Annotated in this window: 52 protein-coding genes and 1 pseudogene (1 of these 53 only partly in view); 28 read left to right on the forward strand and 25 right to left on the reverse strand. The window is 73.5% G+C overall.

The features are described 5' to 3' along the window. Window positions 1–27: 27 nt before the first annotated feature. From ABT048_RS07725 to ABT048_RS07740, 4 genes are all read left to right on the forward strand, one after another. Entirely contained in the window at window positions 28–420 is a 393-nt protein-coding gene (locus ABT048_RS07725) for a hypothetical protein (RefSeq protein ID WP_350520404.1), read from the forward strand. Window positions 421–484: 64 nt separating this feature from the next. Further along, window positions 485–1,222, forward strand: coding sequence for a hypothetical protein (locus tag ABT048_RS07730; protein WP_350520405.1), 738 nt, complete (start codon window positions 485–487; stop codon window positions 1,220–1,222). Between the two features lie 46 nt (window positions 1,223–1,268). Continuing rightward, window positions 1,269–1,583: a hypothetical protein gene (locus ABT048_RS07735; RefSeq protein ID WP_350520406.1), complete on the forward strand. Its 315-nt coding sequence runs from the start codon at window positions 1,269–1,271 to the stop codon at window positions 1,581–1,583. A gap of 15 nt (window positions 1,584–1,598) precedes the next feature. Further along, the gene (locus tag ABT048_RS07740) at window positions 1,599–2,339 is read left to right on the forward strand and encodes a hypothetical protein (RefSeq protein WP_350520407.1); all 741 of its coding nucleotides are present in this window, start codon (window positions 1,599–1,601) and stop codon (window positions 2,337–2,339) included. 320 nt (window positions 2,340–2,659) lie between these two features. Here the strand turns inward: ABT048_RS07740 and ABT048_RS07745 are convergent, their stop codons facing one another. Next, window positions 2,660–3,229, reverse strand: coding sequence for a TetR/AcrR family transcriptional regulator (locus ABT048_RS07745; protein ID WP_350520408.1), 570 nt, complete (start codon window positions 3,227–3,229; stop codon window positions 2,660–2,662). 83 nt (window positions 3,230–3,312) lie between these two features. On the opposite strand from ABT048_RS07745, the gene ABT048_RS07750 reads away from it, so the two are divergent. Next, window positions 3,313–4,233, forward strand: coding sequence for an NADP-dependent oxidoreductase (locus ABT048_RS07750; RefSeq protein ID WP_350520409.1), 921 nt, complete (start codon window positions 3,313–3,315; stop codon window positions 4,231–4,233). 80 nt (window positions 4,234–4,313) lie between these two features. Here ABT048_RS07750 and ABT048_RS07755 read toward each other — a convergent pair. Then, window positions 4,314–4,469: pseudogene (locus ABT048_RS07755) on the reverse strand (transposase); the annotation flags it as partial. Window positions 4,470–4,706: 237 nt separating this feature from the next. Here ABT048_RS07755 and ABT048_RS07760 point away from each other — a divergent pair. Next, window positions 4,707–5,726, forward strand: coding sequence for a methyltransferase domain-containing protein (locus ABT048_RS07760; RefSeq protein ID WP_350520410.1), 1,020 nt, complete (start codon window positions 4,707–4,709; stop codon window positions 5,724–5,726). A gap of 55 nt (window positions 5,727–5,781) precedes the next feature. Here the strand turns inward: ABT048_RS07760 and ABT048_RS07765 are convergent, their stop codons facing one another. Together ABT048_RS07765 and ABT048_RS07770 are read right to left on the reverse strand one after the other, a co-directional pair. Further along, a complete protein-coding gene (locus ABT048_RS07765; RefSeq protein ID WP_350520411.1) occupies window positions 5,782–6,216 on the reverse strand; it encodes a VOC family protein in 435 nt (144 codons plus the stop codon). Window positions 6,217–6,445: 229 nt separating this feature from the next. After that, window positions 6,446–6,790: a hypothetical protein gene (locus ABT048_RS07770; protein WP_350520412.1), complete on the reverse strand. Its 345-nt coding sequence runs from the start codon at window positions 6,788–6,790 to the stop codon at window positions 6,446–6,448. 429 nt (window positions 6,791–7,219) lie between these two features. Between ABT048_RS07770 and ABT048_RS07775 the strand changes: the two genes are divergently transcribed. Then, a complete protein-coding gene (locus ABT048_RS07775; protein WP_350520413.1) occupies window positions 7,220–8,047 on the forward strand; it encodes a maleylpyruvate isomerase family mycothiol-dependent enzyme in 828 nt (275 codons plus the stop codon). Between the two features lie 33 nt (window positions 8,048–8,080). On the opposite strand, the gene ABT048_RS07780 is transcribed toward ABT048_RS07775, so the two are convergent. Beyond that, the gene (locus ABT048_RS07780; RefSeq protein ID WP_350520414.1) at window positions 8,081–8,617 is read right to left on the reverse strand and encodes a MarR family winged helix-turn-helix transcriptional regulator; all 537 of its coding nucleotides are present in this window, start codon (window positions 8,615–8,617) and stop codon (window positions 8,081–8,083) included. Between the two features lie 379 nt (window positions 8,618–8,996). On the opposite strand from ABT048_RS07780, the gene ABT048_RS07785 reads away from it, so the two are divergent. The 5 genes from ABT048_RS07785 (at window position 8,997) to ABT048_RS07805 (ending at window position 14,277) form a co-directional block, all read left to right on the forward strand. Next, window positions 8,997–10,196, forward strand: coding sequence for a cytochrome P450 (locus ABT048_RS07785; RefSeq protein WP_350520415.1), 1,200 nt, complete (start codon window positions 8,997–8,999; stop codon window positions 10,194–10,196). 125 nt (window positions 10,197–10,321) lie between these two features. Beyond that, complete coding sequence (locus ABT048_RS07790) at window positions 10,322–10,519, forward strand: ferredoxin (protein WP_350520416.1); 198 nt, start codon at window positions 10,322–10,324, stop codon at window positions 10,517–10,519. Beyond that, the gene (locus tag ABT048_RS07795; RefSeq protein WP_350520417.1) at window positions 10,516–11,715 is read left to right on the forward strand and encodes an NAD(P)/FAD-dependent oxidoreductase; all 1,200 of its coding nucleotides are present in this window, start codon (window positions 10,516–10,518) and stop codon (window positions 11,713–11,715) included. Before ABT048_RS07790 ends, ABT048_RS07795 begins: the two co-directional genes overlap by 4 nt. A 226-nt stretch (window positions 11,716–11,941) precedes the next feature. After that, a complete protein-coding gene (locus tag ABT048_RS07800) occupies window positions 11,942–13,816 on the forward strand; it encodes an MFS transporter (protein WP_502893978.1) in 1,875 nt (624 codons plus the stop codon). Beyond that, window positions 13,813–14,277 (forward strand): MarR family winged helix-turn-helix transcriptional regulator, encoded by a 465-nt coding sequence (locus ABT048_RS07805; RefSeq protein ID WP_350520418.1) that lies wholly within the window; start codon window positions 13,813–13,815, stop codon window positions 14,275–14,277. The genes ABT048_RS07800 and ABT048_RS07805 overlap by 4 nt, the downstream gene beginning before the upstream one ends. Before the next feature lie 40 nt (window positions 14,278–14,317). Here the strand turns inward: ABT048_RS07805 and ABT048_RS07810 are convergent, their stop codons facing one another. Then, window positions 14,318–15,283 (reverse strand): molybdopterin-dependent oxidoreductase, encoded by a 966-nt coding sequence (locus tag ABT048_RS07810; protein ID WP_350520419.1) that lies wholly within the window; start codon window positions 15,281–15,283, stop codon window positions 14,318–14,320. A gap of 333 nt (window positions 15,284–15,616) precedes the next feature. Between ABT048_RS07810 and ABT048_RS07815 the strand changes: the two genes are divergently transcribed. Further along, entirely contained in the window at window positions 15,617–17,362 is a 1,746-nt protein-coding gene (locus tag ABT048_RS07815) for a hypothetical protein (RefSeq protein ID WP_350520420.1), read from the forward strand. A 30-nt stretch (window positions 17,363–17,392) separates the two neighbouring features. Then, entirely contained in the window at window positions 17,393–17,752 is a 360-nt protein-coding gene (locus ABT048_RS07820; protein ID WP_350520421.1) for a SpoIIAA family protein, read from the forward strand. Between the two features lie 71 nt (window positions 17,753–17,823). On the opposite strand, the gene ABT048_RS07825 is transcribed toward ABT048_RS07820, so the two are convergent. Next, a complete protein-coding gene (locus ABT048_RS07825) occupies window positions 17,824–19,845 on the reverse strand; it encodes a TnsA endonuclease N-terminal domain-containing protein (RefSeq protein ID WP_350520422.1) in 2,022 nt (673 codons plus the stop codon). A gap of 183 nt (window positions 19,846–20,028) precedes the next feature. Then, on the reverse strand, window positions 20,029–20,703 hold the full coding sequence (locus tag ABT048_RS07830) for an MBL fold metallo-hydrolase (protein WP_350520423.1): 675 nt from the start codon (window positions 20,701–20,703) through the stop codon (window positions 20,029–20,031). A 177-nt stretch (window positions 20,704–20,880) separates the two neighbouring features. Between ABT048_RS07830 and ABT048_RS07835 the strand changes: the two genes are divergently transcribed. From ABT048_RS07835 to ABT048_RS07860, 6 genes are all read left to right on the forward strand, one after another. Further along, entirely contained in the window at window positions 20,881–21,810 is a 930-nt protein-coding gene (locus ABT048_RS07835; protein WP_350520424.1) for an aminoglycoside phosphotransferase family protein, read from the forward strand. Window positions 21,811–21,921: 111 nt separating this feature from the next. After that, a complete protein-coding gene (locus ABT048_RS07840) occupies window positions 21,922–23,628 on the forward strand; it encodes a PucR family transcriptional regulator (protein WP_350520425.1) in 1,707 nt (568 codons plus the stop codon). 300 nt (window positions 23,629–23,928) lie between these two features. Continuing rightward, window positions 23,929–25,269 carry a type III PLP-dependent enzyme domain-containing protein gene (locus tag ABT048_RS07845; RefSeq protein ID WP_350520426.1) on the forward strand — a complete coding sequence of 447 codons (1,341 nt, stop codon included), beginning with the start codon at window positions 23,929–23,931 and terminating at the stop codon, window positions 25,267–25,269. Between the two features lie 358 nt (window positions 25,270–25,627). Beyond that, window positions 25,628–26,800 (forward strand): DUF4190 domain-containing protein, encoded by a 1,173-nt coding sequence (locus tag ABT048_RS07850; protein ID WP_350520427.1) that lies wholly within the window; start codon window positions 25,628–25,630, stop codon window positions 26,798–26,800. A 112-nt stretch (window positions 26,801–26,912) separates the two neighbouring features. Beyond that, window positions 26,913–27,734, forward strand: coding sequence for a DUF4389 domain-containing protein (locus ABT048_RS07855; RefSeq protein WP_350520428.1), 822 nt, complete (start codon window positions 26,913–26,915; stop codon window positions 27,732–27,734). Between the two features lie 207 nt (window positions 27,735–27,941). Then, a complete protein-coding gene (locus ABT048_RS07860; protein WP_350520429.1) occupies window positions 27,942–28,403 on the forward strand; it encodes a hypothetical protein in 462 nt (153 codons plus the stop codon). Window positions 28,404–28,460: 57 nt separating this feature from the next. Here ABT048_RS07860 and ABT048_RS07865 read toward each other — a convergent pair whose 3' ends face one another. From ABT048_RS07865 to ABT048_RS07890, 6 genes are all read right to left on the reverse strand, one after another. Further along, window positions 28,461–29,957 carry a phosphatidylinositol-specific phospholipase C domain-containing protein gene (locus tag ABT048_RS07865; RefSeq protein WP_350520430.1) on the reverse strand — a complete coding sequence of 499 codons (1,497 nt, stop codon included), beginning with the start codon at window positions 29,955–29,957 and terminating at the stop codon, window positions 28,461–28,463. A gap of 203 nt (window positions 29,958–30,160) precedes the next feature. Then, window positions 30,161–31,219, reverse strand: a complete 1,059-nt coding sequence (locus ABT048_RS07870; RefSeq protein ID WP_350520431.1) for an HD domain-containing protein — start codon at window positions 31,217–31,219, stop codon at window positions 30,161–30,163. A gap of 9 nt (window positions 31,220–31,228) precedes the next feature. Next, the gene (locus ABT048_RS07875; RefSeq protein ID WP_350520432.1) at window positions 31,229–35,488 is read right to left on the reverse strand and encodes a trypsin-like peptidase domain-containing protein; all 4,260 of its coding nucleotides are present in this window, start codon (window positions 35,486–35,488) and stop codon (window positions 31,229–31,231) included. 61 nt (window positions 35,489–35,549) lie between these two features. Further along, window positions 35,550–35,849 carry a trypco2 family protein gene (locus ABT048_RS07880; RefSeq protein WP_350520433.1) on the reverse strand — a complete coding sequence of 100 codons (300 nt, stop codon included), beginning with the start codon at window positions 35,847–35,849 and terminating at the stop codon, window positions 35,550–35,552. 251 nt (window positions 35,850–36,100) lie between these two features. Beyond that, window positions 36,101–36,799 (reverse strand): DUF1062 domain-containing protein, encoded by a 699-nt coding sequence (locus ABT048_RS07885; protein WP_350520434.1) that lies wholly within the window; start codon window positions 36,797–36,799, stop codon window positions 36,101–36,103. A 246-nt stretch (window positions 36,800–37,045) separates the two neighbouring features. Further along, window positions 37,046–38,341 carry a glycosyltransferase gene (locus tag ABT048_RS07890; RefSeq protein WP_350520435.1) on the reverse strand — a complete coding sequence of 432 codons (1,296 nt, stop codon included), beginning with the start codon at window positions 38,339–38,341 and terminating at the stop codon, window positions 37,046–37,048. Window positions 38,342–38,696: 355 nt separating this feature from the next. Between ABT048_RS07890 and ABT048_RS07895 the strand changes: the two genes are divergently transcribed. Continuing rightward, on the forward strand, window positions 38,697–39,335 hold the full coding sequence (locus tag ABT048_RS07895; protein ID WP_350520436.1) for an ATP-dependent Clp protease proteolytic subunit: 639 nt from the start codon (window positions 38,697–38,699) through the stop codon (window positions 39,333–39,335). Between the two features lies 1 nt (window position 39,336). Further along, on the forward strand, window positions 39,337–39,939 hold the full coding sequence (locus tag ABT048_RS07900) for a ClpP family protease (RefSeq protein WP_350520437.1): 603 nt from the start codon (window positions 39,337–39,339) through the stop codon (window positions 39,937–39,939). Window positions 39,940–40,089: 150 nt separating this feature from the next. Here the strand turns inward: ABT048_RS07900 and ABT048_RS07905 are convergent, their stop codons facing one another. Next, window positions 40,090–40,539: a helix-turn-helix domain-containing protein gene (locus tag ABT048_RS07905; RefSeq protein ID WP_350520438.1), complete on the reverse strand. Its 450-nt coding sequence runs from the start codon at window positions 40,537–40,539 to the stop codon at window positions 40,090–40,092. Between the two features lie 84 nt (window positions 40,540–40,623). Continuing rightward, window positions 40,624–41,115 (reverse strand): DUF6882 domain-containing protein, encoded by a 492-nt coding sequence (locus ABT048_RS07910; RefSeq protein ID WP_350520439.1) that lies wholly within the window; start codon window positions 41,113–41,115, stop codon window positions 40,624–40,626. Between the two features lie 261 nt (window positions 41,116–41,376). Here ABT048_RS07910 and ABT048_RS07915 point away from each other — a divergent pair, with 261 nt between their 5' ends. Further along, window positions 41,377–42,060, forward strand: a complete 684-nt coding sequence (locus ABT048_RS07915) for a lysophospholipid acyltransferase family protein (RefSeq protein WP_350520440.1) — start codon at window positions 41,377–41,379, stop codon at window positions 42,058–42,060. A gap of 107 nt (window positions 42,061–42,167) precedes the next feature. On the opposite strand, the gene ABT048_RS07920 is transcribed toward ABT048_RS07915, so the two are convergent. Continuing rightward, entirely contained in the window at window positions 42,168–42,887 is a 720-nt protein-coding gene (locus ABT048_RS07920; RefSeq protein ID WP_350520441.1) for a DUF2278 family protein, read from the reverse strand. 320 nt (window positions 42,888–43,207) lie between these two features. Here ABT048_RS07920 and ABT048_RS07925 point away from each other — a divergent pair, with 320 nt between their 5' ends. Next, window positions 43,208–44,320 carry an ABC transporter substrate-binding protein gene (locus ABT048_RS07925; RefSeq protein ID WP_350520442.1) on the forward strand — a complete coding sequence of 371 codons (1,113 nt, stop codon included), beginning with the start codon at window positions 43,208–43,210 and terminating at the stop codon, window positions 44,318–44,320. 54 nt (window positions 44,321–44,374) lie between these two features. Here ABT048_RS07925 and ABT048_RS07930 read toward each other — a convergent pair whose 3' ends face one another. The 3 genes from ABT048_RS07930 to ABT048_RS07940 form a co-directional block, all read right to left on the reverse strand. Next, the gene (locus tag ABT048_RS07930) at window positions 44,375–44,788 is read right to left on the reverse strand and encodes a hypothetical protein (protein WP_350520443.1); all 414 of its coding nucleotides are present in this window, start codon (window positions 44,786–44,788) and stop codon (window positions 44,375–44,377) included. A 168-nt stretch (window positions 44,789–44,956) separates the two neighbouring features. Then, window positions 44,957–45,754: a DUF1963 domain-containing protein gene (locus ABT048_RS07935; protein ID WP_350520444.1), complete on the reverse strand. Its 798-nt coding sequence runs from the start codon at window positions 45,752–45,754 to the stop codon at window positions 44,957–44,959. 91 nt (window positions 45,755–45,845) lie between these two features. Next, window positions 45,846–47,135 carry an alpha/beta hydrolase gene (locus tag ABT048_RS07940; RefSeq protein ID WP_350520445.1) on the reverse strand — a complete coding sequence of 430 codons (1,290 nt, stop codon included), beginning with the start codon at window positions 47,133–47,135 and terminating at the stop codon, window positions 45,846–45,848. A 101-nt stretch (window positions 47,136–47,236) separates the two neighbouring features. Here ABT048_RS07940 and ABT048_RS07945 point away from each other — a divergent pair, with 101 nt between their 5' ends. Beyond that, window positions 47,237–48,199 carry an ArsR/SmtB family transcription factor gene (locus ABT048_RS07945; protein ID WP_350520446.1) on the forward strand — a complete coding sequence of 321 codons (963 nt, stop codon included), beginning with the start codon at window positions 47,237–47,239 and terminating at the stop codon, window positions 48,197–48,199. A 25-nt stretch (window positions 48,200–48,224) separates the two neighbouring features. Here ABT048_RS07945 and ABT048_RS07950 read toward each other — a convergent pair whose 3' ends face one another. Both ABT048_RS07950 and ABT048_RS07955 read right to left on the reverse strand, forming a co-directional pair. Further along, window positions 48,225–48,665 carry a hypothetical protein gene (locus tag ABT048_RS07950; protein WP_350520447.1) on the reverse strand — a complete coding sequence of 147 codons (441 nt, stop codon included), beginning with the start codon at window positions 48,663–48,665 and terminating at the stop codon, window positions 48,225–48,227. Between the two features lie 131 nt (window positions 48,666–48,796). After that, window positions 48,797–49,987 (reverse strand): CapA family protein, encoded by a 1,191-nt coding sequence (locus ABT048_RS07955; protein ID WP_502893983.1) that lies wholly within the window; start codon window positions 49,985–49,987, stop codon window positions 48,797–48,799. 232 nt (window positions 49,988–50,219) lie between these two features. On the opposite strand from ABT048_RS07955, the gene ABT048_RS07960 reads away from it, so the two are divergent. Continuing rightward, window positions 50,220–50,438 (forward strand): hypothetical protein, encoded by a 219-nt coding sequence (locus ABT048_RS07960; RefSeq protein WP_350520449.1) that lies wholly within the window; start codon window positions 50,220–50,222, stop codon window positions 50,436–50,438. Window positions 50,439–50,496: 58 nt separating this feature from the next. Here the strand turns inward: ABT048_RS07960 and ABT048_RS07965 are convergent, their stop codons facing one another. Then, window positions 50,497–50,979, reverse strand: coding sequence for an ATP-binding protein (locus tag ABT048_RS07965; RefSeq protein WP_350520450.1), 483 nt, complete (start codon window positions 50,977–50,979; stop codon window positions 50,497–50,499). 2 nt (window positions 50,980–50,981) lie between these two features. Then, entirely contained in the window at window positions 50,982–51,203 is a 222-nt protein-coding gene (locus tag ABT048_RS07970) for a hypothetical protein (RefSeq protein ID WP_350520451.1), read from the reverse strand. Window positions 51,204–51,572: 369 nt separating this feature from the next. Here ABT048_RS07970 and ABT048_RS07975 point away from each other — a divergent pair, with 369 nt between their 5' ends. Both ABT048_RS07975 and ABT048_RS07980 read left to right on the forward strand, forming a co-directional pair. Continuing rightward, a complete protein-coding gene (locus ABT048_RS07975; protein WP_502893980.1) occupies window positions 51,573–52,994 on the forward strand; it encodes an NsdA family TPR-like regulatory protein in 1,422 nt (473 codons plus the stop codon). Between the two features lie 11 nt (window positions 52,995–53,005). Further along, on the forward strand, window positions 53,006–53,548 hold the full coding sequence (locus ABT048_RS07980; protein ID WP_350520453.1) for a GNAT family N-acetyltransferase: 543 nt from the start codon (window positions 53,006–53,008) through the stop codon (window positions 53,546–53,548). Window positions 53,549–53,711: 163 nt separating this feature from the next. On the opposite strand, the gene ABT048_RS07985 is transcribed toward ABT048_RS07980, so the two are convergent. Next, on the reverse strand, window positions 53,712–56,147 hold the 3' portion of the coding sequence (locus ABT048_RS07985; protein WP_350520454.1) for a hypothetical protein. The gene runs 630 nt beyond the window's last position; 2,436 of the gene's 3,066 nt are visible here — the last part of the coding sequence; its start codon lies off the right edge, out of view; its stop codon occupies window positions 53,712–53,714.

Consider the following 56,147-nt stretch of genomic DNA (forward strand, 5'->3'; position numbering starts at 1 on the left):
AGTGACGGCCGGAGACGGGGGTCCCACGTGAGCGACAAGAATCGATCGAAGCACGCCGACCGGACGACGACCGTGCTGCTCGGAGTGATGGCCGAGTGCCCGCTGCTGCTCTGCCCGCTGGTGATCTGGCACGGCAGGTCATGGGCGCCCGCCTGGTGGGTGGACGCGACGCTGTACCTGGTGGCCGCCGTCACCGCAGCGGCCGTGCTCCTCGCGGTGCGCCGACCGGTGCCGGTGCGCGGCCTCCGGCGTGCGTCCGCCGTGGTCGGCGGAGCCGCCGGCCTGGCGGCGGTGGTCGCGGCCACCCTCTTCCTCGGTGACTCCCACGTCTCCTCCAGTGGCTGGCTGCTCGTCGGTGCGGTCGTCGCACTGGCCCTCCTGTGCAACCAGCTGACCCTCGCCGCGACCACGCGCTCCTGACCGTCTCCCACCACGTCAACCGATCGCCCCGGGACCCGGGCCGTCGGTACGAGAGGCCCGTGCGATGAACGACCCGCTGCGCGACCTGCAGCAGATGAGCGCCTTCCTGGGCGACCTCACCCATGCGCTCGCCGAGACCCGCGACATCCTCCCCCAGCGCTCCGAGGGCGCCGACCGCACCGGCTCGGTGACCGTCGTGCTCGGCCCGGAGGACCTCCCGCTGTCGATCACGGTCGAGGCCGGCTGGCAGCAGCGGCTGTCACCGGAGGCGCTCGGCGGCGCGGCGGTCGAGGCCGGGCAGGCCGCCGCCGTCAACCGGCTGTCGGTCTGGCAGCAGGACGCCGGACAGGCGGCCTGGGCGGCCGTACCGGACCGGCTGCCCGACGACGGTGCGGCGGCCGCCGTGGCCGAGCCCGCACTCGACCTGACCCTTGCGGTCGGCGACGTCAGCCAGGTCACCCCCCGGCCGTTGGAGCAACTGGCCGAGGACGTGCTGACGGCCCTCGACCGGGCGGGCGCACCGGGCGTCCCCGTGCAGGGCCGCGGCTGCGACGAGGGCGGGCACGTGACCGTGGTGCTCTCGCGCGGTGGACTGGTGTCCTGCGAACCCGACGGGCGGTGGGCGGCCGAGACCGGCACCGCCGCGCTGAACCACGCGCTGGCCGCCGCCCTCACGAAGGCCCGCACCGACCTCGCCGCCGCCGTCCGGTCCGCCCAGGAGGAGGCCGCCGCGGGCACCGACCGGATGCTGCGCGAGGCCCTCGCCCTGCTCGCGGACCCGAGCAAGCTCCGCAACTCGTAACGCGGACCGGCCGCAGGGCCGGACGACCCAGGAAGGGAGCGACACCATGGCCGACGACGACGGCTTCAAGGTCACGACCGAGACACTCCGCACGGAGGCCGGGCTCTGGGACCAGCAGAGCGACGAGCTGGGCAAGATCGCCTCGTCCGTCGGCTCGATGTCGATGGACCGGTTCCAGGCGGGCGTCTTCCAGCTCGTCGTCGGCGCCTACGCGGAGGTCCTGACGGCCGTGCACGACCGCTCCCTGGAGGGACAGCAGAACCTCAAGGCGGTCGCCGACGGCCTGCGCACGGTGGCGGACAACTACGACCACCACGAGCAGAAGACCTCGGCCAACCTCACGGCCATAACCGGCAACTGAAGCGGAGTTCTCGACGTGGCATTCCAAGCGGCGCAGTACCAGGCAACCGTCGACAAGCTCACCTCGGGCCTGGGCGACCTGTCGGCCAAGCTCGACTCGGTGCCCGGCAAGGCGAACGACGCCGCCGACCGGTGGTGGGTGCCCGACTGGCTGGCCGACAAGGTGATCTGGTTCGGGAAGAAGATCTGCGAGATCGGCGCCTGGATCCTGAACAAGATCAAGGAGTGCCTGGAGGGCGCTGCCGCTCCGGTCTACATGATGGTCCACGGCTTCCAGTGGGAGACCCTGCGCGGCCTGGCGAACGGTGTGACCGGCCAGCTCCAGCCGCAGGTGCTGGGCTCGACCGGGGAGTGGAAGGGCCCGGCGGCGGACGCCTACGGCAAGGAGATCCCGCGTCAGGCGGCGGCCGCCACCTCGGTGGGCGGGATCTGCGACAAGACCTCCACCTCGCTGGAGATCTGCGCGGCGGCCGGCCTGACCTTCTACCTGGCGCTGGCACTGGTCCTGGTCAAGTTCATCGGCGCCACCATCGCCGCGATCGCGTCGCTCGGCTCGGTGGTCTTCTCCTGGGCGGGCTTCCTGATCATCCTTGAGGAGGCCGGGGTCAACACCACGGTGATCGTCGCCGCGGTCAGCGCCCTGATGGTGCTGCTCGGCGCCCAGGCCAAGGAGATGGCCGCGCTGCACGGCAACGCCGTCGACAACAGCCAGTTCCCGGGCGGCCACTGGCCGGTGTCGGTCAAGCCCGCCGCCTGAGGTCGGTCTCTTCGATGGGCTGAGCACTCTGATCGGATGTGTCTGTCCGGTCGGTGATCAGTGATGTGATGCGGGACCGGATCGAGCCGTGGAGATGCCGGCCGATCCGGTCCGGCTTCGACGCCGAGACCCCCGCAGAGCGGAACGCCGTCGAGCGGTGCATCAGCCGCCTTGAAACAGTGGTGCGGCCTGGCCGTGCGCACCGACAAACCGCCAGCGCCTGCCAGGCCGCACGCACTCCACCTCGCAGCCGTCCTCATCCGGCTCCGCAGAGGACCGACGAGACGGGTCCCTGTCCGAGCCGAGGCGAAGCGTCGGGGCTAGAGCACGGCGCCGGCCGCCCGTACGTCGCCTAGCGCTCGCCGTGCCAGCGAGCCGAAGCCCTCGCGGTTGTGGGTGTCGATCCACTGGTCGAAGGCGATCTCCCAGGCGAGCATGCCCAGTTTCGCGGCCACGCGTGCGGTCAGGGTCGGGATCCCGCGGCGGGTGAGGGCCTCGATCATCGAGGCGGCGAGGTCGATCCTCTTCAGGGCTTCGCGCTCCCGCAGTTCTGTGTTGGTGTTCAGCACGGCCTGGCGCCGGCCGCTGAACTCGCGGCGGTCGTCGGTGAAGAACGTCCGGCCGAGCGCGTCGAGGGCGTCCGCCACCGCGTCGAGCGGGTCGGCCGCCGGCGGCGCCGAGGCGATCCCTTCGGCGAGCAGGTCGGTCACCGTGCCCCGGTCGAAGAGCACCTCGCGCTTGTCCGGGAAGTAGCGGAAGAACGTGCTCTTGGTGAGTCCCGCGTGCTCCGCGATCTCGATCACGGTCGTGTTGTCGTAGCCGTGCTCCTCGAAGAGGTCGAGAGCAGCGGCGGCGAGTCGTCCCGGTGCGTCGGGTTGCCAGCGAGCCATGGGAGCAGTGTACGGGACTTGGTCCCATCGCTGGTGTAGTGTCGATGAGACCAAGTCCCATCACTGGCCGAGAGAGGTCCCCGATGAGTAGAGCTGTCCGTTACCGGCGATTCGGCGGTCCCGAAGTGCTCGAACTGCAGGAGATACCCGAGCCGCACACCGCGCCGGACGAGGTGCGCGTCCGGGTCACGGCCGCCGGGCTGAATCCGATGGACTGGCAGATCACCACGCAGCCCGACATGGCAGCGCGGTTCGGCATCACCCTGCCGGCCGGCTTCGGCAGCGACTTTGCCGGAGTGGTGGACGAGGTGGGCGCCGACGCCAGCGGATTCGCGATCGGCGACCGGGTGTACGGGGCTGCGATCGGCCGGTCCGTCGCTGATTTCGTGCTGGTCAAGACGCCTGCCGCAACGCTGTGGCCCACCCCGGAGGGCGTCGGTGACGAGGTGGCGGCCACGCTTCCGGTGTCCGGTCTGACGGCCGCCGCCGCGATCGCCGCGATCGGGCTCCGCGCCGGGGACACCGTCCTGATCGGTGGGGCGGCGGGTGGCGTGGGCGTCTTCGCCGTTCAGCTGGCGAAGCTTGCCGGTGCCCGGGTGCTCGGCACCGCCTCCGAGGGCACGTTCGGATTCCTGCGCGGGCTCGGCGCCGAACCCGTGGCGTACGGCCCCGGCCTGGCCGACCGGGTGCGGGCCCTGGCGCCCGAGGGGATCACCGCCACAGCCGACCTGTTCGGAAGGGACGCGGCCGAGACCGCGCTCGAACTCGGCCTGGCGCCCGAGCGGATCTGCGTCGTGGCCGACGGTTCCGCCCCGCCGCCCGGGGTGCGCAAGGTGGGCGCCCTCGACGCGGATCCGGGCGCCCTGGGACGGATCGCCGACGCGATTCGGTCCGGCGAGATCACGGTGCCGATCGCGGCGACCTTCCCGGTCGGGCGGATCCGCGAAGCCGTGACGACGCAGGCCGAGCGGCACGTCCACGGCAAGATCGTGATCGCCATGTGACAGGCACGAGGCGGAGCGGGGGGCGGTGGACCCGATCGCGGTCACGACGGCCGTGAACGCCGGTGCATCCGCCCGACCGTCACATCGCGCCAGGGCGAGCACGTGCGGTACGTCCACACGATCGCGTCAAGCGTGCGCCGATGGTCCGCCCGGCGCCGCCCGGGGACCGGATCGGCCGGCATCCACGGCCCGATCCGGTCCCACCTCGCACCACTGATCACCGACCGGACCGACACGTTCGATCGACTGCTCCGGCACGGCCGCGGTGCGAGGGCGCATGCAGCTGTCGGCCTTCCCGTCGAGCGGGAGGGTCCGGCGCACCGTGGCGCCCTCCCGGAGCACGCCCGGCCGGCCCGCGCGGAGCGCGTGCGCCCGAGAGCGGGGTGTGCCCGGCGCGGGGGCGGGCAGGCATGGGGGTGCCCCCGCAGCCGACGAAGGAGTCGCCCGTGCCCGCGCCGTCCTACCTTCCCGACATGACCGTGGAGCAGTACCTCGGCCACCTCGCGGACCGGCATCCGGGCTGGCACCGGCTGCTCGACCCGGGGCGGGTCGACGGGGCCGCCACGGCCCACCGGCTCCGCGCGTGGACCAACGAGTTCGACTCGGACAGCGGCGGGCGGGGCGACTCCTACCGGCGTGCCCACCGGGATCCGCTGGTGCGCTGGACCGGAGCCCGGCAACTGCTGCGCCTGGCCGTGCCGGAGGCCCGCAGCGGCCGCGGGGCGCAGGCCCGGAGCGGCGGCGCGGCGCAGGCGCTGGTGCTGGACGCGCTGGGCGGGGACGGGCTGCTGGCGCGCGCCTCGGCCCTGCGCCCGGACCAGGTGCCGGACGGGCTGCGGCTGCTGACCGGCGACATCTCCGGACCGATGGTGGCCGCCGCCCTCGCCCACGGCCTGCCCGCCGTGCGGCAGGCCCCTGACCGGATGCTGCTGGCCGACCGGACCGTCGACGCGGTGCTGCTGGCCTACGGCACCCACCACATCCCGCCCGCCGCCCGCCCCGCCGCGGTCGCCGAGGCCGTACGGGTCCTGCGCCCCGGCGGCCGGGTCGTCCTGCACGACTTCGAGCCGCACAGCCCGATGGCCGACTTCTTCCGCACCGTCGTCGACCCCCGTGCCGCGATCCGCCACGACTACCGGCACTTCAGCCGCATCGACCTGCTGGACCTGTTCGCGCCGCATCCCGTCGCGGTGCGCCTGGTCGACGTCTACGACCCGATCACGGTCCGCGCGGCGACCCCTGACGGGGCGAAGGCCGCCGTGGTGGCCCACTTCGCCGCGACCTTCGGGCTCGCCGACCACCTCGACGACCTCGGCGCCGACGCCGGCTGGGAGCTGCTGGCCGACGCGTTCGACCACACCGCGCACCTCGCGCAGCTCTGCGGCCCGCTCGCGGCGCCCGCGCGGCCCTTCGTGCGCCCGGCCGCCGGCGGCTGGATCGCCGAGGTCCCCAGGGTGGCGCTGGTCGCCGTGGCCGAGCGGCGGGGCGGCTGAGCGTCGGGGCGGCTGAGCCCGTCCCGGTCGGGCCGGGCTCAGCCGGGAGAGTCGGTCAGTCGAGGCAGAACTCGTTGCCCTCGACGTCCTGCATCACGATGCACGACTCGTTGAAGCCGTCGGCCCGCAGGAGCCGCACGCGCACCGCGCCGAGTGCCAGCAGTCGTGCGCACTCGGCCTCCAGGGCGGCGAGGCGCTCCTCGCCGACCAGGCCGGTGCCGACCCGGACGTCGAGGTGCACCCGGTTCTTGACGACCTTGCCCTCGGGAACGCGCTGGAAGAACAGGCGGGGGCCCACGCCCGAGGGGTCCACGCAGGCGAACGCCGAACCCTGACGCTCCGTCGGCAGGGAGAGGTTGAAGGCGTCCCAGTCGGCGAACCCCGGCGGCGGCGGTGGTACGACGTACCCCAGCACCTCGCACCAGAAACGGGCGACGCGCTCGGGTTGGGCACAGTCGAAGGTGACTTGGACGTGCTTGATCGATGCCATCGGTCCACCGTAGTGGCGCGCGCTCCGCTCCGGGGGCCCGGGGTGCGCGTGTCACGGCGGTCGGCGCCGGGTGGGTGGTGGACGGTCGACGGCAGCGTGCCGCGTGCTGTGCGGTGCATGCGGTGTGCTGTGTGGTGCGGCGTGCTGCGTCGACCGTCCACCGGGGTGGCTCGCGCCGGTGTCGGCGCGGGTCGGGGTCAGATCCGCTGGGACGGCCCGAGGGCTCGGGTCACGGGGTGTAGCTGACCCAGCCCCTGGTGACGGTGGTGTTCGGCGGGCAGTAGAGGAGGACGTTCAGGAAGTCGGTGTGCGGGCCGTCGCTCCGGTAGGAGCCGTCCGAACAGCTGACGTTCACCCACCACTTGGTGGTGCCCCAGCCCGAGCACGAGATGCCGTAGTACCACTGGTTGTTGAGGAATCCGATGGTCGGGGTGGAGCAGTTGATGCCCTCGACCCGGGCCGGCGACGCCGACTGCGCCTCGGCTGCCGGGGCCGCGACGACGCAGGCCGCCGCCAATCCGGCCAGCAGACAGCCGGCGATGCCGATCCTCTTGCCCCTGGTGTTCCTGCGCACGATGGTTCCGCCCTCGTTGTCGGTGGTGACAGTGCCGCTGCAACCCGCGGCCGGGACGTGCCTCGATGACGTGCCTCGATGACGTACGTCGGTGACGTGCCTCGATGACGTCGCTCGGTGACGTGCTCCGGCGAATATAGGGAGGGATGGTGAAGTTCCGCATATGACAGCGGAAATGTCGCCACGGCGGCCGCACGCTGCCCGTACGCCCGGGCCCGACCGGAGGGTGCACCAGGCGTGGCGCGCCGGACCGCACGGGCCACCGGAGCCCCACCCACGCGGACGCTCATCGGCCGAAAGCCGTCGCCCGTCCGCTGTCGCCTGCTCCGGCCCCACCGCGCCCGGCGCCCGCCCCGCTGTGCCCGGGAGACGGGTCGGGCGTGTCACAGGTCTGGACAGCGGCGCGGGGGTCGGTCAGTCTTCACCCCCATGACGCTCCCGTTCCCCCAGCAGCAGCAACCCCTCACCGCCGCCGCACGCACCGCGCTGTTCGAGGCGCTCACCGCGGTCGGCGGCGAGGCCGTCGGCCTGCTCGCCGGCTGCCGTGGTGACACCCCGATACCGGGTGCCGAGTGGACGGTCGCCGAGGCCGCCGCGCACCTGGCGATGGCCAACGAGCTGATGGCCGCACTGGCGGCCGGTGAGGAGCGGCCGTACGGGGACGGGACGGCGGGCTCGCTGGCCGCGGCGAACGAGGCCTCGCTGGCCGAGCGGCCGGAGCGGGACCCGGACGTGCTCGCCGGGGAGATCGCCCGGTGGGCACGGGAGTTCACGGTGGCCGCGGGGCCGCGGGCCGGTACCGAACCGGTGCTGACCCCGCTGGGGCCGATGGACCTGGACACCCTCGGGGCCTACCTGCTGACCCACATGCTCGGCCACCTCTACGACATCGCCGTGGCCTTGGGGCGGCCGCACCCGATCGACCGGCACCGCGTCGGGCTGACGATGCCGTTCCTGCGCGCGGCCATGCCGTGGGTGACGGACGCGCGCGCCGCGGCCGGCCACAGCGCCTGCTACCGGCTGCGGGTGCGGGGCCTGGACGCCTTCGCGGTGACCTTCACGGACGGTGTCGCCGTGGTGAGCCCGCAGCCGCCGCGCCGCCCGGACTGCACGATCCTCACCGAGCCGGTGGCGTTCCTCCTCATCGCGCTGGGCCGCTACACCGCCACCGACGCCCTCCTCCGGGGCAAGGTGTTCGCCTGGGGCCGCAAGCCCTGGCTGGCCGCGGGCTTCCCGGGGCTGTTCGCGGCCCCCTGAGGAGGCCCTGCGCCCGGCGGCGGCGCAGCCGGGTCAGGCGCTGGTCTCCGCCTGGCGCGGGCAGGGGAGCTGCCCGTCCTCGGAGCACATGGTGGTCCGGACGCGCTGCACGTAGCGGTGGACCAGGTGGCGCAGCACGTGGACGGTGGCGGCGACGTCCGGGTCCGGGACGCCGTCGAGGGCGTCGGTCAGCCCGGTGATGTTGGCCTGTTTCAGTCGGTCGAGTACGGCCCGTCCCTCGGCGGTGAGTTCGACCTGCCGGGCCCGCCGGTCCGTCGCGTCCCGGGTGCGTTCCACCAGCTGCTGGCCCTGCAGGCGGTCGATCTGCCGGGTGACGTGGGAGGGCTTGACCATCAGCCGGTCGGCGAGGTCGCCGATCCGGCTGGCGCCGTCGGCCTCGGAGAGCGCGCGCAGCAGGTAGATGTCCGAGCGGGCGGCGGTGATCCCGGCCCGGGCCGTCTGGCGTTCATGCTGCTGTGTACGCGTCAGCAGGTAGGCCAGGGTGGCCAGTACGGCCTCCAGGTCCGAGGCGGTGGTCCGTTCGTCTTCGGGGTCTTCGGCGTCCGGCATGGGGGAACTGTAGCGATCCGGTGCGGGCCGTGAGGGTGGCCCGGGGGTCCGACCGGATTTCGGACAGATTCGTTCGCTGGGGGGACGGGGCCTTTCGTTGCAACGGAGTGCGAGTTAGCGTGACGGTGAGTTAGTTGCTTAGGGCACGTAAATGGCCCCGGTTGCACCCCGGCCGCACCACCCCCACGGCGCCACCCGCAGCACAGAGCACGCCGCACACAGCACCGCACACAGCACCGCACAGCGCACAGCACCGCACAGCACCGCACAGCACCGCACAGCACCGCACACCGCACACGGCACACCCCCACGCGGCGCCACCAGTTGCGCCACGCAGGCCCGAGCTGGCGACACCCAGCTCCGAGAAGGGAGCCCCCTCATGGCCACGGCCGCCCAGACCCCCGGCATCACCCACCCCGCCGCCCGCGGCACCTGCCCCTTCGACCCGCCCCCCGCCTACCAGCAGGCCCGCCAGGACGAGCCGGTCACCCGCGTCTCCCTGTGGGACGGCGCGCCCAGCTGGCTGGTCACCCGCCACGAGGACGTCAAGGCCGTCCTCTCCGACGCCCGCTTCAGCTCCGACTCCACCCGCCCCGGCTTCCCGTTCATCAGCGCCGGCGCCCGGCAGCTGAACGCCGGTCAGCCCACCTTCATCAGGCTGGACGACCCCGAGCACGCGCGCCTGCGCCGGATGCTCACCGGCGAGTTCATGATCAAGAAGGTCGAGGCGATGCGCCCCGAGGTCCAGCGCATCGCCGACGACCTGCTCGACCGGATGACCGCCGGACGCACCGGCGCCGACCTCGTCCACGAGTTCGCCCTGCCACTGCCCTCCCTGGTGATCTGCCTGCTGCTCGGAGTCCCTTACCGGGACCACGACTTCTTCCAGGAGTGCAGCCGCGTCCTGCTGCGCCGCGACTCCTCGCCCGAGGAGGTCGACGCCGCCCGGGACCGGCTGGCCGACTACCTGGTCGAGCTCACCGAGACCAAGCGCGCCGAGCCCGACGACGGCATCCTCAGCCGGCTGGTCGCCCGCGGCGAGCTCAGCACCGAGGAGATCGGCGCCATGGGCCGGCTGCTGCTGGTGGCCGGACACGAGACCACCGCGAACATGACCGCGCTGTCCGTCCTGGCCCTGCTGCGCAACCCCGACCAGCTCGACCACCTGCGCCGCCACCCGGAGTCCGTCCCCGGCGCGGTCGAGGAACTGCTGCGCTACCTGACCATCGTGCACTCCGGCCTGACCCGGGTCGCCACCGAGGACGTCGAGGTCGGCGGCGTGCGGATCCGGGCGGGCGAGGGCGTCATCTGCATGATCAACACCGCCAACCGGGACACCCTGGAGTTCCCCGGCGGCGACGAGCTCGACCTGACCCGCGACGCCCGCCGCCACCTCGCGTTCGGCTTCGGCGTCCACCAGTGCCTCGGCCAGCCGCTCGCCCGCCTGGAGCTCCACATCGCCCTCGACACGATCCTGCGCCGACTGCCCCGACTGCGCCTGGCCGTCCCGTTCGAGGAGGTCCGCTTCCGCGGCGAGATGCTCATCTACGGCGTCCACGAGCTGCCGATCGCCTGGTGAACCCCGGCCCGTGCGGCCCGCGCGGCCCGCGAACCGAGCGCTCCACCGATCGCCGACACCGTTCACCGACACCACAGTTCACCACCACCAGGGCCCCGATCGGCCCTGCCCCGAAGGGAACCCGCATGCTCGTCCACATCGACCAGGACAAGTGCTGCGGCGCCGGACACTGCGTCCTCGCCGCCCCCGAGGTCTTCGACCAGCGCGACGAGGACGGCATCGTCGTCCTGCTCGACGCCCGGCCGCCCGCCGACGTCCACCAGGCCGTCCAGGACGCCGCCGCCGTCTGCCCGGCCGCCGCGATCCGCCTGGAAACCGCGTGAGCGCACCGCGCCGGATCGCCGTCGTCGGAGCCGGCGCAGCCGGACTGCACACCGCCGAAGCGCTGCGCCGGGCCGGCTACGACGGCCGGCTCACCCTGATCGGAGCCGAGGACGCGCCACCGTACGACCGGCCGCCGCTGTCCAAGCACCTGCTCTCCGGACAGTGGCAGCCCGAGCGGCTCACCCTGCGCGACCCCCGGGCCCTGGAGGAGCTCCGGCTCGACCTGCGCCTGGGGGTGCCCGCCCGGCGCCTGGACCGCCGCACCCGCACCGTCCACCTCGCCGACGGCCGGGAGGTGCCCTGCGACGCGGTCGTCATCGCCACCGGGGTCCGCCCGCGCCGGCTGCCCGGCGCCGAGACCCCGCTCGCCGGCGCGCACGTGCTGCGCACCCTCGCCGACGCCCTCGCCCTGCGCGAGGACCTGCGCGCCGGGGGCCGGCTGCTCGTGGTCGGCGGCGGACTGCTCGGCGCCGAGGCGGCGGCCACCGCCGTCGGACTCGGCGCCGAGGTCACCTGGCTGGTGTCCACCGACACCCCGCTGGCCGCGGTCCTGGGCACCGAGACCGCCGCCCTGCTCACCGGCCTGCACCGCGAACACGGCGTACGGATCCACCGGGGAGCGGCCACCGGCCTGCTGCACCGCGACGGCCGCGCCACCGGCGTACGGCTGGCCGACGGCACCGACCTCGCGGCCGACACCGTCCTGATGGCCGTCGGTTCCGAACCCGCCACCGACTGGCTGGCCGGCAGCGGCCTGCGGCTGGACGACGGCGTGGTCTGCGACGCCCACTGCGCCGCCGGGCCCGGCGTCTGGGCGGCCGGCGACGCCGCCTCCTGGCCGGACCCGCACACCGGCCGCCACCGGCGCCTCGAACAGCGCACCAACGCCACCGACCAGGCCCTGCTCGTCGCCCGGAACCTGCTGGCCGGGCCGGACGGGACCCGGCAGGCCTACACCCCGGTCCCGTACCTGTGGACCGACCAGTACGGGCTGCGGATCCAGGCGTACGGCCGCCCCGGCGACGCCGACCGCTTCGAACCGGTCGAAGGCAGCGTGGCGGAGCACCGCTTCGCCGCCGCGTGCGTCCGCGACGGGCGGGTCGTCGGCGCGGTCGGCATCGCCGCCGCCCGTGCCCTGCGCGGACTGCGCAGCCAGGTCGCGGCGCACGGCCCCTGGCCGCCCGGGGAGGCCTGACCCCGTCGGCCGTCGCCGCCGCCGTCGGCCGTCGCCGTACCGCGGCCGGCTGCCGCAGCCCCCGGACGGCCCGGATCCCCGGTGGACCCCTCCCCTCGGGGGTCTACCGGGGGAACGGCCGCCGGGACTACCGTTAGGTGACGGAAGCTATCGAGTTCCACGGTCCACGTTCCGGTTCCACGCTCCGAGCCCACGCTCCGACCCTGCGGTCGGACGGGTCGGCCGGATGGGAGGCACGGTGGCGACACGACTGTCCGCAGGCAGCGGGACCGGCCGCTCGCGCCCGGCCCGTACCGGCGTGGACCCGGACCACCCCCGCTACAAGTGGGTGGCGTTGTCCAACACCACGCTCGGCACCCTGATCGCCACCATCAACGCCTCGATCGTCCTGATCTCGCTGCCCGCGATCTTCAACGGCATCGGCCTGGACCCGCTGCAGCCCGGCAACGTCAGCTACCTGCTGTGGATGCTGATGGGCTACATGCTGGTCACCGCGGTCCTGGTGGTCACCCTCGGCCGGCTGGGCGACATCCACGGCCGGGTGCGGATCTACAACGCCGGCTTCCTGATCTTCACCCTCACCTCCGTCGCCCTGTCCCTGGACCCGCTGCACGGCGGCGCGGGCGCGCTCTGGCTGATCGGCTGGCGGGTGGTGCAGGCGGTCGGCGGTTCGATGCTGATGGCCAACTCGGCCGCGATCATCACGGACGCGTTCCCGGCCCGCCGGCGCGGCACGGCCCTGGGCGTGAACATCGTCGCGGGCATCGCCGGGTCCTTCATCGGCCTCGTCCTGGGCGGCCTGCTGGCCGAGTGGAACTGGCGCTCGATCTTCTGGGTCAACGTGCCGATCGGCATCCTCGGCACCGTCTGGGCCTACCGGTCGCTGCGCGAGACCGGGGTGCGCAAGCCCGCCCGGATCGACTGGTGGGGCAACCTCACCTTCGGCGTCGGCCTGACCGCCCTGCTCGCGGCGATCACCTACGGCATCCAGCCCTACGGCGGCCACACCATGGGCTGGACCAACCCCTGGGTACTGGCCGGGCTGCTCGGCGGGATGGCGCTGCTGGCGGCCTTCTGCCTGGTCGAGTCCAGGACCGCCGAGCCGATGTTCCCGCTGTCCCTCTTCCGCGACCCGGTCTTCGCCGGCGGGAACGCCGCCACCCTGCTGGGCTCGATCGCCCGCGGCGGGCTGCAGTTCATGCTGATCATCTGGCTGCAGGGCATCTGGCTGCCGCTGCACGGCTACGACTACGCGGACACCCCGCTGTGGGCCGGCATCTACCTCGTCCCGCTGACCGTCGGCTTCCTCGCCGCCGGGCCGATCGCGGGCTACCTGTCCGACCACGCCGGGGCCCGGCTGTTCGCCGCGGGCGGGCTGGTGGTGATGGCCCTGTCCTTCGCCGGACTGCTCCTACTGCCCACCGACTTCGGCTACCCGTGGTTCGCGGTCCTGGTCTTCCTCAACGGCCTGGGCGGCGGCCTGTTCGCCGCCCCCAACACCTCGCTGATCATGTCGAGCGTGCCGGCCGCGGCCCGCGGCGCTGCCTCCGGCATGCGGGCCACCTTCCAGAACGCCGGGATGGTGCTGTCGATCGGCGTGTTCTTCTCGCTGATGGTGGCCGGCCTGGCCGGATCGCTGCCGCACACCCTCACCGCCGGACTCACCGCGCAGGGCGTGCCCGCCGCCGACGCGAACGCCATCGCCGCACTGCCCCCGGTCGGCACCCTGTTCGCCGCCTTCCTCGGCTACAACCCGGTCCGGCAGCTGCTGGGCCCGCACGTGCTCGGGCAGCTCCCGCCGGACAACGCCCGCGCCCTGACCGGCCGGGAGTTCTTCCCGCAGCTGATCTCCGGGCCGTTCCACGACGGGCTGGTCGTGGTGTTCTGGCTGGCGATCGCGATGTCCCTGGTCGCGGCGGCCGCCTCCCTGGTCCACGAGCGCACCCGTCCCGTCGCGCCCGCCGCCCCGGGCCCTGCTGCCGCACCCGCCCCCGCACCCGCTGACCGGGCGGACCGGACAGCCGGCGCGGAAACGACGGCCAGGGCGGAAACGACGGACCGGACGCCACCCGGCGCACCGGCCGAGGCGGAGGGGCCGTGACCGGCGACGGCAGCGGCCTGCCCGCCGACGCGGTCGTCCGGCTGCGCCTGGTGATCGGCCGGCTCAACCGTCAGATGGTCCGCGCCTCCGGCGAGCAGGACCTCACCGCCGCCCAGCTCTCCGCCCTCGCCCGGACCGAACAGCACGGGCCGCTGCGCCTGGGGGAACTCGCCGCGCGCGAGGGCGTGGCCGTCCCCTCCATGGTCCGCACCGTCACCCCGCTGGTCGCCGCCGGCCTGATCGCCAGGACCCCCGACCCCCTGGACGGACGCTCCGCCCTGCTCGCCCCCACCCCGCACGGCCGGGACACCCTCGACCGGATCCGCCGCGAACGCTCCGCCCTCCTGGCCCGGCGCAGCACCCGCCTGACCCCCGACCAGTGCCGGCAGCTGGAGGAGGCCCTCCCGCTCCTGGAACTGCTCCTCGACGAACCCGACCCGCCCCGCCCCCCGGCCGCGTAGCGGCCCAGGGCCCGGCCGACGCCGGGCCCCGGGCCGGACGTCAGACCCGGGCCGGCTGCCCACCCGACTCGGCGACGACGTGTATCTCATGGACGGCGTTCCGGTCGCCCGTGAGCGGCTGGACGCGCCCGGCGGAGTCGGTGGCCCGGCAGCGGATGCGGTGCCGGCCCGGGGCGAGGTCGTGGCGCAGGCGGAAGCGCTGCCAGGCCGGGTCCGGGCCGCGCCGGTCGAGCGCGGCGGGCTGCCAGTCGCCGTCGTCCACGGCGACCTCGACGGACGTCACCTCGGTGGAACTCCAGGCGTAGCCCGCGAGTTCGCAGCTCCCGGCCGGGACGGTGCGCCCGTCGCCCGGGGTGAGCAGCTTGCTGCCGACGTCCTTCTCGCGCACCGGCCGGGACTCGCTCTCGCCGGGCAGGACGCGGGTGTACAGGCGGGTGGTGAAGAGGTGGTCGGGGCGGTCCGCGGCCAGCACGATCCGGCTCAGCCACTTCACCGAGTTGGTCCCGAACATCAGGGGTGCCACCGCCCGCACCGGGTAGCCGTGGTCCGGGTGCAGCGGTTCGCCGTTCATGGTGTGCGCGAGGACGACCTCGGCGCCCGCCTGCTCCACGGGCAGGTCCTTGAGGTAGCTCACGCCGCTCTCGCCCGCGAAGTCGCCCGTGTCGGCGCCCTCCAGCCAGACGTGCCGGGCCTCCGGGCGCGGGCCGGCGAGTTCCAGTACGGCGGAGAGCGGGACGCCGACCCACTCCACGTTGGTGACGGCGCGGGTCGGCACGGTGGGGTGCAGCGGGTTGCCGAAGCACTCGTGGACGGCGGTGAAGCGGCGCTGCGGCAGGCCCAGGAGGGCCGGGAGGTCCAGCCGCAGCGGCCGCTCCACCAGGCCCTCGACGGTGAGCGACCACGTCGCGGGGTCGAGCCGAGGGTGCGGCCCGAGGTGGTTGCGGACGAAGACGTCCTCGACCGGTGTGAGGAAGAGGTCGGGTGTCGCCGGATCGGTCCTGATCATTGCTCATGCCCCCGTGTCGAACGAATCGTTGTGCGCGATCGACAGTACAAGGAGCAACTGACACCGCCCCGGGGCGGGGGACCGGTCGGGGTTCGCTCGGGGACCGCACGGGCACCGGTCGGGACTGCACGGGCACCGGTCGGGACCGCACGGACACCTGTCGGGGACGGGTCGCGCGACCGGCGCCGGGTCCGCCTGGGTGATCGGCCCGGCGGCGGGAGCGGGGGCGCGGCGTGTCCGCCGGGCAGGGCGTGGCGGCTCTGCGAGCCTGTTCCGCGGCCCGCTGCCGGACGAGCCGCACACCGGCACGCCGATCCGACCCGAGGAGCCCCCTTGCCGCACCGGTTGCCCGTTCCCCGGCTGACGGCCGCCGTCGTGGCCCTGCTCCTCGCCCTCTCCGCCTGCTCCAGCGCCGGTTCCGCCTCAGGAGCGCGCCCGGCCGACGCGCACGGGAGTTCCCCGCCGGCGGACGTGGTGGCCGCGGGCGGTCCGCTGGTCGGCGATCCCACCCTCGTCCCCGGCGAGCAGTCCTGCGCGGCCGCGGAGGGCAACGCCCCGTGGTACCCGACCATCGCGGCCTTCGAGGTCCACGACTCGAACCGGACGCACCGGTACGGGTGCGCGCACTTCGGGGGCGCCCCGTCGAACAACCAGGTCTACGCCTACGGTTCGCAGCAGGTCTACGCCACGCCGTACAACATCGTGGACCGCGGCCCCGACGAGCTCTACGTCTACGGCGGCGGTTACGGCGACGGCCAGGGCGCCTCCGGCTCGTTCGTCTCGCGGGTGGAACCCGGGACGTACAACGAGGTCTGGCGCCAGGTGCTGATCAACACCAACGCGACCGACGAATGGGACTACCCCGGTGTCCTGAACGTCCTGGCGGACGGCAGCCTGGTGGTCGTCTACGGCTACCACATCGCCCGGATCGACCCGCAGACCGGCCGGGTCCTCGCCCGGACCACGCTGCCCACCGGCCGGTCGGCCCCGCGCGACACCGCGTACAACGGCTACGACGCGCTGCCGGACGGGACCATCGTCGCCAAGACCGTCAACCGGCAACCCGGCTGCACGGAGCAGGGGTTCAGCGCCTTCCTGAACTGCCCCGACCCGACGGCCGTGCCGCCCTCGATCATGGTGGCGATCGACCCGAAGACCCTCCAGGTGATCTCCCAGGTCACGCTGCCCGAGATGATGGGCGGCCGGATCACCACGGCGACGCTCGACGGCACGCAGGAGATCTACCTGCCGGGCGCCACCAAGCTCTACCGCTACTCGTACCAGAACAACGGCTTCGCCCCCGACCCCTCGTGGGGGCCGGTGCCCTACCTCAAGGACGGGCAGACCGCCGCGTCCGCCATGGCCGTCATCAACGACTACGTCGTCGCGATGACCAACGGCGGGAAGCCGACCTCGACCCCGATGAGCGTCGTCGCCGTCTCCCAGAGCGACTCGACCAAGGTGGCGAACATCCAGCCGTTCGCCTCCAGCGGCACCAAGAACAGCTTCATCCCGTCGATGGTCTCGGTCGACCCGGAGAACAACCGCGTCTACGCGATGGACGCCGGGGCGGGCGAGCTGGCCGGGATCGACCTGTCGAACGGCACGCTGTCGGTGGCGTGGACGCAGGACCAGACGACCCTCAGCTTCACGACCCTGATCGGCCCCAAGGACCAGCGCGTGCTGATCGGGACCGACATCCCGGTGAAGTTCTTCCAGGGGCTCAAGAAGTACACCACCGAACAGGTCGTCTGGCGCCGGGCCCAGGACGGCGCCGAACTCGCCCGCTCCAGCCAACTGCCCAAGATGACGCAGGGGATCCTGGTCACGCCCGGCTACGCCGGACTCCAGTACTTCCTCACCGCGGACGGCCACGTCACCGGCCTCCAGGTCGCACCGAAGCCCGCCTCGCCGACGCCGTCCGCCCCCGGCAGTTCCGCGACGTCGACGTCGACGTCGGCGTCACCGTCCGGGTCCCCGGCACCGTCCGGGTCGCCCGTGTCCCCGTCGCCCGTGTCATCGCCGTCCGTGTCCCCGTCGCCCGTGTCCCCGTCGCCCGTGCCCTCCGAGCCCTCCTGAACGGCGGCCGACGAGAGAAGGGATCCGCTCGTGATCGAGAAGCTGGACGGACTGCCGGAGAACGTCATCGGGTTCGAGGCCGGTGGCAGGCTCTCCGCCGAGGACTACCGGGACATGCTGCTGCCGGCGCTGGAGGAAGCGGCGAAGCGGGGCGCGGTGCGGTTCGTCATCGTCATCCGGGAGTTCCACGGCATGACCGGCGGCGCACTGTGGGAGGACCTCAAGATCGGGGCCGAGCACCTGCGGGCCTGGAAGCGGATCGCCCTGGTCACGGACATCGAGTGGATGACCCACGCGACGGCCCTCTTCGGGTGGATGACGCCGGGCACCACGAAGACCTTCCCGCTCGCCCAGCAGGACCGGGCGATCGCGTGGGCGGCCGAGGACTGACCGGGCCGTCGCGGGCGCACGGGGCACCGGCCTGACCCGGCCCGGCGGGGCGCCGGCCGCCGGGCCGGACCTCAGCCGCGGGCGGCGCGTGACCGGTCGGTCAGCCGCTGCTTCCAGCCCCTGGGGGGAGGCCAGGGCACGCCCCACGCCGCGAGCTGGTCGCGGCGCCACCCGCCGGCCGGGGTGCGGGCGGCCTCGATCTCCTCGGGGGTCGGGCACAACACCGCGTCCTGGCCCGCCGCGTCCTGGTCCACCGCCACGGCGGCCGCCGTGGCCGGCGGGGTCGCCGGAGCAGACGTGGCCGGCGGGGCGGTGGCGCGGCCGATGCTCAGCCGGAACGGCCGGGTGCGCCAGTCCCAGCCCCGGCTCAGGACCAGGGCCGCGAAGTCCATCCAGTGCGGGCGTTCCCCGCCGGCTGCGGCGACCACGTGCGGCCACCCCAGCACCGTCCCGTCGTCCAGCAACGGGCCGATGAGGCCGCCGAGCCCGGGGTCCGGCCGGTGTTCCTCCAGCAGCGCGCGGGTACGGTGCCCGTCGGTGACCAGGAGCCCCCAGCCGCGTTCGCGGCACAGCTGCGCCAGGGCCCGGTACTTGGCGACGTTGACGGCGGTGGCCATCTCGAACAGCGGCTTGACCTCGACCAGGATGCAGCGCCCGTCGGTGGTGGCGACGAGCAGGTCGGGGAAGTAGGTGCGCGGGCGCCCGTCGAACTCGTAGCCGATGGCCAGCGGCTGCTCCTGGTAGTACGCGATCTGCGGGGCGAACGACAGGAGTTGGATCAGATGGAGCTCGCTCTCCGACTCGTACGCCACCGCGCGTCCGAGCTTGGGGCAGTGCCACGACCCGGAGCGCGGATCGTCGTCGTCGGCCTCGCGCAGCGCGGACAGGTCGCTGCGCGGGGGAGCGCTCTCGGGTATGCCGAACCACTCGATCCGGCCCGCCAGCCGCTCCCACCGGGCGGTGGCCCGCTCGATCCGACCCTGCCGGGTGGCCTCGCGGCGCTGTGCGTCGTGGCGCAGCGTACGGATCGTCATGGCCTGGGCCGCGAGGTTGTCGGCGGGCAGCTTGCGGGCCCCGGCCAGGGTGGCGAGCAGGGTGACCGCCTGGCGCGGCGCCATGGACGGCACCAGGACCTGCGCCAGGTCGAGCAGCCGCTCGGCGCTGGACGGTCCGTCCGCGGTTCCCGGGCACTCGGGGCTGTTCATTTCCTCGGTGCCGTTCGGGCCCCCGGCGTCGTTCGTGCCCCCGGCGTCCGGTGAGTGCCCGTCGAGGCCGCCGAGTTCGGCCACGAGGGTGCGGAGCCGGCCGGTGGCGGGCGCGGCGGAGCGGGCCATCGCGCGCACGGCCCGGTTCTGCAGCTGGCGGATGCGTTCGCGGGAGAGCCCGTGGTCGGCACCGATCCGCTCCTGGGTCCGGGCGTCCTGGTCGCCCACGCCGAACCGGCTCGCCACGATCCGCCGGTCACGGGCGCCGGGGATCTCCTCGACGGCCGCGGCCAGGAGTTCGCGCAGGAGCATTGCGGTGTCGTCGTCGTCCTCGGCGATGGCGCTCCACGGTGGGGCGAGCGTGGCGGCGCCCGGGCACCGGCACTCCAGGGCCCAGTCGTCCAGTAGCAGTCGCCCGGTGCCCCGCCACAGGCGCCGTCCCGCGTCCCGGCGCACCGTCGGGTCCTCGGCGGCGAGCCTGCCGACCGTCGAGCGGGCCAGGAAGGCCGCCTGCCGTTCGGGGCCGAGGGTGTACCCGGTCAGCTGCTGCCACTCGGCGAGGACCTCGGCCGGATCGGGCGCCTCGCAGTCGGTCCCGGTGGCGGCAGAGGTGTCGGTGTCGGCGGTGGTCCAGGTGTCGTTGCCTGTGTCGGTCCAGGGGTCGGTGTCGGCGTCCGCGTCGAGGGAGTGCGCGTCGTCGGCGGGCGGCGGCAAGGACCGCGCCCACCGCAGCAGATCCTCGTCCATGGCGAAGGCGAGCGGCATGTGCCGCGTCAGGCGCCCGCGGATCGCACCGACGGACCGGCCGTGCCGGACGGCGAGTTCGTCGAGGTCCAGGCCCTGCCGTGCGAGCTCCAGCAACCGCGCGTCCTCGGCGTCGCTCCACACCTGACCCGTCCTGGGCGCCGACGATCGACCCTGCACATTCCCCCCACGGCTTCTGACAACAGGCTGGAGCATGCCCGCGCTCCCACTCGGTGATGCGGCGGGCAGGCGTCCCGGTAGGAGTGACGCACCATCACGGGCGTCGGTTCGACGCGAAGCCCCACCGCGACGGTCGGCGGGCCGGGGTCACAGCACGGTTGCGGCGGCCGCTTCCCGCAGGGCGGCCCGTGCGCTATGGGTGATCGGGTCGCCGTGTCCGAAGAGCGCCGTTTCGGCCTCCAGCTCGGCAAGCCGGTGCAGCGACTCGACGGCTCGGGTGCGGTCGGTGTTGAAGACGCCCATCATGGTCCGGCCGACGTTGGCGACCGCGTCTCCGGTGAACAGCACCTTCGGCCCGGGCAGGTGGAGCGCGATCGACCCGTCCGTGTGTCCGGGCACGGCGACCACCACGGCCCCGCCGCCGAACTCCAGCACATCGCCGTCCTCCACCTCCCGGTCCACCCGGCAGGGCGGGGCCGCCGGCAGGGGCGGAAGCGCCGCCCTGATCGGTACCTCGAACTCCTCCAGCACGGGCGCCGCTCCGGCCTCCTGCCCCCGGATCACCGGAGCCTCCAGCCGATGCGCCACCACCTCCGCGCCGTGCCGGGCGGCGAGTTCGGCAGCGGATCCCGTGTGGTCCTCGTGCCAGTGAGTCAGCACGATCCGCTGCAGTTCGCCGTCCAGTGCTTCCTCGATCCGTGCCGCGCAGTCCGCCGTGCCGGAGTCGATCAGGGTCACCTCGGAGCCGTCCCGCCACAGATAGGCCGAACCCACCGGGAACCGGAGCATGCGTAGTCCTGGCAGAACCTCGGTCACGTCCATGGCCTCAGCATGCGTGGCCGGGCCCGGATCCGCGTGTTTGTTCGCTGACGGCTCACCAGTGCGTGGGATGCGATCGAGGGGTGAGGCCGGTCGTGGTCAGGGTCGACGATGTGACAAGCCGCCCGGGACGAGCAACCTGACGTGCCGGCACCGGCGGTGCCTCGGTAGGGTGCCGGGATGATCGCCGTACCGGAGGAGTTCGCGCGGAGCACCGTCGAGCGCGAGGGGGAGGCCGGGGCGCGGTGGCTCACCGAGGTGCCCGGGATCGTGGAGGAGTTGCTGGCGAGTTGGGGGTGCGTGCCGGACGGCGCGGTCATGCACGGCGGCGTCGGCGTCATCGTTCCGGTACGGGGGCGCGGCGGGGAGCCCGCGGTGCTGAAGGTGTCGTTCCCGCATCCCGGCAATGTTTACGAGCCGGACGCGTTCGTGGCGTGGGCCGGGCGGGGCGCCGTCCATCTGCACGAACGCGACGACGCGCGGTACGCGATGCTGCTGGAGCGGGTCCGGTCCGAGACCCTGGCGGAGGTCGAGGACGGCGACGAGGTGGTGACGGTCGCCGGGCGGCTCAACCGCCGCCTGGCCGTCCCCGCGCCGCCCGGCCTGCCCCGGCTGCGCGAGCAGGCCGCGGCCTGGGAGGAGCAACTGCGGCGGGACGACGAGGAACTGGCGCGGCCGCTGCCGCGCCCGGTGCTGGACGCCGCTGTCGCGACCCTCCGGGAGCTGGGCCCGGTCCAGCCGGACACCCTCGTCCACGGCGACCTCCACGCCGGGAACATCCTGCGCGCGGGCCGCGAGCCGTGGCTCGCCGTCGACCCCAAGGGGTACGTCGGGGATCCCGCCTACGACGGCGGCACCCTGCTGAAGTCGCGCGCGCTGACGCTCCTCGACGCGGACGACCCGCGCAGGGCCGTCCACCGCATCCTGGACGTGTTCGCCGAGGCGGCCGAACTCGACCGCGAACGCGTGCGGCGGTGGGCCCAGTTCCACGCCGTCCAGGCCGCGTTCTGGGGCCGCCGGCACGGGTTCCGGATCGCCCGCGGCGGATCGCGACTGGACTGGCTCACCGCGTTCGCCGATCAGTTGGCGGCGGCGCTCACCGAGCGGTAGCCCACGTCCCCGGTTCCGTCTCGCGGCACTACAGTGGTCGAACCGGTGGACGCCCTGGGCGAGTTGACGCCGACCCGGCCGTGGCGCGCGTGCCCTGGGGAGGGGTGGCCCATGTCCGAGACGGAACACACGGAGCAGGCGGAACAGGCGGGACGAGCAGAACAGGCGGGACGCGCGGGATCGGCGGACCGGCCCGGGTCGGGGCCGACCCTGCTGAGCCTGCTGACGCTGGCGGGGGACTTCGTCGTCCCGGGCCGCCTCGCGCCGGGTGGAGCGGACCGGCCGGTGAGCCGGCTGGTCGTGCTCGACGAGCTGGAGCCGCCGGCGTCCCAGGGCGATCTGCTCGTCGCGGTCGGGGTCGATCCGCACACCGAGGAGGCGGGCGCCCTTCTCCGCCGGGCGGGGGAGGCCGGCGCGGCGGCGGTGCTCTTCCGTCCGGTGGAGACCGGCTCCGGGAACGAGGCGCTGGGCGCGGCCGCCGCCGAGGCGGGGACGGCGGTGCTCTTCCGCAGCCGGTGGACGGACTGGCCGACCGTGATCGGGATCCTGCACGCGGGGCTGTCGGTGACGCCCGAACCGAGGATCGCCGGTGTGCCGCTGGGCGACCTCCCGCAGCTGGCCAAGGCGATCGCGCTCCGGGTCGGCGGCTCGGTGACGATCGAGGACACGGCGTACAACGTCCTCGCCTACTCGCCCATCGGTCAGGACGTGGACTGGGTCCGGATCTGGACCATCCTGGGGCAGAAGCCGCCCGCGCACCGGCGCGACGACCTGCGGAACGCCGGGTTCGACCGCGACCTGCTGCGCTCGGACCGGGTGCTCCACCGCAAGGCGCAGGGCGAGGCCCCCGAGCGCCTGATCGTGCTGGTCCGGGCGGGGGACGTCCCGCTGGGCTCGATCTGGGTGGCGGCGGAGGGCGAGCGGCCCCTGGACACCCCGGCCAACCGCGAGGCCCTGCGCGCCGCGGCGCGGGAGGCCGTGGCCCACCTGCTGCACGACCGCGCGCGGCGGGAGGGGCAGGACCGGCTGCTGCTGGAAGCGGTCCGGGGGCTGCTCGACGGCCAGGGGTCCGCCGAACTGCTGGCGGCGCGCACCGGGCTGCCGGCAGCGGAGCGGTGCGCGGTGCTGTCGGTCGGTGCCGGGCCGGGCGGTCCGCAGGACGTCCGGGCGCGCGGTCGGCTGGTCGATGCGGCGTTCCGGCACTGCACCGGGCGCGGCGAGGTGTCGGTGGTGGTGCCCTCGGCGCGGGGCGTCCTGGTGCTGCTGGGCGGGCTGGCGAAGGACCCGGTACGGGCCCGCGAGCGGGTGGGGCTGCTGGCCGGATCGCTGGCCCGGGAGCTGTCGCGGCAACTGGGGCTGCGGGTACGGGTGGGCGTCGGCGAGGTGCAGGACCGGCTCGACGGGGCGCCCGAATCCCGGCGGACGGCCGAACTGGCGCTGGGCGGGCTGCTGTTCGGCCGGAGCGCGCCGGACGTCGCCCGGGTCGGGGAGGTCGCGGACGCCGTGGCGTTGCTGCACTTCGCGGACGCGCTGCGGGCGGCGCGACAGCTGCCGGTGGAGACGCCGGTGACGCGGCTGCTGGCGTCCACCCGCAAGGCCGAGGTCCCGCTGGTCGACACCCTGGGCGCCTTCCTGGACCAACCGGGGGAGAAGGCCAGGGCCGCGGAGGCGCTGGGCGTGGCCCGCAGCACCTATGCCCACCGCCTGGACCAGACGGTGGTGCGGGAGAGCGGCATCGACCTCGACGACCCCGACGCCCGGCTGCTGGCCCAGCTCCAACTGCTGCTGCTCAGGCGCTCGGTGGCCGACGAGGGCTGAGGCCGTCGTCCCGCGCGGGGACCTGCAGGGTGCTTGTCGCCCGCTGCGGGACTTCGTCGTCCGGCGCGAGGACGGCGCGGCATGTTCGTCGTCCGGCGCGAGGACGGCGCGGCACGTTCGTCGTCCGGCGCGAAGGCGGGCCGCCGCTGCCCGCCCGCCGTCGGCCGGCACGGAGGCGCCGCCGGAAACCCGGGTCGTGGGATGAGGACCTGCCCGCCGGCTGACGGGCAGTCTGGTCGCACGGCCCGCCGGAGCACCCCGGGGCCGTGCGACCGAGACGACCGGACGGAGTGTGCCACCATGGCGAACCCTCAGCTGACGGCCCTGCACGGGCCCGAGCGCCGTGAACTCATCCTCCGCGCGGCGGTCCGCCAGGGCCTGCTGGACCCGGAGGACGCGCAGCTCGCGGGTTTCCTCGACCTGGACGCGGTGGCGGCCACCGTCGGCGCGCTGCACCGTGCCTTCCCCGACTCGGTCGAGGTGCTGCACGCCTTCGCGGCCAAGGCCAACAGCCTCGTCCCGGTGCTGGCGCGGCTGCGCGGTCTGGGCATGGGCTGTGAGGTGGCCAGCCCCGGCGAGTTCGCGCAGGCGCTCGCGGCCGGTTTCGAGCCCGGGCGGATCGTCTTCGACTCCCCGGTCAAGACCCGCCGCGAACTGGCGCGGGCGCTGGAGCTCGGCGTGGCGGTCAACGTCGACAACTGGCAGGAGCTGGCCCGAGTCGACGAGCTGCTGACACCCGGGCGGGCCGGGCAGGCTGGCAGAGCCCAGAGCGAGTCCACGATCGGCGTGCGCGTCAACCCGCAGCTCGGCGCCGGCGCCATCGGGGCGATGAGCACCGCCACCGCGACCTCCAAGTTCGGCATCGCCCTGGCCGACGAGGGCAACACCGCCCGGCTGGTCGAGGCCTTCCGGGCGCGGCCCTGGCTCGGCCGGCTGCACTGCCACGTCGGCAGTCAGGGCTGCCCGCTGGACCTGATGGCGGACGGGGTCGCCGCGACCGTCGCCCTCGCCCGGCGGATCAACCGCGAGCTGGGCCGCCGTCAGGTGGTGGGCCTGGACATCGGCGGCGGCTTGCCGGTCAACTTCGCCGACGACCGGGTGACCCCGGACCATCGGGACTACGTCGAGCGGCTGCAGGCCCGCGTGCCCGACCTGTTCTCCGGGGAGTTCCGGCTGGTGACCGAGTTCGGCCGGTCCGTGCTGGCCAAGAGCGGCTTCACCGCCGCCTACGTCGAGTACACCAAGGAGTCCGGCGGGCGGTCGATCGCGATCACCTACGCCGGTGCGCAGGTGGCCACCCGGACGGTCTTCGCACCGGACTCCTGGCCGCTGCGGGTCACCGTGCACGACGCGACCGGGGCGGCCAAGCACGGGCAGCCGGTCGAACAGGACGTGGCCGGGCCGGCCTGCTTCGCCGGGGACCTGGTCGCCAGGGCCCGCCCGCTGCCGCTGCTGGAGCCCGGGGACCTGGTCGCACTGCTGGACACCGGGGCCTACTACACGTCCACCCCGTTCTCCTACAACAGCCTGCTGGAACCCGCCGTGCACGGGGTCACCGTGGCGGCCGACGGCGCGGTGCGCTTCGAGACGCTGCGCCGCGCGCAGACCGTCGAGGACCTGCTGGGCCGCACGGGCGGGTGAGGACGCCCCTCCGGCGGCCGGTCACGGTCCGTCGCGGACGAACCACGGTTGCCGGCCCTGGCCCGGGGGCCCGGCCGGGGCCGGGACCGCGGTGTCGGAGCGGTCGCCGGGCACCTGTATGTTGATCACCTGCCGGCCCTGTCGGTGTCCCGCGCCGGGGTGTGTCGACGCGCGGGTCCGGCCCGGACGGTGACCGTTCCACGCCGCAGACCGGGCCGCCTGTCGGCCGGGGAGTCGAGAAGTCGTTGTCCCGGGGGGGAAGACGCCGCCCGGGGGCTGACCACCGCTCCCCGCCTCTTCGTCTCCTCATCTCGTCATCCCCTCATCTCCTCATCTCGTCGTTCGCGAAGGATCTGGTATGACCGCTCCCGTCCCACCCGACAGACCGCAGGCCGAGAAGGCTTCCCCGGAGGATGCCGAGAAGCCCGCGGCCGTGGTGGCCGTCGAGGTGGCCGAGGTGGCCGCCGACGTGGCTTCCGGCGAGGCGGCCGGCGCCGACCCGTGGGCGCCGCTGAACCCGGGTCAGGGCGAGGCCCAGCGGCCGGGCGAGGCCACGGTCCCCGCCCCTGCAACTGCCCCGGCTCCCGCGGCTGCCGCTGCCCCCATCGCGGCCCCGGCTCCCGTCGCGGCCCCGACGCCGGTCGCGGTCCCCGGCCCGCACCCCGGCGGCGTGCCGTACTGGCCGCCGTACCCGGTGCCGGCGCCGCCGCCCCGCAACGGCCTGGGCGTCGCGGCCATGGTGCTCGGGATCGTCGGCGCCGTCCTCAGCCTGGCCGTCATCCTGTTCTGGCTGTCCTGGCTGCCGGCCCTGCTGGCCCTGGTCTTCGGGATCATCGGCCTGGGCTACGTGCGCAAGGGGGTGGCGACGAACAGGGCGGTGGCACTGGCGGGTGTGATCCTGGGCGTCTCCGGCCTGGTGGTCTCGGCCGGCGCCGGGGTGTTCGTGATGGCACGGGTGCACGCGGCGAACGTGGAACGGCGGGCGGAGGCGGACGCCGCCCGGGCCCGCGCCGAGGCCGAGTCCCGGGCCGCCCAGGAGCGGGCGGAGAAGGTGAAGGAGCAGGCCGAGGCCGACCGGAAGAGGATCGAGGCGGAGCAGCAGAAGGCGGCCGAGGACCTGAAGGCCCGGCGCCTGTCGTTCGGCCAGTCCTACACGTACCCGGACGGCCTGAAGGTCACCATGGCCGCGCCGGAGCCGTACGTCCCGAGCGGCACCGTGTTCGAGGTCCCCAGGAACGCCAAGATCGTCCAGGTGAGGATCACCGTCGTCAACACCGGCTCCCAGGAGCTCTCGCTCTACGGCTCGGGGAGCCCCACCGTCAGGGACGCCAACGGCGGCCTCGTCTTCACCCTGATCGACGGCAGCAACCGGATGAAGTTCCTCCCCGGCTCGCTGTCCCCGGGCCAGGAGGCCACCGGTGCGTCCGCGTACGCCCTGCCGGAAGGCGCGGCCGACCCGTTCTCGGTCCGGTTCGACTACGGCACCGGGCTGCAGCGCAAGGACGTCACCTGGGCCGGCTCGCCCGGCTGACCCGTCCGGCGCAGCGTGGCGCGCGGGTCGGGCGGGGGGCTGCGATCTTCGGAGGACGCCCGGCCCCGCGTCCGACCGCCGGGTCCCCCGACCCGAGACCGTGGAGGCCCGGATGTGGCAGGCACCGCCCGCCCCCGTCAGCCGTGAGTGGCTCCCCGTCCTGGACATGCCGGCGTCCGGCCCGCAGAACCGCTGGACGGTGCTGCTGCGCGCGCTGCTGCTGATCCCCCAGTTCGTGGTGGTGTGGGTGCTGTCCGTGGTGGCGTTCTTCGTCACCGTCATCGGCTGGTTCGGTGCGCTGGTGCTCGGCCGGCTGCCCGGCTTCGCCGTGGACTACCTCACCGCGTACGTCCCGTACGAGACCCGCGTGACCGCGTACCTGATGCTCACCGTGGACCGCTACCCGCCGTTCCGCTTCCACGCCCCCGAGTACCCGGTGCAGGTCGGGCTGCGGCCTGGCGAGTTGAACCGGCTCGCCGTCCTGTTCCGCATCATCCTCGTCATTCCGGCCTCGATCGTGCAGGGCCTGGTGGAAGCCGGGTGGTGGATGGTGGCGTTCATCAGCTGGCTGGTGGTGCTGGTCCTCGGCCGGATGCCGCAGCCGCTGTACGAGGCGACGACCGCGATCCTGCGCTACCGGACGCGCTACGCCGCCTACCTGGTGATGCTCTCCTCCGCCTACCCCAAGCGCCTGTTCGGCGACGAGCCGGGCAGCGAGCCGGACGGCCCGGTGTCGGCCACCCGTCCGCTGGTCCTGAGCGGCGCCGGGCGCGGCCTGCTCGTCGTCTTCATCCTCCTCGGGGTGGTCTCCTGGACGACCAGTTCGATCACCACCTCGGTGGACTCGGACGACAACGACGACGAGGCCACCAGCCCCACCCAGCACGTCATGGCGCCCCTGGTGCCGGGCCCTGCCGACCGTGCCGCCCGGTGAGCGACGGAAACCCGGTGAGCAGCGGGAAGTCCGGTGAGCGGCGGGAGGCCACGGTGAGCGACGGTAAGCCCCGGTGAGCAGCGGGGAGCAGCGGGGAGCCCGATGGGCGACGGGTCGCCCACGCACCGGCGGTGCCGCGAGCGGGCCGGCGGGCCCGGCGGAGGAGCGGGCGCCGACCTGCCTGACGATCTTCGCTAGTCTGATCGGATGACCGACAAGTTGGTGAACCGTTACCGCCAGGCCGTGGAACCGCTGCTGGCGGCGGGGGAGCGGATCCTGGACGTGGCCACCTTCTACCCGGTGGCCGGCGCCAAGGGCCTGGGCGACGGGGCCGGCGCCCGGCTCGGCAACAAGCTGGGGCGGATCGGTGCGGTGTCGGGGGAGGCCGGCAGCCTGGCGCAGGGCTTCCCCAGCGGTGCCGGCGCGGCGATGCACAAGCTGCTCCTGGTCACCGACCGGCGGGTCGCGTTCGTCTCGACGAGCGACATCCGGAAGGCCGCCGACGTGCTGTGGCACGCCCCGCGCCACCTGGTCACCCGGATCGAGCGCCGCCCGCGGTTCCAGGCGATGGCCCGGTTCCGGCTGCACTTCGCGGACGGCTCGGCGGTCGCCGCCTACACCCCGCGGCGGCGCACCGTCGAGAGCCTGGCCGACCACCTGGGACGGTAGGCAGCCGCCCCGGCGGGGCCCGCAGACCACCGCCGGGGCCGCCCGCCGAGCGAGCCGCTACCTCGGGCAGGTGTCCTGGGTGACCTTGCCGCCGGAGGTGCCGGCGGTGGCCGGGTCCACCGAGAGGCACAGGCCCGTCCACTGGTTGATGAACTTGTAGGCCGTCTTCCGTTCGCCCCCGACCTCGACCGAGGTGGGGACGACGTTCCACAGCTGACTGCCCGAGGACCAGCGGGTCTCACACCCCCACCAGAACAGCTGGGTACCGGGCCCCGGCGGGTTGCCGTTGTTGTAGGGGACGGTCAGGCAGGTGCCGTTGCTCGCCTTGAGCCAGTAGAAGCCCTTGCCGTCGTAGGAGGGCTTCTCGGCGCCCCACTGGTGGCTGCTGGGCGGCGTCGACTGGCACGCGCGCTGGGTGACCAGGCCCCCGGTCTTGGAACTGTCGAACTCCGGGCCCCGCACCATGCAGCGGTGGTACTTGGTGTCGACGTACGTCTTGTCGGCGTTGACCTGCCAGATGGCCTGGTGGCCGTCCACGACGGCATTGGCCTGGTTGCGGGCGATGATGTCGTCCACCAGGGCCCAGCCGGGGAAGTCCATCAGGACGACGCCCAGGTGACCGTTGCCGCCGCCGTTGTTCAGGTAGTCCATCAGTTTGAAGTTCACGCCCGGGATGTGCGTCGGGTACTTGCCGGCCGTCACGTACCCGCCCGCGTACACGTACGGCACCGTGAGGGGAGCGGTGGACGCGGACGTGTACGTCACGAACATCTCGCCCTTGCCGTCGTCGACCGCCTTGTCGATGTTCGCCTTGACGTAGTCCCACTTCCTGGACACGTCGGGTGCGTCGTAGTGGTCCTCCTTGTGGTCGTTGAAGGTGTTGAGGCCGTAGTTGTCGCTGTCGACGCCGTCGAAGCTGCCCAGCACGATCTTGCCGCGGGCCTGCGAGAGGCGGGGAACGCCCGTCCTTCCCGCCCCGCTCACCGAGGCGGTGTAGAAGAGGTCCGGGTAGCGGGCGACGTAGTCCTTGAAGATGGCCTCGCGCCGGGCGTTGTCGACCGTCTCCGGGTCGTTCTTGCAGTCGAACAGACCGCCGCCGCTGAGCGGGCACTCGGCCCGCAGCCGCATCACGATCGTCTCGCTCCTGTGCTGGTCGAGGAAGGCCTTCGCCCTGCCCAGCACGTCGTCGAAGTTGGCGTTCTGGTAGAACGACCCGTGGTGGACGGCGAAGTACTTGTTCTCGGTGACGCGGACCCGGATGTCGATGGCGCGGATCCCCCGCTCCAGCTGCGCCGTCAGGGTGCCCGCGCTGTCCCCGAAGTCCTGCTGCGTCTGCACCGAACTGCCGCCGTGGATGGCGAGCGTGTCGTGGGTGCCCGGCAGGGACATCGCCGCCAGCCAGGTGTCGCCGGCGACGCCCTTCATCCAGTCGGCCCGGGTCGCCGGCCCGAGGTTGTCGAAGGCGTCGCTGTTGGACTTCCCGCTCGCCCCGGCGACCCCGGGCGCGAGCAGCGCCGCACCCGCGGCGACGCAGACCGTCACCAGGTGCGCCACCCGCCGCAACCCCCGCCGGGGCCCGGGGCGGGTGTCGTGAGAAGAGGAACGAGGCATGGAACTCCCATCCGATACCGGAAAACCGCGGTCGTCCGGGTCAACGGCCCCTGTGACCGGGCAGGTTCAGCCGGACGTACGCCTCCTCCGCCCGGCCCGGCGGGGTCGCGGTCGTGCCGGAACCGGGAGCCCGTCGGCGGCGGCACTCAGCTCCAGCACACGTGGAACTCGGTGGGCAGCGACTGCAGGGCGGCCAGTTCGGCGGCCAGTTCGGGCGCGGCTGCCTCGACGGGCCGGCCGTCCACCAGCGGGGCGGAGCTGTAGATCTTGCGCAGGGCGAAGCGCCGGCCCACCTCGTCCGCGGGGGCGCGGCCGATCGTGACCCGCAGCCGGTGCGGCTCGTAGCGGATCATGGCGCTCTCCTCCCGGGTGGCCGCGCAGGCGTCGAAGGCGGACCACAGCTCCGGGTCGGTCAGCCGGGCGAGCCGGGCCGGGGTGAGGGCCGGGCCGTGAGCCCCGTCGTGAGCCCTGTCGTCGAGCAGTCGCAGGGCCAGGTGCCGGACCACCGAGACCGGCCCCACGTTGTCCCAGGAGGTGTGCAGCCGCGCTTCCGCGCCGATCAGGCGGACGAGTTCTGCGGCCGTCGGGCGGTCGGCCGACACCACGGCGTCCCGGATGTCGAGCCGGCTCAGCAGCACGGCGGGGTCGGTGTCCAGACGCCCGGCGGCGCGCCCGCTGCGCACGTACGAGTCGAGGTGGTCGAGGCTCAACAGGCCGGAACGGCCGGTGAGCGGAGTGGGCGGATTCCCGCCGAGTGCACCGACGACGGCCTCGGTGCCGATCCCGTGCTCCTCCAGCACCGGCCGGACCGGGTCGGTCCGCAGCAACTGCAGTCCGATGGCGTGGTGGTCGAGCCCGGCGACACCCTCGAAGGTGTGGCTCAGCGGCAGGTGGCCGATGTCGTGCACGAGCGCGGCGACCCGCAGGAGTTCGTCGTCCGGACGGAAGTGCGCGACCAGCGCGAGGACGCCGAGGGTGTGCTCAAGCCGGGAGTACGACTGCAGGGTGCTGAGCGTGGAGGCCCCGCCGTGCGCGACGAAGTGCAGCCGGCGCAGCGGCTCGGTGCGGAGCAGGTCCACCTCGACGGGGTTCAGCCGGACGGGTATCCGCCACAGCGGGTCGGTGAACACGGGGGCCAGGCCGACGACATTCGTCGGGACCGGCGGTGCGGTTTCCACATCCGGGCCCTGATGCTGGTTGTCCATCAGGCCACCTTAGGAGGACGCTTCCCCGAACGTGCCGGCCTCGGTGCCTTCCGTACCGTCGGACGTTTCCGGAAGGGAGGAGACCCAGCCGTCCACCGCGGCCCGCACGCGCGCCTGCACATCCGGGAGATCGGCGCAGCCCTGGTACGTGGAGATCCTCCGGACGATTCGTCGCATGTACGCGTAGTCGCCGGCCAGTGCGACCTGCGCGGCCGCGTTGGCCGTGCCCACGGTCAACCAGTCGTCGCGGAAGTCGAGTTGCGTCCACGGAGCCGCTTCGCAGGCCCGTCTCGCTGCCGCTCTGGTCCGCGGATCGTGACGAGCGGCGGCCGACAGGGCCAGCGTGGCGCACACCGCCGCGCGGAAGCCGCTCGCGGTCCCGTCCGCGGACAGGCGCTCGATGAGTTCTGCGGAGGCCTCGGAGACCGCGTCGGGACCGGTCGTCCGAGGCTCGCCGTCCGGGAGGATCTCCAGCAGGGAGAGGAGCTCTCTGCAGGCGCTCTCGGGATCGCGGGCGAACTGGCCGAGCATGGTCCGGATCAGTCGTGCGACGGCTTCGGAGCAACGGCCGGCGTCATGCGTGGCCAACATCCGTACGGCATCGACGGCGTCCCTGCCGAGCGTGTGGGATTTCCCGTCACAGCTCGCGAGCACCGTCCTCTCCGCCACCGAGGCCGCCACGCCGACCTGCCCGGTCCAGAGCAGCAGGCGCGCGAGAGCGAGGTCCTTCCCGAGCTCGTCCTCGGCGGCCATCGCCACGAGTACGCCGTCGACCTCGGCGCGCAGGCGCGTGGACAGCAGCCGCTCCACGACGTCCAGCCGGCTGTCGGTTTCGGTACGCCGGTCGAGCAGGTTCCGCAGCAGGGGCGCCGGGTCCGGCAGCTCGCCGATCTCGAACAGGACCAGGCTCGCGTACAGCCTGACGGCGGGGTCGTCCGGGTCCGCCGCCATCGGCGGGAGGTGGTTCCTGACGGCCTGCTGGAAGCCCGACCGGTCGGCGTCCCGCAGGAGATCGGCGAACTCCTTCGGGGCCGCCCGTACACACAGGGCCAGGATCGGATCCACCTCCGCCGGCTCGCCGGCCACCGCTCGGATGACCTGCAAGGACAGGGCGGGATCACCGGATCTCAGCTGCAACCGGAGCAGTCGGCTGATCTCCCTCCCGCGGCGGTTCGCGGTCCACTCGTCGAGGCCTTCCCGCTCGTGCAGCTCCCGCCTCAGTTCCTCCGTAAGGGACCGGAGCACATCGGCGCAGATCTCCGGAACGGGATCCAGCACGCCGGCCTGCACGAGGACTTCGATCGAGGCGATGGACAGCCGTTGCGGATCCGCTGCCATGTCCCGCACCGCCGCGACGGCGGCCGAGGTCGCTCCGGCCGCGACCAGCCGGGCCACCGTGATCTCGTTCGACTTCTCGGACTGCAGCAGGTGCACCGCCCTTCCGGGATTCCCCAGGGCGGTGAAGGCGTCGGCGAGGAAACCCTTGGTGGCCGCCGAGCCGACCTCCCGGTCCTCGGCAGTCCCGAGCTCGTCACATGCCTGCTCGGCCAGTTCCGCGGCCATGGCCTGCGCCGGGGGATCCTGCACCCGCGCCAGGACGGAAGCGACGACGGCGCGCGGATCCGACCTGTCGAGGTACACGTTGCCGCCGCGGGTGACTCTCGTCTCGACGCCCGCCGGGGACTGCGCCAGCAGCTCCGAGGCTGCGCTCAGCATCGACTCGACCCCGGAGAGGCGGCTGAGCGTGGGCAGCGTTTCGCACCGGGAGTTGAAGGACAGGGACGTGTCCCTGAGGGTCGCTTCGAGCGCCCGGTGCGCCGGGCCCGTGTCGGGGAGTGCACACAGCACATCGCTGAAGAGGCCGAAGTGGAAGTGCGAAGGGGTGCGATCGGCCAGGCGGTGCACGATCCGGATCCGCAGGTCCTCCGGAAGCTGGAGCCCGTCGGCGAGAAGGCGACCGGCCAGCAGGGCGTACCGGTCCGGGGTGTTGCCGTCCAGTCCGAACAGGACCTCACTGGTGTAGAGGGTGTAGTCCTCGTACCGGTCGCTGCGGTCCATCAGGAGCACGGCGAGCCGTTCGGCCGCGCGGTCACCCCGTTCGTGGGCCCAGCACGCGATGGTGAGCACGGCCAGCTCGTCACGGGTCTCCGCCAGCGCGGCCGAGAGGAGTTCGTCGGTCTGCCAGTCCTCGCCCGGCCAGGTGTCGGGGAGCGCTCTGGCCGCGTCGCGAGCCACCAGGAACTCGGCGAGGCTCCGGTGGGCCCAGTGTAGTTCCCCCCGTGTGTGGACGCCGTGGAACAGCCCGGTGCCAGCCAGCAGCGCACCGATCGCCTCCGCCCAGGCCGCGAAGAAGTCGGGTGGATCGGGCACCCGGCTCTTCGCCCACGCGACGGCGTCCGCGGTCGTCACGGCCGTGTCGGACGCGAGCGTCATCCGCGCCAGGTGCGTCAGCAGGCCCGCACGAAGCCCGTACAGCCGGTCCGCGAGGGACTCGTCGCCGCCCTCCTCGACGACCGTCCTCCGCCAGGCGGACCGGCGTCCGCCCTCGGCGTCCCGCCGGAACAGGTACCCGATCAGGTCCTCGTAGAGGCCTGCCCGGCCGACCGGGAGCTCGCCGGGCAGGTCCCGGTACACCATGAGGGCGATCGACGCGAGCAGCGGCGTCCTGATGATCTGACGCAGGCCCTTGGCGTCGATCTGCCGGAGGAAGCCGTTGACCCTGTCCTCACCGGCGGCCTCGTCGGCCTCCGCGTCGAGCCAGCGGCCGGCCAGCAGCCGGAGCTGGGCGTCGTCGAAGGGAGCCAGCCGGTACACGGCGACGTCGTCCTCACGCAGCGACGCCACCTCCGCCGCGGGCAGCGGGCGGGTCGCCACGATCCACCGGAAGGAACTGACCGGCCTGCGCACGTCCGCGGCGATCACGTCGAGCACCCGTCGGCGGGCGGACACGTCGACGATCTCGTCCAGGCCGTCGACCAGCACCAGCCACCGGACGGCGTGGACGGACTTCTCGAAGAGGTCGACCGGCAGACCCGACGAGAGCAGCCCGCCGAGCCTCCGGTGCGCCGAGGCGCGCAGCAGGACGGGAAGCGGCTCCGGACCGGCGAGATCCTGGGGCGCCACCCGCAGCGGCAGGACCGTCCGGTCCAGCAGGACCTCGTCGTCCTCCTCCCCGGTCGTCCACGACCGGGCGAGTCTGCGGGCGACGTGGTGGAGGAAGGTGGACTTGCCGGCCCCCGGCTGTCCCTCCAGGACGATGTGACGGTGCCGGGTCAGCACCTCGTCGGCGGTGATCGGCGCACTGACCTTCAGGTCCGAGCTGCTGACCGTCTCCTCGACCCGCTGGTACACGTAGGTGTCGTCGAGCGACGGCCCGGGCCTGTCCCGCAGACGGTAGTGGTGGACCGGGGAGGCGTTGAGCTCGGCCTCCAGCAGCGCGTGGAGCCCCCGGGACTGCCGTACGGCCTCCAGATCGGCGGACGAGCGGTCGACGCGGACCTCGGTCAGTCCGTCCCGGGTGAGCGGCAGGCCGATGGCCTCGTGGAGGAACGCGACCTCCTCGCGCGTCAGGTGTTCGTACCACCGGTCGACGCGGGCGGCGGACAACTCCCCGGTTCCCTCGTTCTCGTGGTGGTCGGTGACCACCCCGATGACACACCCCGCGCTCCACACGGCCGCACCGGACATGCCTTCCCAGGGACTCCGGTCGCCGAAGGAGCCGTGGAGGCGCGGCGACTGGTCGACGCGGACGGCCAGCCGGCCCTCACGGCGGTTCGAGAAGGCCGGAGCCCTCCCGTCGGTGACGTGGTTGGCGTCCCTGAAGGGCCCCCTGCCGTCGACGGACCGGCGCAGCTTGAAGAGCGGGAAACCGAGCGACGAGCAGGTGACGGTGCCGTCGAGCGCCGGGACGGCCCCGAACCGCACCGGCGACACCGCTGCTCCCGGCCCTGCCGACCGGTCCTCGCCGTCGTCGAGGCCCACCACGGCGAGATCGAGTCGATCGTGGCTCCACAGGACGGTGCCGCGCACCGTCCACTCGCCGGGCTGGTCCGCCCGGAACCGCACGCGCAGGTCGTCCGCATCGCGGACGACGTGGCCGGCCGTGAGCACGCTCCGGGACGTCACCCGGTATCCGGACCCGCGCTCGTCCCTGCCGTCGACCGTGGTGACCAGGATCTCCGCGGCGCGATCCGGATCCAGCCCCGTGGAGGCCGGGAACCGCCGGCCGGCTGCTCCGCCTGCTCCGCCTGCTCCGGCAGCACCGCTCACCGCTCAGCTCTCACTTCTCACCGCTCACTTCCCACAGTGCACCGCTCGCCGCGCACCGTGCTCACCGTTCTCCGGCGACGGCGGAGCCGGACACGTGCGGACTCCTGCCCGTGCTCCTGAGACGGGGCTTCAGCGTGAGCTTGAGCTGCTGCGTGTCGGTCTGTCCCATCTTGCCGTTGCCGCCCAGCTCCAGGACCCAGAACTTGACCTTCGCCGTGCCCCCTCCGCCCTTCTCCAGGGCGACGGTCAGCTCAAGCTCGATGTCCCCGAGCTCCAGTTCGAGCTCCTCGTCGGCCGCGGCCTCGATCGCTCGTCCCAGTTGGCTGCGCAGGTCCCGGATCACATCGGACAGCTCGATCACGGCCACTCCCTCGGCGATGTGCAGTGACGGCCGATTGTAGGGCGCGGCAGGGGAGTTGCTATGACGATCAGTCAAAACAACCCCCGCAGAAACAGACCGCCCTTGGCCCGCTGATCACAGCGGGCCAAGGGCACGAACGCCTCAGCTGCGAACTCCTCCAACCGACCCCGTCACACCGCGAGCTCTCCGGCCCTCACACGACCGGAGAACTACCGGCCACACGACGACGTGACGAGCCACCTGACGAAGCACTACTGGTGCGCGGTGGCCCGGCGTGGGAGTTCCCGGCCGGGTGCGGGCGGCAGCCCGATCCGAGCCAGGTCGGTGCGTTCGGCGTCGGGCGCGTCGAGGGACTTCGCGTGCTTGGCCGCATCGACGGAACCGGGTCCGTGGATGGTGAGTTCGAAGTCCTGGTGCGCCTTGACGTCCGGGGCGAACGGCAGGCGGATCCGCCCGTCCGCGACCAGACGGCGCACCTCGGCCCGGCTCAGGCCGAGACCGAGCTGGAGCAGCCGCTCCACCCGGACCGGCGCGGGCAGCTCGAAGCGCACCTGCACCGAGAGCGGGTTCGGGTCGTCGAGCGCGTACAGCGGCATCCGGGCCTCCAGCTCCCACGTCCCGGTCCAGTCGAGCCGGTACCGGTTCTTCGCCGCGAGCGACGCGCTCGTCACCAACTCCCGTACCGCTGCCGGGTCGTTGATCTCGTACGCCACCAGTCGGGCCGGCTCCAGCGTCGAGACGTGGACGCGCTCGTGGACGGGCACCTTCGAGGTCCGGTCGCACGTCGCGCAGGTCAACAGCAGCCAGACGTCGAGCAGCTTGCCGCTCGCGTTGACGCGGATCTTCCCCGAGGCGCGGTGCCGCATGCCGGGACAGTCCGGGCAGGACCGGACGACGGTGGGCAGGGCGGACTGACGCACGGCCCACAGGGCCTTGCGGTCGGTATTCATGTGTGTTGGGTGCTTTCAGGACTCAGCAGGAGGGCATGCCGAACTCACTCGGCGGCTCCCGCTCTCTGACGGATGCTCACGAGGGGCGCGACCCATCGCCCCGGGGCCGGTTCGTCAGGCCCCGAGGTCGATCGCGCGACAGGTACGTACTACGTGGCAGTCATCAAAAGTCCATGCGGGCGATCATGATCGAGAGGGCGGCCCGCGGCAACCGAATTTCCCCGGGCCCGATCGGCTGGACAGCTCTCAGTAGTTCTGGTTCTCGCTCTCCGTGGTCAGCCACTGGATGTGCTCGTGGAACTGGCGCCCCGCGGTCTGGAACAGGGCGTGCTCGCCGGTCCGGAGGCTCTCGACGCCGAACTCCTCGCTCAGGTGCTGGTCCACCACCTTGATGAGCCCGAACGGGCCGGTGGCCGCCGGGCCCACCATGTGCAGCTCCTCGGCGTCCATGCCGGACGTGTCGGCGGCCACCTTGGCGATCATCCGGTCCATCACGGCGGAGTTCTTCTGCGCGGCGATGAAGTGGTTGCCGTAGCCGCCGGTGTCCAGCAGGTACTGGGCCGCGATCCGGACCTGGTCGCCGACGGGCAGACCGGAGGCGTGCCCGGCCCCGGCGCTGTCGAGGGTGCCCTTCAGGCTCTTCGAATCGCGGATCAGCGGGCCGAGCACGGGGACGTCGGTGTCGCGGAGCTGGGGCTTCGTCCGCTGCAGGTCGATGCCCCCCGAGCCCAGGTCCACGTCGGCGTACACGCCGCCGTGCTTCTTCAGGATGCTGTAGCGGGCGACGTCCGAGGCCAGCGGGTACGCCTTCTGATTCCCCGTCGTGGCGGTGGTGTAGATCTCCCGCACCCGGTCGTCGAGCGCCTCCTCGATGCTCCGGAACTTCAGCTTCCCGGTCAGCTTGACACGGAGGGTGTCACCGGTACGCCAGGTGCTGTTCCGGTCGGTCCACAGGTTGATGCTCCAGTCGGAGTTCTGCGCCCTCGCCGCCCAGCTGACGATCTGGTCGAGCGCGGGCTTGCTGATCGGCTGCCCGATCCAGATGAAGTGGACCTCCGGCGGGATCCTGGGCCGGTCGTCGGCGTGGTTGCCCGCGACCGCCGTCCGCAGGGCGTCGAGGTAGTCGGGCACGGGAGAGAGCTCGGCCAACCGCTTCAGGAGCAGCTCCACCGCCTCGTGGTTCCCCTTCGCCAGCGAGGTCAGGGCGTAGTCGAAGACGTCGTCGGCCTGGTCCGAGTCCAACGGCTGCCGCCCCGCCCCGTCCTGGCCCTCGCGGGTCAGGTTCAGCGGAGCCCGCTGCACGGCGGTGCCGTGGTCGGCCGCGCAACCGGGACCGTGCCGCTCCTGCTCCATCATCCGGGCCACCGCGGCGTTGCCCACCGAGCGCTGCAGGGCCGTCACCTCGCCCGGGCTGCGCGGCCGGCCCGGTGCGGGCGCCGCGGACACCGCCGGAGCCGCCGGTACGGCCGGCCTGCGCCCCGCCTGCCGGGATCCCCGCTCCGCGGGTGCCGACCGCTGCGCCCCGGTGACGTGTTCGCGCATCGCGTGGTTCTCCTCGATCGTGCCCGGGGGCGAGCGGGTGCCGTGGGTGGGCGGGTGCCGCGGGTGGGTGTCCGGAGGCAGTAGAGCAAGTCCGCGTACGCGCCACCAGGGCCCCGCGGCTGTCGTGGGGGCAGAGCCGTCTGCCCGTCCGGGCACGGCGTGGGCCCGCTTGGCCGGTACGGGGCTCCGACGGCGGTGATGCGGGCGGGGGCGGACGGCGCGGGTGCTGGTGCGGGCGGGGGCGGAGGTGCTCTGCCCGTGGCGAATCTGCGGCGGGCAGAGAAACCGTACCCGCGGGCCGTCCCGGGGCAAGGGTGGAGAACGACGGAACATCAGCCTCGACCGAGGAGACCGGATGACTGCACTCGGCACGCTCTCGCCCCACGCGGACGAGGGCGGCACACCGCCCAGCCGCTTCGACGACCAGCTCGCGGCGCAGCTGCTCGCCCAGCGGATCGTCCTGCTCGGCACCCAGGTCGACGACGTGTCGGCCAACCGGGTGTGCGCGCAGCTGCTGCTGCTGTCGGCGGAGGACCCGCACACCGACATCTGCCTGTACATCAACAGCCCCGGCGGGTCGGTCACCGCGGGCCTCGCCATCTACGACACCATGCGGCTCCTCCCGAACGACGTCTCGACGCTGGCGATGGGGTTCGCCGCCAGCATGGGCCAGTTCCTGCTCACCGTGGGGGCGCCCGGCAAGCGGTTCGCGCTGCCGAACGCGCGGATCATGATGCACCAGCCCTCGGCCGGCATCGGCGGCAGTGCCGCCGACATCGTGATCCAGGCGCAGAACCTGCAGTACACCAAGAAGGCCATCGAGCGGATCACCGCCGAGCACACCGGGCAGAGCGAGGAGACGATCGCGCGCGACGGCGACCGCGACCGCTGGTTCACGGCCGAGCAGGCCAAGGAGTACGGGATCGTGGACCGGATGGTGGAGTCGCTCACCGACATCCGCCCGGCCGTCTCGCGCCGACGGATGGGGCTGTGACATGGGCTCGTACACGGTTCCCTACGTCATCGAGCGCACCGCGCAGGGCGAGCGGTCCTACGACGTCTTCAGCCGGCTGCTGAACGAGCGGATCGTCTTCCTCGGCACCGAGATCGACGACGGCGTCGCCAACGTGGTCATCGCGCAGCTCCTCCACCTGGAGTCGGAGAACCCGGAGCGCGAGATCTCGATCTACCTCAACTCGCCCGGCGGATCGTTCACTTCGCTGATGGCGATCTACGACACGATGACCTTCGTGCAGGCGCCGATCTCCACGTTCTGCGTCGGCCAGGCGGCGTCGACGGCGGCGGTGCTGCTGGCCGGCGGGGATCCCGGGCGGCGCTTCGTGCTCCGGCACGCGCGGGTGCTGCTCGGCCAGCCGGCCAGCGGCGGGCGGCAGGGGACGGTCTCCGACCTCAGCCTCGCGGCCGAGGAGGTGGTCCGGGTCCGCGCGCAGGTGGAGGAGGTCCTGTCCCGGCACACGCACCACGACGCGGCGACGCTGCGCGCGGACATGGACCGGGACAAGGTGTTCACCGCCGAGGAGGCCGTCGCCTACGGGCTGGCCGACGCGGTGCTGAGCCGACGGGCCGCGCTCGTCTGAGCCGCCTCCGTGTGAGTGGCGATCGTCTGAGCCGCGTCCGTCTGAGCCGCGGCGTGGACGGCGGCCGAACCGGCGGCCGAACGGGCGACCGAACCGGCGGCCGGTACGACGGGGGTGTACCGGCCGCCGCTTCGGGTGCTCCGGCGGACGTCAGGCGGCGAGGCAGAGCCCGTCGTACTGCGCCGTGGGCGTGGTGCGCCCCAGGCCCGTCCGGCCGGTCCGGGCCGTACGGCTGCGGGCGTACCGGGCCAGGTCGTCCTGGGCGAGCGAGAGCAGGTCGCCGAGGCCGAGCCCGAGGGCCCGGGCGGCGGCCGCGAGCACCTCGGAGGAGGCCTCCTTGCGGCCGCGCTCCAGCTCCGACAGGTACGGCATCGAGATCCGGGCCTCCTCCGCGACGTCCTTCAACGTGCGTTCCTGGGCCAGCCGTTCGCGGCGCAGCACACCGCCGACGAGGTCGCGCCACAGCGGCTCCCTCGGCGCGGGCTCCGGTGCGGCTCCGGCCGGCCGCTGCGGGGCGCGGGCGGCCCCATCGGGCGCGGGCGGCGAGGCCTGCCGGCGCAGGGGGATGACGCGGGCTTCGTTCGGCGCATGAGTGCTCACCCCCTCAGCCTAGGGATCCGCGGCGCCGAGGGAAGACGGCGGCGTTCTGCCCTGGGTGAAGCCGCGCGGACTCGGGGGCGGGCGTCACCGCGGTTCGGGGACCGGCGCCAGGTCGTGGACCAGGAAGTGGAGTTGCACGTCGTCCGTCGAGTCCGCCCACAGCCCGTCGGCGTCGAGCACCGACGCCGCGACCATCCGCGCCTCGGCGACCAGCTCCGGGTGGTGGTCGAAGCCCGGCCACGGAAGGACGGGGTAGTCGTTCGCCTCGCCGAACCGCCGCACCCGCTCGATGTCGCCCAGGACCGCCGGCGGCAGCGAGTCGTTGGCCCAGGACCACAACCAGGTCTGCCGGGCGAGGCTGACAGTGCCGATCATCGTGAGCCGGCCGGTGAGGAACACCGCCCCGCCGCGGGACCAGGTGATCCGCGCGTCGTCCATCGACCAGTGGTACTGCACGTCGTCGCCCGACAGCCCGAAGCGCTCGACCATGAGGGCCTGCCGCGCGTGGGCACGCTCCCGGGCCGCGAACACGACCTCCTCCCAGTCGGAGTGGTCATGCTGCGCGTGGTCGTCCACCGGGCCTCCTCGTACGGAACTGTCGGCGGGATCCTCCCACCCGGGCTGCTGCTGCCGACCAGTGGGTCCGGGCCGGCTGTGGGTGCGGGCCGGCCGGGTGCCGGGCGGGTCGGTACCCGGTCCCCACCCGGTCCCGTTCTGAGTACCGCTACTCAGGCGGCCGGTGGCGGTGCCCGGCGAGGATGGCGGTGCCGCGCCACGGAGGGCGAGGAAGGCCGCGAAGGCCATGCAGGCCGCGAAGGCCAGGAAGGAAGCCCCGCCATGCTCAGCAGGATCGCCGGTGCCCTGGTGCCCGTCCTCGGTCGTCTGTCCGTCACCTGTGAGGTGGCCGGTCCGGTCGCGCCGGGCAGCATCGTCGCCGCCAACCACAGCTCGCTCGCCGATCCGGGCGTGGTGCTGGCGGCCCTGCGCAGGCTGGGCACCGAGCCGGTGGTGATGGCGACCGCCGGGCTGTGGCGGGTGCCCGTGCTCGGCGGGGTGCTGCAGGCAGGCGGTCACATCCCCGTCCACCGCGGGACGGCCAGGGCCGCCGCCGCCCTCGACTCCGCCGCGGCGGCGCTCGCGGCCGGCCGGGTCGTGCTGATCTACGGCGAGGGCGGCCTGCCGAAGCGCCGGGACTCCGGTGACGCGCAGCCCGGTGCCTTCCGTACCGGTCTGGCCCGGCTCGCGGCGGCGAGCGGCGCCCCGGTGGTGCCGCTCGGCCAGTGCGGCGCCCGCCGCCTGAGCTCCGGCAGCGCCGCCAAGCAGCTCGCCGGCTTCGCCACCGCCCCGCTGCGGCGCCCGGCCCTGCACGTCCACCTCGGTGCCCCGCTCCACCTGGAGGGCGACGTCGCCCAGGCGACGGCTGCCGCCCACCACGCCGTCACCGCGGCCTGGCACGCCGCCGAGCGGCACCTGTCGGGCGACCTCGGCCCGGCCGGGAGGGCTGTCGGCCGGGCCGCGTGAACCCGCGGACGGGAGGTGCGCTCGGCCGCCGGAGTCCCGATCGCGCCCGGTCTGCGGACTCGGGGTCGGCCGGGCTGCTGTCCGCCGGAGACGCGCCGCCGGGGGCGTCAGTGGGGGTGGCCGGCGTCGTCCGTGGTGAGGACCTGGGTGTTGAACCTGACCTGCCAGGCGACCACCCACCCGTCGGTGTGCTCGCACACCACGGCGCCGTCCTGCCAGGTCCCGTTGTCCTGGTACCAGGGGCTGCCGACCGGGTCGCCCTGGTTGAGGTGGACGTCGTGGACTCCCAGCCCGTCGTCGAAGCGCTGCCCGAAGACGTAGATCCGGCTCGCGGCCCGGACGTGCGGGAGCAGGACGTCCAGCGCGTTGTCGCCGTTGCTGCTCACCCACGGGAAGGCGCGGACCGGGAGGCCGGCGGCCAGCCGGTCGGCGAGGTCCGGTCCGTACGCGGGGGAGCCGGGCGCGGGGCGGTTCAGGGCGATGCGGGCCTTGCGGAACAGCGCCGCCGCCTCGGCGAGCCACGCGGTGTCCTGGAGCATCGGGCTGCGCGCGTAGTCGAGCGCGCCGGAGTCCGGGGTGGAGGCCAGCGGGTGGAACCCGTCGGCCAGGGCCCGGACGGCGGCGATGCGGTCCACCGTCAGGTCGTCCACCAGCCGGTAGGAGACCCCGACGTCGGTCGGGGCGTCGACGTCGAGGGCGGTGGGGCAGAGGCCGTCGGGCGTGGCGAGGGTGAGGTGGCCGTGGTACCAGTGCCCGAAGTGGTGGGACGGGTCCCGGGTGAACGAGTGGAAGGTGCCGGCGGCCACGCCGTAGAGGGGGAGGGGCATGCCACCAGGATCCGGTCCGACGCCGCTCCCACCCAGCGGGTACCGGCCGTGCGTGTGACGCCCGGCCGGCCCACCCGGCGGCCCCGGCGGTCCCGTGGGACCTCGCGGACCCGGTGGCGCGCCTGCGGACGCCCGCCGTAATTCGCTTGCCCGGCGCCGGTGGTGGTGGATGCAATGTCCGGCATGATCCCGCAGGTGCGCGCGCCGCGGAGGTGAGGAGCGCGGCGGGGCTGGGCGGACGCGGACGACCGGGACTCGCCGCTCCGCCGACGTCGCCCGCGCTGCCTGCGACCGAACCGTCAGGCGGGAGACGCCCACGCATGAGTACCTCACCATCGTCGTCCGGAGCGGCGCACCCTGACGGATCTCCGGTGCGGATCGGCGCTCTCGTACCGCTGACCCGGCCCGGCTGGGTCGAGGCCGGGCGGCACGTGCTCGCCGGGCTGGAAACCGCCGTCCGCGAGGTCAACGACGGCGGCGGGATCGCCGGAAGGCCGCTCGAACTGCTGGTCCGGGACACCGCGGCCGATCCGCAGCGGGCCGAGGCGGCGGTGGAGGAACTGGCCGGCCTCGGCGTGGCCGCCCTGGCGGGGGAGTACCACAGCGTCGTCGCCCGCGCCGTCGCCGCCAGGGCGGACGCCCTCGGCCTGCCGTACCTCTGCTCGTCGGCGGTGCTCGACGCGCTCGTCGAGCAGCCGACGCCGTGGGTCGCGCGGCTGTGCCCGGCGCAGTCGCACGGCTGGCGCACCTACGCGGACTTCCTCCTCGGCGCGGGCCACCGGCGGATCGCCGTGGCCGTGCAGCCGAGCGTCTACTGGGCGGCCGGGACCCGCATCCTGCGGGAGCACGTCGCGGCGCAGGGCGGCACCGTCGTCGAGCTCGACGCGGTCGCGCTCGCGCCGGACGCCGTGTGCGAGGAACTCGTCCGGCACGAGGCGACGGCCCTGCTCCTCCTGGTCGGTCAGCCGGATCCGGCCGTGCCGATCGTCAGGTCCGTCCGCCGCGACCCGCGCCTCGCCGGGGTCCTGATCGGTGCTCCGGCCGGGCAGCCGGAGTTCGCCGAATGGGCGGCGCTGCTGGGCGACGACGGCGCGGCGATCCCGTTCCTGCGCTACCTTCCCGAGCAGCTGGGCCCGCTGGGCACGCGCGTGGAGGCGGCCCTTCGCGAGCGGCTGGGCGAAGCGCCGTCCTTCGTCGCCTTCGAGGGCTACGACACGGTCACCGTCCTCGCCGAGGTGCTGCGTTCGCACGGTACGGACCGGGCCCGGATCGCCGAAGCGTGGCCGCAGGTCAGCGTCGAGGGCACCCGCGGGCGGATCCGGTTCTCCCGCACGCCGGGCGTCGACGTCTGGCAGTGGGCGTGGCCGCCGGTCCAGGTCGTCGACCGGGATCCGGCGGCACCCGACCGCTTCCGCGTCCTGCACTCCGGCTGAGCGGACCCGCGGGCACCGGCCGGCCCGGACGAACGGGCGGCCGACGCCGCGAGGTCAGGAGGAGTACGGGCCGCCGCTGTGGATGTCGACGCAGGCCCACACGTTCGGCGTGTCCGTGAAGGAGCCGCACAGCCGTCCCCAGGCGACCTCGATGTCGGTCCACTCCGCGGTGATCCGCCCGTCGCGGGCGGTGCCGGTCATCCGCTCGTGGACCTCGACCTGGTGGTCGCCCTCGTGGAGGACCGCGGTGGACTGCCTTGCCCTGCCCGGGTTGGTCCAGGTGACCGTCAGGTGCCGTGCCCAGTCGTCGTGTCCGTCGACGGCGATGCACACCTGCGGGCCGGACCAGTTGTGGGTGCAGGCGTCGCCGCTGCGCCGGCCCGCGGCGACGGCCGGCGTGGCGGTGGCGAGCAGGACGGCGGCGGCCGCGGTGGCGAGTGCCGCGGCCCTGGTGACGGCCTGGTGCATGTGAGCCCCTTCCCCTTCTTCTGCCTGCGGTGCGCCCGCGGGGCGTTCCGGCGGGCACGGGGGTGAACGAGCCGGGTGCGGGGTCCGTTGCGGGTGGTCACCCGGTCGGGCACGCGCGGCTCGGCCGGGCACGCGCGCCGCTCGGCCGGCCACCGCGGACGTGTCCGCTCAGCAGCAGTGGCCGGCGGCCTCGGCCCTGCCGAAGTCTCCCGCGGCGAACGCCCCGGCGGGGATGGTGAAGTACATCGTCCCGGCGTCGCCCCAGCCCCATCCGAGGTCGGCGTCCTCGGCGAGCTGGAGCAGGTGGACGGCAGGGCCGTCGTCGTCGCGGGCGGTCACCGTGGACGTGTACGAGGTGTCGGGCCAGCCGAACGCGCAGTGGTGGCCGGCGGTGTTCCCGTCGAGGTCGTCCATCGCGTCGAGGACGAGCGAGGGTGCACCCCAGTGCCGGTCCCGGTCGTACGGGAGGTCGTCGTTCTCAAGGTCCCAGCTGTCCGGGAGCATGGTCACCGGGACCGCGTGGACGGGCCGAGCCGGGTAGCGGCGGGCGGGCTCGGGGGCGCTCGTGGTGACGGCCCGCGCGGGATCGGCGGGAATCACCCGCCACGCGTCGGGACTGTACGCGTCCAGCGCGCTGTACTCCTCGTACGGCACGTCGGGATCGAGGTGGAAGAAGTTCAGCAGGCCCGGCCGGACAGGCAGTTGGTCCCCGAGCCAGCCGGCGAGCGCATCGGTGTCGAGCACGGCGTGCAGCGACAGCGGGACGCCCTCCAGGGCCGGCCACGGGACGCCCGGTTCCAGCAGCGCGTCCCCGCCGAGCCGGGACCGCCCGGCGGCGGGGGCCTCCGCCGAGGCCGCGACCAGCCGGAACCCGCGCCGGGCCATCGCCGCGAACCGCCGCCCGGCCTCCGGGCCGAGCCGCTCCACACACAGTCGGCGCATGACGGCCGGGTCGTCGAACTCCATGCGGCGATCCTCTCAACCCCCGCGCACCGCACGGCCCCCGGCCCCCCGGGGCAGCGTGGCCCCCGGGGGGCCGGGCCGTTTGCGACGCGTGTCAGCGGTCGGCCAGGTGCTCCGCGAAGAACCGGCGGACCGTGCGGCGGACCTCCGGGACCGAGACCGTCGGGCTGACCGTGCCGATCGACGCGCTTCTCGCCGCCGCCGTCATCAACCCGGCCGCCTGGAGCCGGGGGAGCATCGCCGCGTAGTCGGTGAACACCCAGTGGTTGCCGTCGGCGATGCACGCGCTGCGGACCCGCCGACCCGAGCGCGCGGCCACGGCCGACCAGGAGCGGTCCAGTTCCCGCCGCCGGTCGAACCCCTCGCTGCCGAGCAGCAGCAGGGGCCGGTCCGTCCCGTGCACCGCGACCGGGAACGGTTCGGGGCCAGCGCCGGGCCCGGCCGGCGGGTGGTCCAGGTAGCCCTCCAGGTTGATCGCGGCACGCACCCGCCGGTCCTCGTCCATCACCTGGGTCACGGCGCTCCCGCCCGCGGAGTGCCCGTACACGCCGAGGCGGCGCAGGTCGAGCGTCTCGGCGAGCCCGCGCGGCAGGGGGAGGTCGGCCGCCCGCCCGAGCCGGTCGAGGACGACGTGCAGGTCGGCGATCCGGGCGTCGATCATCGTGCGGGCCACGGCCGGCTGGTCCCGCGGGTCGCCGCGGAAGACGGTCGTCCGCACGGTGTCCGTCCGGTACGGCGTGACGTCCGGGAAGCGGACCGCTGCGGCGTCGCCGGGGTGGTCGACCGCCACGACGACGGCGCCGTGGGCGGCCAGGTCCTCCGCCAGGGACGTCCCCAGGCCGCGCGGGTCGCCACCGCCCGGGCTGTACACCAGCACCGGCCACCGGCCCGGCAGCGGCGGGGCGCCCTCGAACGCGTGGGACCGGGTGGCGCCCCAGTCCACGCCCGCGGCGGGCAGGTGGAGGGGGCCGAGCGGGGCGATCGCGCCGAACGCCGCTGCGGCCTCGGGTGGCAGTTGCGGAGCGGGAGCCGGGCCGGTGACGTCGCGGGCCGGGTAGAAGACCGTCAGCATGAGTTCCCGCACGGGGATCCCGGGGTCCCAGGGGTCGCGCCGGGAGCCGTCGACGAGGTACACCGGCTGACACCCGACGGGGTGGCGGCCGGTGGGCGCGGGCAGGGTGAGGACGACGTCACCCCCCTGGGTACGGTCGCCCCCCTGGGTACGGTCGTCGGTGCGGGTACGGTCGTCGTCCTGGGCACGGTCGTCGTCCTGGGCACGGCCGGTGGCGTGCGCGCGGCCACCGGCGCCGAGCACCAGCGTGGCGGAGCCCAGCAGCACCGACCCGGTGACGGTGCGTCGGCTGATCGAGGAGTCGTTCGTCATGCGGCGCATGCTGCCCCGCCCCGGGCGGCGCGCGCGATCGTTTAGGTTCGAGGCTCAAGGATGGCGCCCGGACACCGTCGGGGCCGACGAAGGGGGGCGCCGTGCTCCGGATCCGCTTCACCCCCGACGACCTCGCCCGGGTCACCCTCGCCCCCCGGCCGGCGCCGCTCCAGGAACTCAACGTGGCCCTGACGATGATGTGCCGCCGGGACGGCGACCTGCTCCACGGCGCGTGGCGGCGCCGGGCACTGCGTGCCCTGCCGAACGTCACCCTCCCGCTCGCCGACCTCGTCCCGGCCGGGCTGGCCCCGAGCTTCCTCGACGTGCCGGCGGACTCCCTCCCGGACGCCCTGGAACAGGTCCGCTCGGTCCCGCCCGAGCTGGTCGGCGCCCAACTGGAACGCGTCTACGCACCCGTGCGCACGCCCGCCCCGGCGTGGATCCACGACCTGCACCGCGGCGACGCCGAGGCCTGGAGCCTGGTCCAGCGTGCCCAGCAGACGGCGTTCCAGGTGCTGCTCGGCCCGGTCTGGGCACAGGTGCAGGACCTGCACCACGCCGAGTTCGTGCGCCGGGCCGTGCAGCTCGCCGAGGGTGGCGTCGGCGCGGTGCTGGCCGGGCTGCTGCCCGGCGCCCGCCTGCGCGACGGCGTCTGGGAGATCCCGGGCGGGCCGCGGGAGATCCACCTCGGCGGGCGCGGGCTGCTCCTCCTGCCCACCTTCCACTGGACCGGCGGGCCGCTGCTGTCCGACCTCCCGGACCGCCCGGTCGTGGTCACCTACCCGGCGGGCGCCGGCCTCCCGCCGCAGCCCGACGGCTCCGCCGGCCCCGAGGCGCTGGCCAGGGTGATCGGGAACACCCGCGCCGAACTGCTGCACCTGCTGGCCGAGGAGCGCACCACGACCGAACTCGCCCGACGGCTCGGCGTCAGCGCCGCCACGGTCTCGGCCCACACCGCAGCGCTTCGCGGCGCCGGCCTGATCTCCACCGCCCGCGCCGGCAAGGCCGTCCTGCACCGCCGCACCGCACTCGGCAGCCTGCTGCTCCGGCCGGGCACCGGGTGACCCCCGTGCCGCCGACCGGTGGTGGTCAGGCGTGCGCGTGGGGGACGGGTTCGCCGGTGACGGCGTCGGTCAGCGCCCGGGTGCCGAGGGGCTGGTGCAGGACGGCGGTGAGCTCGGCGATGCCGCCGTCCTCGCACCCGATGTTCGGTCCCGAGGCGTCGCGGCGCCTGAGCAGCAGCGTGACCTTCGAGCCGGTCTCCCGCGCCACCAGGTCGGGCTTGTAGTCGCAGCCGCTCCAGGCGACCTCCATCGTGATCGTGCGGTCGTCCGCCGCCACGGCGGTGTTCTTCGTGGACGGGTCGGCGAGCGCGATGCGGCGCAGGACGGACGCGTTCCGCCGCTTGTACGGGAGCGGATAGTCGGATTCGGCCTCACCGCCGCCCCACACCGCGTAGCACGCCGCCACCCCGACCCCGATCAGGCCGACCACGGCCAGCCGGCGCCTGTCGCGCACCGTCAGTTCCACGTCCCCGCCCTCCCCCTGTTCCGGAACAGGGTAGGCCTGCCCCGGCGGCGGATCCGACAGCGGCCCGACAGCGGTCCGGCGGCGGTTCCGGCGGCGGTCGGACGGTGGTCGGACGGCGACGGCGTTTCCGCTCAGGACGCCATGGTCAGTCCGGCCGACGCGCCGCCGCGGCTCAGCACGACCGACCGGATGTGGTCCAGGGCCCGGGCGTAGTCGCTGCGCCCGGGGTCGTGGCGGACGGCCTCGGCCAGGTCGAGGACCCGGTAGGGCGGGCCGAGGTCGGTCAGCTGCGGGACGAACTCGGCCTTGGTGACGGCCCATCGCTGCCCCGGTCGCGTCGGCGGGGAGAAGGTGAAGCGGGCGATCGAGCTCCAGTTGCCGCGCGGGTCCTCGGCACCGGTGTGGTTGAACATGTGCCCGGCGAGCTGGTCGCCCATGCCGTAGACCGTCCAGGTGTCGTTGATCTTCTCGTACGCCTGCGGGATGTGGGCGTGGGTGCCGAGGACCAGGTCGACGTCGGGCAGGCCGGGGCTCTGCTCGGCGGCCAGGTCGCGAGCGAGTGTCAGCTGCTGCTCGTCCGGGGTGTCCTGCCACTCGGTGCCCCAGTGGAGGCTGACCACGACGATGTCCGCCCCCTGCTCCCGGGCGGCCCTCGCGTCGGCGAGGATCCGGTCCCGGTCGATGAGGTTCACCGCCCAGGGCTGCCCGTTCGGCAGGGGGATGCCGTTGGTGCCGTAGGTGTAGGCGAGTTGGGCCACCGTGGCGCCGCCCGCCGTGAGCAGCGCGGGGCGGCCCGCCTCGTCGGCGCTGCGCGCGGAGCCGGTGTGCTTCAGGCCGACGGCGTCCATGGCGTCGAGCGTGTGCCGGATGCCGGCCGGCCCGTCGTCGAGGGTGTGGTTGGAGGCGGTGTCGCAGGAGCTGTAGCCGGCGTCCTTGAGCGCCCGGGCGACCTGCGGGGGCGACTTGAACGACGGGTAGCCGGTGAAGGGCCCGCCGTCGGCGCCGTACACCGTCTCCATGTGGCAGATGGCCAGGTCGGCGGCCCCGATGACCGGTTTGACACCGGCGAACATCCGGCTGAAGTCGTACCCGTCGCCGCCGGCGTCCTCCATGGCCTGCCGGATGATCTCGGTGTGCGGCAGGACGTCCCCCGTCGCGACCAGGGTGAACGCCCGCGGCCCGGTCGGGGTCGGCGTGGCCGCGGTGCTCGGGTCCCGCAGCGGCGACGGTACGGCCTGCCGTCCCTGCGGCGCCCCGCACCCGGTGAGGGCGAGCAGCAGGGCGGTGGCGGCGGTGAGGATCTCTCGGCCTTTCAGACGCATCATCGGCTCGTCCCACGATCGGCTGGTATGAACGCTCCCGACTATGCGAGCCCTCGGCCGCCCGGCGCGGAACCCGCGCCCTGGGATCACCCGACGGGGCCAGCCGCCGCCCGGGAGCGCCGTCCCCCTGCGACGACCACACGTCGCTGCGCCCGGACGAGGCGCCGCCCGGGCGCGCAGGTCGCCCGAAACCGGTTGATGGCTCCGCACCGGGAGCGGGATGCTGCCCGTGATGAACGCCTTCACGTACGCCGATCCGGCCACGCCGAGGGGCCGGCTCCAGCGCGGCCGGGGCCTCGGCGCCCGCCGCGCGCGGAGCACCCCGGACGACGCCGACCTCGTGTACGAGTGCGTCGTCTCCGACAGCCGGTGGGACCGGCAGACCGAGAGCCGCGACTCCTACCTGGCCCGGCTGGTCCACCGGCTGGACCTTCCCCGCCGCGCGCCGTAGGAGGTGGACGGGCGCGTCCTGAGGCCCGCCCCAGCAGGGGTGGGGCGGGAGCGTGAGGTCACACGGCGGTCTGGAACTCGCCCAGTGAGGCCAGGAGGAGGGCATTGCCCTCGGGGTCGGGGTGGGGGCCGATCACGGCCCACATACGTTTGCCGGTCGGCCAGCACTCGCAGCCGCTCGACTCGGAGTAGGAACGGACCAGGAGGAGGCCGCGCCCGGACTCGTCGTCGGGACCGGCGGAGCGCGGGACCGGCTCCTCGCGGCTGCTGTCCATGACCGCCACGGCGATGTTGTCGCCGTCCCGCCACATCTCGGCGTCGATCAGCCCGGAGTCGCTGTGGACGGAGGAGTTGGTCACCATTTCCGTCAGGACCAGGAGGACGCCGAACGCCTGATCGCCGTCCGGGTCGAGACCCCAACGGCGGAGAACGCGCGTGACGTTCACCCGGAGAGAGCCGATGGCGTCGGGCGCACAGTCGACCGTCCAGGCGGCTCGCGTGATGCCCAGCGGGTGTCGGGGGCTGGGTGGTGCCTCGGTCACGGTTACCACCTCTGCTGGGCGGGTCTGCGCAGCCTGGTCGCGAGCTGACGGAACACCCTCGCGCGGGCCCAAGCCTTGCTCTTGGACGGGACGTAGAGGATGCGCCCGTCGGGGCTGGCGTCCGGCGAGGGGACGGTCATGCCGAAGGCGTGTGCCGACCTGCGCCGGTGGCGTCCGCGCGGGCTGACGACGGGCGGCTGTGCCGGGGGGATGAGCTGGTTCACCTCTGGTCTTGCCTCTCCTAGGAGTGGAACCTCCCGGGCCCCCTGGAGTGGGTGGGGGCCCGGGAGGTCACCGGCTACTCGTCGCCGTGGTTCTCGTTGTCCTGGGTCTCGGGGTCGTGGTTCTCGTGCTGGTTGCCGTTGCCGTTGTTGTTGCCGTCGCTCATCGACGTGTCCCTCCTGACGGCTGCCGGACTTCGGCAGCGCGGGTGTGTGATCGAGCCGCCGCAGAGTCCATCAAGGACCCCGTGTTGGGGCGTCAGCCCGCACCACCGCGCCGTTGCGGAGGTGCGGGTCAGCCGGCCGTTTCCCCGTGGGGCTGGTGTTCTCCGCCCCGACCGCCGGCCGCTGACAGTCAGTCAACCGGCCGTCGTGCAGCGGCGGATAGGACATTGCGGGGCGGCCGGCTTCACGTCCCCCGGACATTTCTCCGGGGTTGACGGCGGCACGGAGGGGGGTAGCGTCGACTCACCGGACCGAGGAGCGCCTAGGGCAGCCGCCCGCCCGAATCACACCCTCAAGGGGCTCATGCTCGCGGCGAAGTTGTCTGCGAACGACCTTGCGCGGGCGGTCAACAGCGCTGAGGAGCGGCGGTTCGGCCAGCCGGGGAACGCGAGTGACCGACACGTGCGGCGGTGGCTCTCCGGCGAGACGGAACTGCCGCAGATGCACTACCTCGTCGCGCTGATGGACGTCTTCGATCTGGCTGCGGATCAGCTCGGCTTCACTCTTTCGGGTGCGAGGGCTCGACAGCTTGCTGTCCTCCAGCCTCGATCTACGCTGCTGGGAGACACGCCTGTCGAACCTCAGGAGGATCACGTGCTTCGTCGCCAGTTCATGATCGCCGCCACCGGGAACCTCCTCAGCTTCGCGTTCGCTCCGCTCCCGGCCTCCGGCCGCATAGGGATGTCGGACGTCGAACGCATCCGGGAGAGCATCGACCAGCTTCACGCCGTGGACGACGCCTACGGCGGTGAGCAGCTTGCCGACATCGCCGAGGAGTTCGTCGGCCAGATCGAGGCGGCCATGGGCCGGTGCGTGTACGGCCCCCGCGTGGAGGCGTCGCTCTACCAGGTCATCGGTGAACTGCACGCGAGCGCGGGCTGGTTCGCCTTCGACACTGGCGACCAGCCCCGTGCCGGCCGGAACTTCGACTCCGGGCTGCGCGCCTCCCTGCTGGCCGGCGACCGCATGCTCCAGGCCCGGATCTGGGCCTACATGTCCCGCCAGAGCTGGGAACTCGGCCGGGCGACCGAGACCGTCACCATCGCCCGCGCTGCCCTGGAGGCCACCCGCAACGGCCGAGACTACCGGCTCAGCGCCCTCCTGCACGGTCGGCTCGCCCTCGGCTACGCCGCCTCGGGGGAGAGCACCCGGTGCGCGAGCGCCCTCGCGCGGGCAGAGATCGCACTGGACAGGGCCGGCGGCACGACGGCCCCGGCGTGGCTCGCCTTCGTCGGCCCGGGCGAACTGCTCGGTGCCGCTGCCATGGCGCACATGGACCTGGGCCAGGCCGACAAGGCGGCCGACCAGGAGGAGCAGGGAATGCGCCTGCTGGACCCCGCCTTCCGCCGCAACCGCTTCGCGAAGAGCGTGCATCTCGCTGAGTGCTACCTCGCCTCCAACGAGCCGGAGAAGGCCGTCGACACGGCAGACCAGGCCCTCACCCTCTCTCCGTCGGTGAACTGCCCCCGATGGGCCATGCGCCTCGGAGAGTTCCGCAAGCACGTGGCCGACCTCCGCCTACCTGCAACGAAGGCGTTCGTGGAACGCTACGACGTCACCACCTCGTGAGGAGTACCACCGTGGCCGCCACCCTGACCGTCAGCTACCACAATGCCGACGACCTCCCCGTCATCGAGGAGCGGCTGATCGAGGTCTACGCCGAGGTGTACGCGCAGGAGGCTGACGCAGACCCGTTCTTCTCGGTCGGCCGGTTCGCCGAACGCCTCCGCCGGCACGCCGCCGGATCGCGCTGGGGCTGCGCGCTCGGAGAGGTCGACGGCAGCGCGATCGGCTACGCCTACGGGTTCGCCCGCACCATGGCCTACCAGTGGGGCGGGCTGATCACCCCGGCGCCCGCCGAGTTGCTGGAGGAGACCGACACCCGGACGTTCGCGCTGTGTGAGGTGATGGTTCGTGAGGGCTGGCGCGGCACGGGCATCGCGCGGACCCTACACGAGGAACTGTTGTCGCATCGGATCGAGGACCGCTCTCACCTCCTGGTCGAGGAGGACCACCCGCGGGTGCGGGCGCTCTATGAGCGGTGGGGCTACTCCTGGATGGGCACCATGCAGCCGTACCCGGACGGGCCGCGCTACGACTCCATGCTCCGCTCGATCGCCTGAACTGCGGCGGCTTTCAGCGATCGGCGGTCGAAGGGGAACGACGCGCCGAGGACCTCTTGATCACCACCGTCCGGCAGCGCTGCCGTTCGGTGGCAGCGCTGCTTGGCCGTTCGGCTTGTGGGTGCGGGCCCGGGTGGTGGCCCGGGCCCGCGGGGTGAGGTGGTCAGGCCTTCGTGTCGGTCTTGGTGTCGGCCTTGGCGTCCGTACCGGTCTTGCCGTCCTGGTTCAGCATGCCGCCGAGGGCGCTGAGGTTGCCGCCGCCACCGGGCATTCCGGCGATGGCCGGGATGATCTTGGTGATGGTGTCGGCCGCGATCTGGCTCATCTTCTGCGTGTGTTCGGTGGCGGTCTTGAAGGCCTCCTGGGCGCGTTCGCCGGCGGCCTTGTCGTTGCTGGCGGCGGCTTCGATGCCCTTGGTGAGCACCTGGCCGACGGTGTTGATGCCGCTCATGTCGCGGAACAGGTTGGCGGTGGCGATGGCCTGCGCGGTCTGGAGGCCGACCGGGTCGGGCAGCGCCGCCAGCGGCGTGAACCTGGCCTCGGAGGCGCTCAGGGCGGCGACCTTGGTGTCCAGGTTCTGCGCGCGCGAGGCGGTGGAGACCGGGGCGATGTCGGCCGGGGTGATCTGGATGGGCGAGTCCTTCCAGTTCCAGAACCGGGTGAGGTCGATCTTCTCGGCCGAGTTGGCCCGGCCGAGGACGGCCTCGGCGAAGACGCCCTTGGTGGCGATGGCGACCGTGGTGGTCACCGGCGTCCCGAAGGTGTTGTCGCTTGCCTTGCGGGTCTTGGTCCAGTCCTCGCGTTCCTGCTCGCTGGCGAAGTTCCACCGGAAGCCGAGGTAGTTGCCGGTGGCGGCGATCGGCTTGGGGTCCAGCAGCATGCCGAGCGGAACCGCCGGCGCGGTCGAACCGGACGGCGTGTAGGAGTAGTTGGCGAGGATGCGGCTGAGGGTGAGCTCGTCGGCGTTGGCCCACACGGCCTGGCTGTAGTGGCGGCGGTTGTCGTTCAGGTGGTCCAGGACCGTCTGGGAGACGTTCCCGCCACGCACGTAGAAGCCGAGCGAGGAGACGTAGGTGCGGCTGCCGGTCTTCACCGTTGCACCGAACAGCCCGCAGATGGCCGAGGCGCCGCCGGCGTCCTCGGTCAGGTCGGGGGCCACGGTGGTGGTCTCGGCGATGCCGAAGTTGGCCACGCCGGAGGTCATCGTCAGGCGCAGTCCGGCCAGGCTGCCGCGGGCGGCGGTGCCGGACCAGGCGTCGACGGAGATCAGCTTGTCGGCGCCGCCGAAGGTGTAGGACGCCTGGCGCAGGACGCCGGAGCCGCCGGTGTCGCCGACGCGGGCGGTCTGGCCGGGAAAGACGACCTGGATGCTGCGGATGCCCACCTCGTCGTACCAGACGTCGATCCGCGAGGCGTACGGGGAGTCGGCCTTCGGCGGGAAGTCGAACGCCGCCGGGTTCTCCCGCTGCGTGGTGAGGACGCGAATGAGTGTCCCGTCGGCCTTGAGGCCCCAGTAGTCCCCGCTGACGGCCGAGACGACCGCTGTCGTCGAGCTCACGGTCGTCGTCTGCAGGGCGGGGATCTTGGTCGGGCCCCAGCTCGTCGCGCCGGGCTCCAGCACGAGGGCCGCGAAGGCGTCGCCGGATTTGAAGGCGCCCCAGAGCGTTCCGTCGGCGGTGGCGAACAGGCGGCTCGGACTGCCTGTCGCCCGTTCCGTCCAGCCGGTGGCGCTGCGCTCGTAGGTCTTGCCCTGCCGGATGTACCAGACCTTGCTGCCGGCGGCGGCGACCTCGTCGGCCTGGACGTTCAGGGCCTGCCACGGGGTGCTCAGGGTGCGCTGCCAGAGCGTGTTGTCCATGCCGACGACGTAGACGGTGCCGTCGGCGCCGCAGGCCAGGCTCAACGCCCTGAAGCCCGACGGGTCGGTCCGCCAGGTGGTCCCGTCGAGGTACACGACCGTCTGGTCGGTCCTGAGAGCCCAGACGGTGTCCTTGCCCGGAGCGATGCGGTTCAGGCCGGTGCTCAGGCCGGTGGTGGGTATCGGGTTCCACTGCCGGGCCACCGGGTCGAACCGCACCGGGCTGCCGTCGGCCTTGCGCACCCCGTACACACCCATGGGCCCGCCGGCGATGTCGGCCAGATCCACCCCGTCATAAGGCTGCTTCTCCGGTGCCTCCGGCGCGGTGCAGGCGTCGAGCTTGCGGATACTGGTGTCGAAGGGGTTCGCCGCCCGGATCCTCGCCGCCCATTCAGTCGGGGCTACCGACGCGAGCACCTCCTTGTACCGCTGCAGGCTGGAGTAGGTGAAGGTCAGTTCCTGCAGTGGGATGAACAGACAGCGCTCCAGCTTCGTCGGCTTGGTCGTCACGGTGTAGACCTGCACGACCTCGTAGTACTGCACCGACATCGCGTGCATGTGGTTGTAGTTGGTGACGACCCGCGTCATCACCTGGTCCTTCTCCGCCTGCGACGTCTCGCGCACCACCGTCATGTTCCGGCTGCGCGCCGCCGTCGCCAGCTGCTGGGTCCGCGCACTGATCCGCTGCGTCGCCTCCTCCGCCACCGACTTCACCCCGGTCGAACGCGACACCGCCGTCGC

Source organism: Kitasatospora sp. NPDC096140, from assembly GCF_040303045.1.
GTDB lineage: Bacteria > Actinomycetota > Actinomycetes > Streptomycetales > Streptomycetaceae > Kitasatospora.

What these genes read in the sequence shown, in the direction of transcription:
- ABT048_RS07845 (WP_350520426.1), top strand. Translation starts at nt 23,929, where the DNA reads ATGGCGAACCCTCAGCTGACGGCCCTGCACGGGCCCGAGCGCCGTGAA.
- ABT048_RS07925 (WP_350520442.1), top strand. Translation starts at nt 43,208, where the DNA reads ATGAGTACCTCACCATCGTCGTCCGGAGCGGCGCACCCTGACGGATCT.
- ABT048_RS07765 (WP_350520411.1), bottom strand. Translation starts at nt 6,216, where the DNA reads ATGGCATCGATCAAGCACGTCCAAGTCACCTTCGACTGTGCCCAACCC.
- ABT048_RS07760 (WP_350520410.1), top strand. Translation starts at nt 4,707, where the DNA reads ATGACCGTGGAGCAGTACCTCGGCCACCTCGCGGACCGGCATCCGGGC.
- ABT048_RS07895 (WP_350520436.1), top strand. Translation starts at nt 38,697, where the DNA reads ATGACTGCACTCGGCACGCTCTCGCCCCACGCGGACGAGGGCGGCACA.
- ABT048_RS07745 (WP_350520408.1), bottom strand. Translation starts at nt 3,229, where the DNA reads ATGGCTCGCTGGCAACCCGACGCACCGGGACGACTCGCCGCCGCTGCT.
- ABT048_RS07780 (WP_350520414.1), bottom strand. Translation starts at nt 8,617, where the DNA reads ATGCCGGACGCCGAAGACCCCGAAGACGAACGGACCACCGCCTCGGAC.
- ABT048_RS07935 (WP_350520444.1), bottom strand. Translation starts at nt 45,754, where the DNA reads ATGGAGTTCGACGACCCGGCCGTCATGCGCCGACTGTGTGTGGAGCGG.
- ABT048_RS07920 (WP_350520441.1), bottom strand. Translation starts at nt 42,887, where the DNA reads ATGCCCCTCCCCCTCTACGGCGTGGCCGCCGGCACCTTCCACTCGTTC.
- ABT048_RS07730 (WP_350520405.1), top strand. Translation starts at nt 485, where the DNA reads ATGAACGACCCGCTGCGCGACCTGCAGCAGATGAGCGCCTTCCTGGGC.
- ABT048_RS07960 (WP_350520449.1), top strand. Translation starts at nt 50,220, where the DNA reads ATGAACGCCTTCACGTACGCCGATCCGGCCACGCCGAGGGGCCGGCTC.
- ABT048_RS07885 (WP_350520434.1), bottom strand. Translation starts at nt 36,799, where the DNA reads ATGAATACCGACCGCAAGGCCCTGTGGGCCGTGCGTCAGTCCGCCCTG.
- ABT048_RS07750 (WP_350520409.1), top strand. Translation starts at nt 3,313, where the DNA reads ATGAGTAGAGCTGTCCGTTACCGGCGATTCGGCGGTCCCGAAGTGCTC.
- ABT048_RS07940 (WP_350520445.1), bottom strand. Translation starts at nt 47,135, where the DNA reads ATGACGAACGACTCCTCGATCAGCCGACGCACCGTCACCGGGTCGGTG.
- ABT048_RS07775 (WP_350520413.1), top strand. Translation starts at nt 7,220, where the DNA reads ATGACGCTCCCGTTCCCCCAGCAGCAGCAACCCCTCACCGCCGCCGCA.
- ABT048_RS07915 (WP_350520440.1), top strand. Translation starts at nt 41,377, where the DNA reads ATGCTCAGCAGGATCGCCGGTGCCCTGGTGCCCGTCCTCGGTCGTCTG.
- ABT048_RS07850 (WP_350520427.1), top strand. Translation starts at nt 25,628, where the DNA reads ATGACCGCTCCCGTCCCACCCGACAGACCGCAGGCCGAGAAGGCTTCC.
- ABT048_RS07800 (WP_502893978.1), top strand. Translation starts at nt 11,942, where the DNA reads ATGGGAGGCACGGTGGCGACACGACTGTCCGCAGGCAGCGGGACCGGC.
- ABT048_RS07855 (WP_350520428.1), top strand. Translation starts at nt 26,913, where the DNA reads ATGTGGCAGGCACCGCCCGCCCCCGTCAGCCGTGAGTGGCTCCCCGTC.
- ABT048_RS07830 (WP_350520423.1), bottom strand. Translation starts at nt 20,703, where the DNA reads ATGGACGTGACCGAGGTTCTGCCAGGACTACGCATGCTCCGGTTCCCG.
- ABT048_RS07835 (WP_350520424.1), top strand. Translation starts at nt 20,881, where the DNA reads ATGATCGCCGTACCGGAGGAGTTCGCGCGGAGCACCGTCGAGCGCGAG.
- ABT048_RS07860 (WP_350520429.1), top strand. Translation starts at nt 27,942, where the DNA reads ATGACCGACAAGTTGGTGAACCGTTACCGCCAGGCCGTGGAACCGCTG.
- ABT048_RS07955 (WP_502893983.1), bottom strand. Translation starts at nt 49,987, where the DNA reads ATGCGTCTGAAAGGCCGAGAGATCCTCACCGCCGCCACCGCCCTGCTG.
- ABT048_RS07735 (WP_350520406.1), top strand. Translation starts at nt 1,269, where the DNA reads ATGGCCGACGACGACGGCTTCAAGGTCACGACCGAGACACTCCGCACG.
- ABT048_RS07900 (WP_350520437.1), top strand. Translation starts at nt 39,337, where the DNA reads ATGGGCTCGTACACGGTTCCCTACGTCATCGAGCGCACCGCGCAGGGC.
- ABT048_RS07790 (WP_350520416.1), top strand. Translation starts at nt 10,322, where the DNA reads ATGCTCGTCCACATCGACCAGGACAAGTGCTGCGGCGCCGGACACTGC.
- ABT048_RS07930 (WP_350520443.1), bottom strand. Translation starts at nt 44,788, where the DNA reads ATGCACCAGGCCGTCACCAGGGCCGCGGCACTCGCCACCGCGGCCGCC.
- ABT048_RS07810 (WP_350520419.1), bottom strand. Translation starts at nt 15,283, where the DNA reads ATGATCAGGACCGATCCGGCGACACCCGACCTCTTCCTCACACCGGTC.
- ABT048_RS07890 (WP_350520435.1), bottom strand. Translation starts at nt 38,341, where the DNA reads ATGCGCGAACACGTCACCGGGGCGCAGCGGTCGGCACCCGCGGAGCGG.
- ABT048_RS07785 (WP_350520415.1), top strand. Translation starts at nt 8,997, where the DNA reads ATGGCCACGGCCGCCCAGACCCCCGGCATCACCCACCCCGCCGCCCGC.
- ABT048_RS07840 (WP_350520425.1), top strand. Translation starts at nt 21,922, where the DNA reads ATGTCCGAGACGGAACACACGGAGCAGGCGGAACAGGCGGGACGAGCA.
- ABT048_RS07870 (WP_350520431.1), bottom strand. Translation starts at nt 31,219, where the DNA reads ATGGACAACCAGCATCAGGGCCCGGATGTGGAAACCGCACCGCCGGTC.